The 56,117-nt window shown below is 64.7% G+C and carries 54 protein-coding genes (2 of these 54 cut by a window edge); 16 read left to right on the forward strand and 38 right to left on the reverse strand.

The genetic code is table 11. From position 1 onward, the window contains the following. The 3 genes from ACOIX3_RS34275 to ACOIX3_RS34285 all read right to left on the reverse strand — a co-directional run. Window positions 1-245, reverse strand: the 5' end (the start) of a protein-coding gene (locus ACOIX3_RS34275) for a glycine-rich domain-containing protein (RefSeq protein WP_420966487.1). 529 nt of this gene lie to the left of the window's left edge; 245 of the gene's 774 nt are visible here — the first part of the coding sequence; it begins with the start codon at window positions 243-245; its stop codon lies off the left edge, out of view. Window positions 246-319: 74 nt separating this feature from the next. Next, window positions 320-895, reverse strand: a complete 576-nt coding sequence (locus tag ACOIX3_RS34280) for a hypothetical protein (RefSeq protein WP_420966489.1) — start codon at window positions 893-895, stop codon at window positions 320-322. A 210-nt stretch (window positions 896-1,105) separates the two neighbouring features. Next, entirely contained in the window at window positions 1,106-1,315 is a 210-nt protein-coding gene (locus ACOIX3_RS34285) for a DUF4170 domain-containing protein (protein WP_016839740.1), read from the reverse strand. Between the two features lie 241 nt (window positions 1,316-1,556). Here ACOIX3_RS34285 and ACOIX3_RS34290 point away from each other — a divergent pair, with 241 nt between their 5' ends. Beyond that, entirely contained in the window at window positions 1,557-2,999 is a 1,443-nt protein-coding gene (locus ACOIX3_RS34290) for a helix-turn-helix domain-containing protein (protein ID WP_420966491.1), read from the forward strand. Window positions 3,000-3,165: 166 nt separating this feature from the next. Here the strand turns inward: ACOIX3_RS34290 and ACOIX3_RS34295 are convergent, their stop codons facing one another. From ACOIX3_RS34295 to ACOIX3_RS34305, 3 genes are all read right to left on the reverse strand, one after another. After that, window positions 3,166-3,423, reverse strand: a complete 258-nt coding sequence (locus ACOIX3_RS34295; protein ID WP_420966492.1) for an iron oxidase — start codon at window positions 3,421-3,423, stop codon at window positions 3,166-3,168. Window positions 3,424-3,693: 270 nt separating this feature from the next. Beyond that, a complete protein-coding gene (locus ACOIX3_RS34300; protein WP_420966494.1) occupies window positions 3,694-4,125 on the reverse strand; it encodes a hypothetical protein in 432 nt (143 codons plus the stop codon). A gap of 72 nt (window positions 4,126-4,197) precedes the next feature. After that, window positions 4,198-4,989, reverse strand: a complete 792-nt coding sequence (locus ACOIX3_RS34305; protein ID WP_420971860.1) for a S1 family peptidase — start codon at window positions 4,987-4,989, stop codon at window positions 4,198-4,200. A gap of 335 nt (window positions 4,990-5,324) precedes the next feature. Between ACOIX3_RS34305 and ACOIX3_RS34310 the strand changes: the two genes are divergently transcribed. After that, window positions 5,325-5,681, forward strand: coding sequence for a nuclear transport factor 2 family protein (locus ACOIX3_RS34310; RefSeq protein WP_420966496.1), 357 nt, complete (start codon window positions 5,325-5,327; stop codon window positions 5,679-5,681). 267 nt (window positions 5,682-5,948) lie between these two features. On the opposite strand, the gene ACOIX3_RS34315 is transcribed toward ACOIX3_RS34310, so the two are convergent. After that, window positions 5,949-6,410: a GYD domain-containing protein gene (locus ACOIX3_RS34315; protein WP_420966497.1), complete on the reverse strand. Its 462-nt coding sequence runs from the start codon at window positions 6,408-6,410 to the stop codon at window positions 5,949-5,951. Window positions 6,411-6,678: 268 nt separating this feature from the next. On the opposite strand from ACOIX3_RS34315, the gene ACOIX3_RS34320 reads away from it, so the two are divergent. Continuing rightward, window positions 6,679-7,629, forward strand: a complete 951-nt coding sequence (locus ACOIX3_RS34320; RefSeq protein WP_420966498.1) for an aldo/keto reductase — start codon at window positions 6,679-6,681, stop codon at window positions 7,627-7,629. A gap of 224 nt (window positions 7,630-7,853) precedes the next feature. Here ACOIX3_RS34320 and htpX read toward each other — a convergent pair whose 3' ends face one another. Both htpX and ACOIX3_RS34330 read right to left on the reverse strand, forming a co-directional pair. Continuing rightward, complete coding sequence (gene htpX / locus ACOIX3_RS34325) at window positions 7,854-8,786, reverse strand: zinc metalloprotease HtpX (RefSeq protein ID WP_420966499.1); 933 nt, start codon at window positions 8,784-8,786, stop codon at window positions 7,854-7,856. Window positions 8,787-9,008: 222 nt separating this feature from the next. After that, a complete protein-coding gene (locus ACOIX3_RS34330) occupies window positions 9,009-10,661 on the reverse strand; it encodes an ATP-binding protein (protein WP_420966500.1) in 1,653 nt (550 codons plus the stop codon). A gap of 213 nt (window positions 10,662-10,874) precedes the next feature. Between ACOIX3_RS34330 and ACOIX3_RS34335 the strand changes: the two genes are divergently transcribed. The 4 genes from ACOIX3_RS34335 (at window position 10,875) to ACOIX3_RS34350 (ending at window position 15,197) form a co-directional block, all read left to right on the forward strand. Beyond that, window positions 10,875-12,191, forward strand: coding sequence for a lytic murein transglycosylase (locus tag ACOIX3_RS34335; RefSeq protein WP_420971861.1), 1,317 nt, complete (start codon window positions 10,875-10,877; stop codon window positions 12,189-12,191). Between the two features lie 262 nt (window positions 12,192-12,453). Then, window positions 12,454-12,957, forward strand: a complete 504-nt coding sequence (locus ACOIX3_RS34340; RefSeq protein ID WP_420966501.1) for a DUF1993 domain-containing protein — start codon at window positions 12,454-12,456, stop codon at window positions 12,955-12,957. Between the two features lie 187 nt (window positions 12,958-13,144). After that, on the forward strand, window positions 13,145-14,005 hold the full coding sequence (locus tag ACOIX3_RS34345; protein WP_420966502.1) for an SDR family NAD(P)-dependent oxidoreductase: 861 nt from the start codon (window positions 13,145-13,147) through the stop codon (window positions 14,003-14,005). Window positions 14,006-14,093: 88 nt separating this feature from the next. Further along, window positions 14,094-15,197 (forward strand): alkene reductase, encoded by a 1,104-nt coding sequence (locus ACOIX3_RS34350; protein ID WP_420966503.1) that lies wholly within the window; start codon window positions 14,094-14,096, stop codon window positions 15,195-15,197. 213 nt (window positions 15,198-15,410) lie between these two features. Here ACOIX3_RS34350 and ACOIX3_RS34355 read toward each other — a convergent pair whose 3' ends face one another. Beyond that, the gene (locus tag ACOIX3_RS34355; protein WP_420966504.1) at window positions 15,411-15,884 is read right to left on the reverse strand and encodes a MarR family winged helix-turn-helix transcriptional regulator; all 474 of its coding nucleotides are present in this window, start codon (window positions 15,882-15,884) and stop codon (window positions 15,411-15,413) included. Between the two features lie 73 nt (window positions 15,885-15,957). On the opposite strand from ACOIX3_RS34355, the gene ACOIX3_RS34360 reads away from it, so the two are divergent. Together ACOIX3_RS34360 and ACOIX3_RS34365 are read left to right on the forward strand one after the other, a co-directional pair. Further along, the gene (locus ACOIX3_RS34360; RefSeq protein WP_420966505.1) at window positions 15,958-17,127 is read left to right on the forward strand and encodes an FAD-dependent oxidoreductase; all 1,170 of its coding nucleotides are present in this window, start codon (window positions 15,958-15,960) and stop codon (window positions 17,125-17,127) included. A gap of 72 nt (window positions 17,128-17,199) precedes the next feature. Continuing rightward, entirely contained in the window at window positions 17,200-18,012 is an 813-nt protein-coding gene (locus tag ACOIX3_RS34365; protein WP_420966506.1) for a tetratricopeptide repeat protein, read from the forward strand. Here the strand turns inward: ACOIX3_RS34365 and ACOIX3_RS34370 are convergent. The 21 genes from ACOIX3_RS34370 to ACOIX3_RS34470 form a co-directional block, all read right to left on the reverse strand. Next, a complete protein-coding gene (locus ACOIX3_RS34370) occupies window positions 18,001-18,711 on the reverse strand; it encodes a hypothetical protein (protein WP_420966507.1) in 711 nt (236 codons plus the stop codon). The genes ACOIX3_RS34365 and ACOIX3_RS34370 overlap by 12 nt on opposite strands. A gap of 174 nt (window positions 18,712-18,885) precedes the next feature. Then, window positions 18,886-20,628, reverse strand: a complete 1,743-nt coding sequence (locus ACOIX3_RS34375; RefSeq protein ID WP_420971862.1) for an ABC transporter substrate-binding protein — start codon at window positions 20,626-20,628, stop codon at window positions 18,886-18,888. Window positions 20,629-20,736: 108 nt separating this feature from the next. After that, window positions 20,737-21,063 carry a DUF2160 domain-containing protein gene (locus ACOIX3_RS34380; protein WP_420966508.1) on the reverse strand — a complete coding sequence of 109 codons (327 nt, stop codon included), beginning with the start codon at window positions 21,061-21,063 and terminating at the stop codon, window positions 20,737-20,739. A 9-nt stretch (window positions 21,064-21,072) separates the two neighbouring features. Beyond that, window positions 21,073-21,879, reverse strand: coding sequence for a carbohydrate ABC transporter permease (locus ACOIX3_RS34385; RefSeq protein WP_021075985.1), 807 nt, complete (start codon window positions 21,877-21,879; stop codon window positions 21,073-21,075). After that, window positions 21,879-22,781 carry a carbohydrate ABC transporter permease gene (locus ACOIX3_RS34390; RefSeq protein WP_420966509.1) on the reverse strand — a complete coding sequence of 301 codons (903 nt, stop codon included), beginning with the start codon at window positions 22,779-22,781 and terminating at the stop codon, window positions 21,879-21,881. Before ACOIX3_RS34390 ends, ACOIX3_RS34385 begins: the two co-directional genes overlap by 1 nt. After that, complete coding sequence (locus ACOIX3_RS34395) at window positions 22,781-23,866, reverse strand: ABC transporter ATP-binding protein (RefSeq protein WP_420966510.1); 1,086 nt, start codon at window positions 23,864-23,866, stop codon at window positions 22,781-22,783. Before ACOIX3_RS34395 ends, ACOIX3_RS34390 begins: the two co-directional genes overlap by 1 nt. Before the next feature lie 12 nt (window positions 23,867-23,878). Beyond that, on the reverse strand, window positions 23,879-25,018 hold the full coding sequence (locus ACOIX3_RS34400) for an ABC transporter ATP-binding protein (RefSeq protein WP_420966511.1): 1,140 nt from the start codon (window positions 25,016-25,018) through the stop codon (window positions 23,879-23,881). Next, window positions 25,015-26,559 carry a glycerol-3-phosphate dehydrogenase gene (gene glpD, locus ACOIX3_RS34405; RefSeq protein ID WP_420966512.1) on the reverse strand — a complete coding sequence of 515 codons (1,545 nt, stop codon included), beginning with the start codon at window positions 26,557-26,559 and terminating at the stop codon, window positions 25,015-25,017. The genes ACOIX3_RS34400 and glpD overlap by 4 nt, the downstream gene beginning before the upstream one ends. Continuing rightward, on the reverse strand, window positions 26,454-26,714 hold the full coding sequence (locus ACOIX3_RS34410) for a hypothetical protein (RefSeq protein WP_420971978.1): 261 nt from the start codon (window positions 26,712-26,714) through the stop codon (window positions 26,454-26,456). The genes glpD and ACOIX3_RS34410 overlap by 106 nt, the downstream gene beginning before the upstream one ends. A 241-nt stretch (window positions 26,715-26,955) precedes the next feature. After that, window positions 26,956-27,786: a DeoR/GlpR family DNA-binding transcription regulator gene (locus tag ACOIX3_RS34415; RefSeq protein WP_092124510.1), complete on the reverse strand. Its 831-nt coding sequence runs from the start codon at window positions 27,784-27,786 to the stop codon at window positions 26,956-26,958. Between the two features lie 199 nt (window positions 27,787-27,985). After that, complete coding sequence (locus ACOIX3_RS34420; RefSeq protein ID WP_420966513.1) at window positions 27,986-28,660, reverse strand: HAD family hydrolase; 675 nt, start codon at window positions 28,658-28,660, stop codon at window positions 27,986-27,988. 82 nt (window positions 28,661-28,742) lie between these two features. Continuing rightward, window positions 28,743-28,937: a hypothetical protein gene (locus ACOIX3_RS34425; RefSeq protein ID WP_420966514.1), complete on the reverse strand. Its 195-nt coding sequence runs from the start codon at window positions 28,935-28,937 to the stop codon at window positions 28,743-28,745. Window positions 28,938-29,101: 164 nt separating this feature from the next. Further along, window positions 29,102-29,455, reverse strand: coding sequence for an acyl-CoA thioesterase (locus tag ACOIX3_RS34430; RefSeq protein WP_097673013.1), 354 nt, complete (start codon window positions 29,453-29,455; stop codon window positions 29,102-29,104). An 89-nt stretch (window positions 29,456-29,544) separates the two neighbouring features. After that, window positions 29,545-31,641, reverse strand: a complete 2,097-nt coding sequence (locus ACOIX3_RS34435) for a 3-hydroxyacyl-CoA dehydrogenase NAD-binding domain-containing protein (protein ID WP_420966515.1) — start codon at window positions 31,639-31,641, stop codon at window positions 29,545-29,547. A gap of 2 nt (window positions 31,642-31,643) precedes the next feature. Continuing rightward, window positions 31,644-32,927 (reverse strand): acetyl-CoA C-acetyltransferase, encoded by a 1,284-nt coding sequence (locus ACOIX3_RS34440; protein ID WP_420966516.1) that lies wholly within the window; start codon window positions 32,925-32,927, stop codon window positions 31,644-31,646. Continuing rightward, complete coding sequence (locus tag ACOIX3_RS34445; RefSeq protein ID WP_420966517.1) at window positions 32,927-35,194, reverse strand: acyl-CoA dehydrogenase; 2,268 nt, start codon at window positions 35,192-35,194, stop codon at window positions 32,927-32,929. Before ACOIX3_RS34445 ends, ACOIX3_RS34440 begins: the two co-directional genes overlap by 1 nt. Window positions 35,195-35,411: 217 nt before the next feature. Beyond that, a complete protein-coding gene (locus ACOIX3_RS34450; protein WP_420966518.1) occupies window positions 35,412-36,656 on the reverse strand; it encodes an SMP-30/gluconolactonase/LRE family protein in 1,245 nt (414 codons plus the stop codon). A gap of 269 nt (window positions 36,657-36,925) precedes the next feature. After that, window positions 36,926-37,549 (reverse strand): flavin reductase family protein, encoded by a 624-nt coding sequence (locus ACOIX3_RS34455; RefSeq protein ID WP_420966519.1) that lies wholly within the window; start codon window positions 37,547-37,549, stop codon window positions 36,926-36,928. A 161-nt stretch (window positions 37,550-37,710) separates the two neighbouring features. Further along, on the reverse strand, window positions 37,711-38,319 hold the full coding sequence (locus tag ACOIX3_RS34460; protein ID WP_420966520.1) for a TetR/AcrR family transcriptional regulator: 609 nt from the start codon (window positions 38,317-38,319) through the stop codon (window positions 37,711-37,713). Window positions 38,320-38,340: 21 nt separating this feature from the next. Beyond that, complete coding sequence (locus ACOIX3_RS34465) at window positions 38,341-41,478, reverse strand: efflux RND transporter permease subunit (RefSeq protein ID WP_420966521.1); 3,138 nt, start codon at window positions 41,476-41,478, stop codon at window positions 38,341-38,343. A gap of 142 nt (window positions 41,479-41,620) precedes the next feature. After that, window positions 41,621-42,727: an efflux RND transporter periplasmic adaptor subunit gene (locus ACOIX3_RS34470; protein ID WP_420966522.1), complete on the reverse strand. Its 1,107-nt coding sequence runs from the start codon at window positions 42,725-42,727 to the stop codon at window positions 41,621-41,623. Window positions 42,728-42,910: 183 nt separating this feature from the next. Here ACOIX3_RS34470 and ACOIX3_RS34475 point away from each other — a divergent pair, with 183 nt between their 5' ends. Beyond that, on the forward strand, window positions 42,911-43,192 hold the full coding sequence (locus ACOIX3_RS34475) for a hypothetical protein (RefSeq protein WP_420966523.1): 282 nt from the start codon (window positions 42,911-42,913) through the stop codon (window positions 43,190-43,192). A 107-nt stretch (window positions 43,193-43,299) separates the two neighbouring features. Here the strand turns inward: ACOIX3_RS34475 and ACOIX3_RS34480 are convergent, their stop codons facing one another. The 3 genes from ACOIX3_RS34480 to ACOIX3_RS34490 all read right to left on the reverse strand — a co-directional run bounded on the left by ACOIX3_RS34480 (window position 43,300) and on the right by ACOIX3_RS34490 (window position 46,334). Beyond that, a complete protein-coding gene (locus ACOIX3_RS34480; RefSeq protein ID WP_420966524.1) occupies window positions 43,300-44,625 on the reverse strand; it encodes an MFS transporter in 1,326 nt (441 codons plus the stop codon). A gap of 202 nt (window positions 44,626-44,827) precedes the next feature. Next, on the reverse strand, window positions 44,828-45,991 hold the full coding sequence (locus ACOIX3_RS34485) for a winged helix-turn-helix domain-containing protein (RefSeq protein ID WP_420966525.1): 1,164 nt from the start codon (window positions 45,989-45,991) through the stop codon (window positions 44,828-44,830). Window positions 45,992-46,091: 100 nt separating this feature from the next. After that, complete coding sequence (locus ACOIX3_RS34490) at window positions 46,092-46,334, reverse strand: hypothetical protein (protein WP_420966526.1); 243 nt, start codon at window positions 46,332-46,334, stop codon at window positions 46,092-46,094. A 157-nt stretch (window positions 46,335-46,491) separates the two neighbouring features. On the opposite strand from ACOIX3_RS34490, the gene ACOIX3_RS34495 reads away from it, so the two are divergent. Continuing rightward, window positions 46,492-47,124: an OmpA family protein gene (locus ACOIX3_RS34495; protein WP_420966527.1), complete on the forward strand. Its 633-nt coding sequence runs from the start codon at window positions 46,492-46,494 to the stop codon at window positions 47,122-47,124. A 61-nt stretch (window positions 47,125-47,185) separates the two neighbouring features. Here the strand turns inward: ACOIX3_RS34495 and ACOIX3_RS34500 are convergent, their stop codons facing one another. Continuing rightward, entirely contained in the window at window positions 47,186-48,490 is a 1,305-nt protein-coding gene (locus tag ACOIX3_RS34500; protein ID WP_420966528.1) for a phospholipid carrier-dependent glycosyltransferase, read from the reverse strand. A 237-nt stretch (window positions 48,491-48,727) separates the two neighbouring features. Here ACOIX3_RS34500 and ACOIX3_RS34505 point away from each other — a divergent pair, with 237 nt between their 5' ends. After that, entirely contained in the window at window positions 48,728-49,435 is a 708-nt protein-coding gene (locus ACOIX3_RS34505) for a FecR family protein (RefSeq protein ID WP_420966529.1), read from the forward strand. Between the two features lie 47 nt (window positions 49,436-49,482). After that, window positions 49,483-50,583: a hypothetical protein gene (locus ACOIX3_RS34510; RefSeq protein ID WP_420971863.1), complete on the forward strand. Its 1,101-nt coding sequence runs from the start codon at window positions 49,483-49,485 to the stop codon at window positions 50,581-50,583. Window positions 50,584-50,649: 66 nt separating this feature from the next. Here the strand turns inward: ACOIX3_RS34510 and ACOIX3_RS34515 are convergent, their stop codons facing one another. Together ACOIX3_RS34515 and ACOIX3_RS34520 are read right to left on the reverse strand one after the other, a co-directional pair. Then, a complete protein-coding gene (locus ACOIX3_RS34515) occupies window positions 50,650-50,976 on the reverse strand; it encodes a hypothetical protein (protein ID WP_342727077.1) in 327 nt (108 codons plus the stop codon). Between the two features lie 499 nt (window positions 50,977-51,475). Beyond that, the gene (locus ACOIX3_RS34520; RefSeq protein ID WP_420966530.1) at window positions 51,476-53,245 is read right to left on the reverse strand and encodes a glycosyltransferase family 39 protein; all 1,770 of its coding nucleotides are present in this window, start codon (window positions 53,243-53,245) and stop codon (window positions 51,476-51,478) included. Between ACOIX3_RS34520 and ACOIX3_RS34525 the strand changes: the two genes are divergently transcribed. Genes ACOIX3_RS34525 through ACOIX3_RS34535 form a run of 3 tightly spaced genes read left to right on the forward strand, consistent with a single transcriptional unit; the run spans window position 53,211 to window position 55,829 of the window. Continuing rightward, window positions 53,211-53,666 carry a hypothetical protein gene (locus ACOIX3_RS34525; protein WP_420971979.1) on the forward strand — a complete coding sequence of 152 codons (456 nt, stop codon included), beginning with the start codon at window positions 53,211-53,213 and terminating at the stop codon, window positions 53,664-53,666. The two genes, ACOIX3_RS34520 and ACOIX3_RS34525, sit on opposite strands and share 35 nt — an antisense overlap. A gap of 46 nt (window positions 53,667-53,712) precedes the next feature. Beyond that, a complete protein-coding gene (locus tag ACOIX3_RS34530) occupies window positions 53,713-54,384 on the forward strand; it encodes a response regulator (RefSeq protein ID WP_420966531.1) in 672 nt (223 codons plus the stop codon). After that, the gene (locus ACOIX3_RS34535) at window positions 54,384-55,829 is read left to right on the forward strand and encodes a sensor histidine kinase (RefSeq protein ID WP_420971864.1); all 1,446 of its coding nucleotides are present in this window, start codon (window positions 54,384-54,386) and stop codon (window positions 55,827-55,829) included. The genes ACOIX3_RS34530 and ACOIX3_RS34535 overlap by 1 nt, the downstream gene beginning before the upstream one ends. 76 nt (window positions 55,830-55,905) lie before the next feature. On the opposite strand, the gene ACOIX3_RS34540 is transcribed toward ACOIX3_RS34535, so the two are convergent. Then, window positions 55,906-56,117: the end of a VOC family protein gene (locus tag ACOIX3_RS34540; RefSeq protein WP_420966532.1), read on the reverse strand. The gene runs 223 nt beyond the window's last position; 212 of the gene's 435 nt are visible here — the last part of the coding sequence; the start codon falls outside the window, past its right edge; its stop codon occupies window positions 55,906-55,908.

The raw sequence follows: 56,117 nt of genomic DNA on the forward strand, positions 1-56,117 counted from the left end.
CGCTTTCCGCTCATCAGATAGGAGAGGAAGAACTGCCGCAGGCCGCGCGACACCAGCGCGCTGTCCTTGCGCGTGAAGCCGGGGTGATGCTTCTCGAGCCGGGCCAAGAGGCCGGCCGGCCACTTGAAGGTGCGGATATATTCGGCGCGCCGCAGCGTCTGCCATTTGCCGAACAGCACGGCGCTGCCGACCACCGCGGCCGCCGCCAGGACGCCGAAGAATGCCGAGGCGGGTGTTATGACCACGATGCCCCCCGCCCTTCCCTTATTTGAGCATGATCTCTTTCGGAAAACCGCTTCGCACTTTTCCGGATCATGCTCTAGAAATTCTGCAAGCTCGCCAGCAGCGCGAAGCCGAACAGCGCCAGCGCGCCCAGGATGAAGCCGAGCACGAACATGCCGATCCCGCCGCGGCGCTTCGGCGCCACCACCGGCACCGGCGGCGGAGCCGGCGGCTCGGCAACCGGAAGCGGCGTTGCCACCATCGCATGCTCGCGCTCGATCATGCGCCGCGCGACATAATCGGTGACCGCATCGACCATCACGGCCACGTCGTGCGATTCGGCGAGCACGATGCGGCCGAACCTCGTGTCCTGCACGAAGCGGTAGATGCGCTTGTCGCGGCCCATCAGCACATGCGCGACCACGTCGATCCACAGCCGTGGCGTCTCGCCCTGGCTGATGCCGCGGTCGAACAGATCGACCTTCTCCGGCACCTGCGCGAACAGCGGATCGAGCGCGTCGTTGAGGATCTCGAGCCGCGCCACCTCGGCGTCGCGCAGCTCGACGACGACGCCGGTGCGATCGGCCGCCTCGATCCGCGCCCGCCGCAGCGCCTCTCGCAGCGTCGGCCGCATCTCGCGCGCCTCGCTGCCGGTGTTGTGCGGATCGGACATGCCTTACGGCCTCGTGGTGACGGTTGCCTTACCCATTAACCTATCAGCAACCATGACGTCCGCAAAGCACGTTGGTTCCCAAGCACTTAGGTGGCCACTTATCCCCAGCTGAAAGATCCCGGCACTGTCCCAAAAGCGGTCGACCCCACCCGGATGAACCGGATGGGGCCGCCGTCCTTGGACGTTTCTTAGCTCTGATAAAGTTGGTGCTCAGGCCGAAACCCGCGACGGCTCCTCGACAATCGAGAAGCGCACGCCGGCCTTGTGGCGGCTCTCTTCCGAGACTTCCTTCCAGCACTCTTCGGCTTCCTTGCGGGTCTTGAACGGACCGCGGACCTGGGCGGAGCCTTCGACGAGCTTGTGGAAGTTCATCGAGCCGAACTCGCCGCCGATCACCCAGAAATTGCTGCCCTTGCTCATCGTCAGTCTCCTCTAAAAATCCTGCTGCCTCTGCTCAGCCGCCCGAATTCTGATCCTCGCGACCTGCTCGCTAGATCGACATTCTTGACAGAGCATCGCGAAGTGCGTGTCAGGAGATAAACGCGAAAACGGGAAGTTCGTACAGATGCCTTGTTTTTTATTGGTGATGTCATGTAACATCTGAACTTGTAATAAATGTCGATTTGTAAATCTTGTCACAATATAGGTCAGGAAGGCTGCCATGCCTGGCGAGTCCGGAAAGAAGCTGTTCGTCGGTCCGCGCTTCCGGCGGATCCGCCAGCAATTGGGGCTGTCGCAGACCCAGATCGCCGAGGGGCTCGGCATCTCGCCCTCCTACATCAACCTGATCGAGCGCAACCAGCGCCCGGTGACGGCGCAGATCCTGCTGCGGCTCGCCGAGACCTACGACCTCGATCTGCGCGACCTTGCCACCGCCGACGAGGATCGCTTCTTCGCCGAACTCAACGAGATCTTCTCCGATCCGCTGTTCCGCCAGATCGACCTGCCGAAGCAGGAACTGCGCGATCTCGCCGAGCTGTGCCCCGGCGTGACGCATGCGTTGCAACGGCTCTACGCCGCCTATACCGAGGCGCGCCGCGGCGAGACGCTGGTGGCGGCGCAGATGGCCGATCGCGAAGGGTCGCAGTTCGACGCCAACCCGATCGAGCGGGTGCGCGACCTGATCGAGGCCAACCGCAACTATTTTCCGGAGCTCGAGACCCCGGCGGAGAATCTGCGCGACGAGCTCAACGTGCCGACCGAAGGCCTGTTCACGGCACTCGCCACGCGCCTGCGCGAAAAACATTCGATCGTCACCCGCGTCATGCCGGTCGACGTGATGCGCGAGACGCTGCGCCGTTTCGACCGCCATCGCCGTCAGTTGCTGATCTCCGAACTGGTCGACAGTGCCGGCCGCAGTTTCCAGCTCGCGCTGCAGATCGGCTTTGTCGAATGCGGCGCGGCGATCGATGCGATCGTCAGCCGCGCCGGCCCGCTCGACGACACCGCGCGAAGGCTGTACCGCATCACGCTCGCCAATTATTTCGCGGCGGCCGCGATGATGCCCTATCAGGCGTTCCATTCCGCGGCCGAGGCCTTGAGCTACGACGTCCACGTGCTCGCGCAGCGCTTCAACGCCGGCTTCGAGCAGGTCTGCCACCGCCTCACCACGCTGCAACGGCCGAACGCGCGCGGCGTGCCGTTCTTCCTGCTGCGGGTCGACAATGCCGGCAACGTGTCGAAGCGGTTTTCCTCGGGCACCTTCCCGTTCTCCAAGTTCGGCGGCACCTGCCCGCTCTGGAATGTGCATTCGACCTTCGACATGCCCGACCGCCTGCTCAGCCAAGTGATCGAGCTGCCGGACGGCACGCGCTACTTCTCGATCGCGCAGACGGTGCGGCGGCCGGTGGCGCCCTATCCGCAGCCGCAGCCACGCTTTGCGATCGGGCTCGGCTGCGAGATCCGTCATGCGGCCAAGCTCGTCTATGCGACCGGCATGGATCTGGAGAAGGTCGAGGGCACGCCGATCGGCGTCAACTGCCGGCTCTGCGAGCGCGAGAATTGCAGCCAGCGTGCCGAGCCGCCGATCACGCGCAGCCTGATCCTGGACGAGACCACGCGGCGAGTGTCGTCGTTCGCGTTCTCGAATGCGCGGGAGCTGTAGCTTCGCCCTCCCCTGGAGGGGTCGAGACGAGCGAAGCTCGCTCTTGGGTCGATGCGATTGAAATGAGCGGCGGGGTGTGCCGCCCGTGTTGAGAGATCACCCCACCCCGTCTCACGTTTCGCTGCGCTCAACGTGAGCCGACCCTCCCCCTCCAGGGGAGGGTGACTCAATCGACCGCGGCAAAGGCCTTGCACCAGCCATCCTTGCTGATAGCGCCCTCGACCACCTTGCAGCCGTCGGGCGCGACGAACAGCGTGCACAGCCCGCAGGAGTAGATGCCGTTCGGCGTGTCTCGATATTCGGCTTGCAGCTTGGTCATTCTGTCGGAGGCTGCGGCAGGTCGCGGCAGCAGTGCCGCGGGAATTCCCGCGATGGCGACGGCGATGAAACTGCGTCGCGAGCGTTCGGACTGTTGTTTGGCCATGGTGTTCACCCCATGCGTCGTCCCTGCGGAAGCAGGGACCCATACTCGGCGGCAGGCATTGTAAGCGGAAACTCGTCGTTCCAGCATCGCACAACAATGATCATCTGTGGTTGTGGGTCCCTGCTTTCGCAGGGACGACATTGAAATTCTCACCCAACGCGCGCCATGGCTCCGTCACCCCCGCCAACGGCTTCGCCATTGTCGCTCGAGGAGCGCGTAGCGCGTCTCGAAGGGTCGACGGCACGAGCTCGGACGCGCGAGTGAACCCGCTCAGGGTTTGCGCAGGTTGAGCGAGAAGCGCAGGTTCAGCGGCTGCAACATCTCCGGCGGCGGTGCCTCGCCGACATTGCCGCGCTTTAAGATGGTCCGCAGGTCCTCGGTGGCGCCGGCATCATTGAGCGCCGGAAACGTGACCCGCTCGACGGTACCGTCCGGATTGAGCCAGGCCCGCACCACGAGCGTCGGCGGCGGTCCGTTCTCCTTGCCGGAATGCTCGATGACCCAGCTGCGGAAGCGATTGGCAACCGTCTCGTCGGCCGCGATCCACTCCTCGAACCGGTATTTGACCAGCTTGGCAAACTGCGCCCATGACGGCGGCGCCTGTTCCGGATTGCGAAAGTTGGCGTCTTGAGCGTGGCCCGGCGCTGGGGACAGGATCAAGAGGCCGAACGAGAGCACGAGCGTGCCCCGCAAGATGAGCATGGTTCTGGACAAGGGTTGACCGCGGACAGCCGGCTGACGGGACGAGCACTAGCGGTTGCAGCAACTAGTCGCTCATTGTTGCAGGCATGTGACGCGTGCCGAGATGCTGGCGGCGCGATGCGCGCGGGACGCGGTGCCGCTCATCTGCGGCCGGTCGTCCTCCTGGAAACGCACGCCATGCGCGGCGAGAAAGGATTTGGCGTGCGCGGCATCGACCGCCAGCACGCGATCGATCGTGGTCCTGCGGCTCACCACCCCCTCGACGAGGCCGCGGGAATCCAGCACCGGCGCACCGCTGGTGCCGAAGGTGACATTCGAACGCAGCACCAGGTGCTCGGGATCGCGCAGGGTGGTATCGACGAACGCGTTGCCGAGCGATCCGCCATGCGCGAGCATCGGCTTCAGGCGGTCATAGGCCTCGGCAAACACCATGTCGTTGGCGACCGACGTGTTGGCGCGAGGGAATACCGCGGCGAGACCCAGCGTGCGCGGCACCTTGATCAATGCAATGTCGCTCGCGGCCAGCGCCACCACGCGCGCCATGACGGCCCGGCCCTCCTTGCTGACGACAATGCGGGCGCAATCCGCGACCGCGTGACGCGCGGTCAGCATATGGCCGAGATCGTCGACAAAGAACGCGGTGCCGTCGAGCCGCTGGCTGACGGCCGGCGGACCGGTGACGTCACGCGCTAGCGGCTTCGCCGCCTCGATCTGTCGCGCCGGTTGAAATGGAGAGAATGGCACCTGCGCCGCCGCGCGTTGCGGAGCGAAGCCAATCAGGGCGCAACCGATCGCAATACCGCAGGCCAGCCGGACCATGCGGACAGGCAATCCCGCGCGCGCCGTCGACGCCGCGTCCAACATCGAAACCAAGTGATGCACCTTCAGACCCCAACCCCGCAGACCCCAAGCGCCTGCCCTTCAACGCCGCCGCGCAAATCGCTTGGCGGCAACGTTTGTACATACACCGCACCTAAAGGTGGCTGAAGAGGGCTCGACGTACGATGAGGCGCGCCAAAGCGTTTTCGACCGCAGCGCCGTCACGTCGATGCATCAAAATATGAAACGATGACTTTCCATCATTGCCGTTTCGCAACGGCGGCTGCGACCACATGATTTCAGATATCACATGGAGGTCTCAAATGAACGAGCATGCCAGCAAAACCAGCGTCGCCCCCTCCGCGGGAGCTGACGTCCGCTTGATCGAGACGCTGCTCACCCGAAACCTTCCGGAGGTTTTCGGCGAAGGCGATCCGGTGCGCCGAAGGGCGGCAATTGAAGAGCTCTACACCACGGATTGCGTGCTCTACGCGCCGCCGGGCGTTCTTGTCGGCCGCGACGCACTCGACAAGTTCGCCGGCGATCTCCGCGCGACGCATCCGCACTTTGTTTACACGCCGCATGGCGCGCCGCAGGCGCTGCACAATTCGGGACGCCTGGCATGGGGCTCCGGGCCGAGAGGCGAAACACCGGTCTATACCGGCGTGGATTTCATCATCGCGCGGGGCGGCAAGATCGCGGCGCTTTACGTGTATCTGGACTCTCCGCCCTCGTGAGCGGCGGTCGCGTGGTGCCGCAATCGCCGCGCCGAAGACGTGCTGAACGAGGCGGCGGACGTCATGCGACGGCACAACCGGCCGGGGCTATGCGAGCCAGCATGCGCGCGCGACATCCGCCTGAGCGACTGCCCATCCCGTGAACGCGCCCCGGATCTGCGGCGCGCAACGGTCCTCGCCTCCGCGCGGGACGCCGCGAAGCGCCACCGCGCGCGAGGGACAGCGGTCATCAGATCGATCTGCGCCGCGTTTCGTCGTCCGTGCCTGCTAACTTCCTGGAGGCGAGTAGGCAGCCTTCAGCTTGCTCGCGTGCTGGCGCACCACCTTGATCTCGTCCTGCGTAAACAGCCGGACCAGCTTCACATTCTGGATGGCGCCTGCCGCCACGACCACACCGGTGATGGCGGGTGCGACGGTCGGATCCGGCACGTCGAAGATCACCATCACGCCGGGGCCATCGGCCGCCGTGCTGTACATCGAAATCAATTTGCCGCCGGCCGTCTCGATCAACTTCTTGGCGGCCTCGAGCCGATTGGTTGTCGGATTCTCCATGATGCTGTTGATGGAACGCGGCGTGTATTCCCCTGAGAGGCAGAAGTGCATGGCAATCCCTCCACTTGGCTGGGAATGAAAAAAAGCGTTCACCCGAGCGCGGCCCGGGCAGAAGAAGATTTCGTACTGAAATGAGGAAGAAGCGGCCTGCCGATGGCCAGTTGCGCTGCCGCTCATTCTCCGGAATTCGGCGTGACCGGTGACAGCTCGCCGCGCAATCTACATCAAACGTCCTGCGAATGAAATCCTGCGCTGCGACGAAATCGCCCGAAGACGCAGACTGAGGGGCAGCGAAGCTGACCTGACGCGCGGCCTGCATCATTCCTTCCAATCGATCTTTTCCGGCTTCGCCTCAGATCGTTGCGGCCGGCACGATGCCTTGCAAACAAGGCCGATCTGCCTCAGTGTTCCGCGCCTCCCGTCAAGAACAAGAGAAAGAACACGTATGAAGCATCGCGCGCTCGGCCGCTCCGGCATCACCGTCCCTCCCCTCTGCTTCGGCTGCAATGTGTTCGGCTGGACGGTGGACGAGACCGCATCTTTCCGATTGCTCGACACCGTGCTTGAGCATGGACTGACGTTCCTCGATACGGCCGACGTCTATTCGCGCTGGGTGCCGGGCCATCACGGCGGCGAGTCCGAGACGATCATCGGCAAATGGATGAAGGCACGCGGCAACCGCAACCGCATCATCCTCGCCACCAAGGTCGGCATGGACATGGGAGACGGCAATGTCGGGCTGAAGCCGGACTACATCGCGCGCGCCGTCGAGGACTCGCTGCGGCGGCTGCAGACCGACCACATCGACCTCTACCAGTCCCATAAGGACGATGAGACCACACCGCAGGAAGAGACGCTGGCGGCCTACGACAACCTGATCAAGGCCGGCAAGGTCAGGGCGATCGGCGCCTCGAATTTCTCGGCGGAGCGACTCAAAAGCGCGCTGGATATTTCCAGGGCGAACGGGTTGCCGCGCTACGAGAGTATGCAGCCCGAATACAGCCTGGCGGAGCGGTCGAGCTATGAAGGCGCGCTGCAACGCGTCTGCGTGGAGAACGACGTCGGCGTGATCACGTTCTTCTCCCTCGCCGCCGGATTCCTGACCGGCAAATATCGCTCGGAGAGCGACTTCGCCAAGAGCCCGCGCGGTGCGCGCAGCATTCCGAAACACATGAACCCGCGCGGCATGCGGATCCTTGCCGGCCTCGACGAGGTCGCCGCTGAAACCCGCGCCGAGCCAGCCGCGGTGGCGCTCGCCTGGCTGATGGCGAAGCCCGGCATCACCGCGCCGATAGCGAGCGCAACCAAGCCCGAGCAGGTCGCGACGCTCGTCGCTGCGGCGAGGCTCGAGCTGAGCAAGGGGCAGGTGGAGCGGCTGGACACAGCTAGCGCGTAGCGGGGCGGGTTACGCTCTGAAGCAAGATCAGATTTGTTGAATGGCAACCGCAATGGCGGTGCCCCCTCTCCCGCTTGCGGGGGAGGACTGGGGTGGGGGCTCTCTCCGCGAGACGTATCATGGAGATAGCCCCCACCCGCCGCGCTGCGCGCGTCGGCCTCCCCCCGCAAGCGGGAGAGGCGATGGAAATACGCGGCTGCTATTCAGCCTAATCTCACACCGCCCTAACCCCACGGCCCGCGCTGGCCTGAAGCGCCGCCCCACGGGCTGCGCGGCGGATAGCTGGCGCCGGCCGGCCGCGGCGCGGTCTGGGTGCCGAGCTCGGCGGCGAGCTGCTGCAGCGCGGCGATGCGGTTCGCGGTCGAGGGGTGGGTGGCGAACAGATTGTCGACGCCGTGCCCCGACAGCGGGTTGACGATGAACATGTGCGCGGTCGCCGGATTGCGCTCGGCTTCCATGTTCGGCAGCTGATGCGAAGCGTTTTCGATCTTCGCGAGCGCGGACGCCAGCCACATCGGCTGGCCGACGATGCGCGCGCCAAAATTGTCGGCGGCGTATTCGCGGCTGCGGCTGATCGCCATCTGCACCAGCATGGCGCCGAGCGGCGCCAGGATCATCATCGCGATCGAGCCGACGATGCCGGGGCCGTTGTTGTTGCGGTTGCCGCCGAAGAACATGCCGAACTGCGCCAGCATCGAGATCGCGCCGGCGATCGTCGCCGTGATCGTCATGGTCAACGTGTCGTGATGCTTGATATGCGCGAGCTCGTGCGCGATCACGCCGGCGAGCTCCTCGCGGCTGAGCTGCTGCATCAATCCCGTGGTGACGGCGACCGCCGCATTCTCCGGATTGCGGCCGGTCGCGAATGCGTTCGGCTGCGCCTCGTCCATCACGAACACGCGCGGCATCGGCAGGCTCGCGCGCTGCGCGAGCTCGGCGACGAGATTGTAAAGGTCCGGCGCCGAACGCGCATCGACCTGATGGGCGCCGTACATCGACAGCACCATGCGATCGGAATTCCAGTAAGTGAACAGATTTGTCGCAGCCGCAACGATCAGCGCGATCACGGCGCCGGTGCCGCCGCCGATCAGATAGCCGACGCCCATGAACAGCGCAGTGAGGCCGGCAAGCAGGAGCGCGGTGCGGAAATAATTCATCGTGGTTCCCTCACGGCGAGCGGAATGCTGCCACAACTGACGCCGTTGAGGTAGGGATTTTGCCGCTGAAGCCGCAAGGGGAAGGTGTGCGTCGCAGCGACGCGGTGCGGATTAACGATTGGTCATGTGCAGAGGCATCGGTAGCCCGCATGAGCGAAGCGACATGCGGGGTAAGACCGGTCCCGCATGTCGCTGTCGCTCATGCGGGCTACGATCCCGCGCCTACTCCGCCGGCTCCTGCGCGCGCGCCGTCTCCTGCTCACGCAGCGCGACCCGCAGCATGCGGGCGAGCTGGGCGCGGCTGTAGGGCTTGGCCAGGAACAGGATGCCCTGCTCGAGCTTGCCGCCCTGGTCGATAGCGTCATCGGTGTAGCCCGAGGTAAACAGCACGCGCAAACCGGGGCGCCTCCGCTGCGCCTCGGTCGCGAGGTCGCGTCCGTTCATCGCCCCGGGCATGATGACGTCGGTGAACAACAGATCGACCGGCACGCCGCTGTCGAGCACGGCAAGCGCTTCGCCGCCATTGTTGGCCGACAGCGTGGTGTAGCCGAGGCTCTCGATCTGGGTCAGCACGTAGGAGCGCACCAGTCTGTCGTCCTCGACGACGAGCACGATCTCCTGCGCGCCGCGCACCTCCGGCTGCCGCCGCTCGGGCGCCACCGCCGGCGAGAGCACCGCCGCGCGCGGCAGATGGAGCATCACCCGCGTGCCGCGGCCGACCTCGCTGTCGAGCATGATGTGGCCGTTGGACTGCTTGACGAAGCCGTAGACCATGGAAAGCCCGAGGCCGGTGCCCTTGCCGACATCCTTGGTGGTGAAGAACGGCTCGAACACCTTTGCGAGATCGGCTTCCGCGATGCCCTGGCCGTTGTCGATCAGCGCGATCGCGACATAGTCGCCGGCGGCAAGTCCGTCATGGCCGTGGACGTCGGATGGCTTCAGCTCGGCCGTGCGGGTCTCGATCCGCAGCCTGCCGCCCTTCGGCATCGCGTCGCGCGCGTTCAGCGCCAGATTGATGGTCGCGGTGACCAGCTGGTTGGAATCGACCAGCGCGCGCGGCAGATCCGGCGTCGGGCGAAAGTCGATATCGACATGGTCGCCGATGGTCGGCCGCAGCAACTCGATGGTGTCGACCATCAACGCGTTGACGTCGACATCGCTCGGCTGCAGCGGCTGCTTGCGCGCGAAGGCGAGCAGGTGCCGCGTCAGCGATGCACCGCGCTCGGCGGCGTCGCGGATCAGGCTGGTGATCTCGGTGAGCTGGCGGTTGTGGGTGACCGCCTCGGCCAGGATGTCGATGGTGCCGGTGATGACGGTGAGGATGTTGTTGAAGTCGTGCGCGATGCCGCCGGTGAGCTGGCCGACCGCTTCCATCTTCTGCGCCTGGCGGATCTTGCTCTCATTGACCTCGGCCTCGCGGAAACGCTCGAGCAGGACTTCCGAGCGCTGGCGCTGCCGCCCCTCTTCGGCGAGCGCGACATGGGCTTCGCGCAACTGCGCCTCGGTCGGGATTGCTAGGATTCTCGGGATCAGCGGCCAGAGCAGCACCGCGGTGAAGATCGAGGCGACAGCGGTGAGCGCCTTGACTATTCCTTCGAGGCCGTAGATCGGCACCCACAGCGTGTAGATCGAGAACACATGCGTGAGGCCGCAGGCGAGGATGAACGCGGCGAACGGCCAGGCCATCCAGCCGAACTGGAAGTCGCGCCGCTTGGAGACGAGGATCGCCAGCGCAAACGGAATCGAGAAATAGGAAGCGGCAATGATCGCGTCTGAAATCACGTGCAGCCAGATCAGCTCCGGCTCCCACAACAGGCAGATGCCGTGTGGCGAAAATGTCGACGAATCCAACAGACGCTCGAGAAAACTCCACATGGGTCCCTCCGGGCGTGATCGATCCGCCGACACCCCTGCCCGCGAATCACCGGCCGATCATAGCGGCGGCCCTTCAACCTGCCGAAGCCCAATTGGTCTAACAGGCCACCCCCGTTGTTGCCCGGTGTCGCCCTGGTGTATGCAGGATGTGCCTTGATCCCCCTATCCCAGCCGGTGACATCGATGCCAGCATCCTCCCTCCGCGCCCCGATCATGTTCGCAGCGATCGCGGGAGCGCTGGCGCTCTCCTCCCTTGCCTTGGCGCAGCAGCCGCTGCCCAATCCCGCAGGCTCCGCTCCGGTCAGGGCGCGCCCGACCGCGATGGCCTCGCCAAGGGCTGCGTCCTGCCACAACGGGCAGAGCTTCGATCGCTTCCTCGCCGAGCTGAAGCAGAAGGCGGTCGCCGCCGGCGTCTCGCAGCGCACGATCGCGGAGGCCGCGCCCTACCTGGTTTACGACCAGGGCATCGTCAACCGCGACCGCGGCCAGCGCGTGTTCGGGCAGATCTTCACCCAGTTCGCCGGCCGCATGGCTGCGAACTACCGGATGCAGCAGGGCCAGCAATACATCCGGACCTACGCGGCCGCGTTCGCGCGCGCCGAGAAGGAGTATGGCGTGCCGCCGGCGGTGATCGCCGCGTTCTGGGGACTGGAGAGCGATTTCGGCGTCCAGATGGGCAATCTGCCGACGCTGAAATCGCTGGTGTCGCTGGCCTACGATTGCCGCCGCTCGGAGATGTTCCAGGGCGAGACCATCGCGGCGCTGAAGATCATCGAGCGCGGCGACCTGACGCCCGACGAGATGATCGGCTCATGGGCCGGCGAGCTCGGCCAGACGCAATTCCTGCCGACACACTATTTCAACTATGCCGTCGATTACGATGGTGACGGCCATCGCAACCTGCTCGCCAGCGGCCCCGACGTGATCGGCTCGACCGCAAACTACATCGCCAACGGATTGAAGTGGCGGCGCGGCGAGCCGTGGCTGCAGGAGGTGCGCGTGCCGCAGGCCGCCAACTTTCCGTGGGACCAGGCCGACCTCACCGTCAAGCTGCCGCGCTCGAAATGGGCAGCTCTCGGCGTCACCTTGACCGACGGCAAGCCGCTAGCCAATGACGAGATGCCGGCCTCGCTGCTGCTGCCGATGGGCCGAATGGGACCAGCCTTCCTCGCTTATCCAAACTTCGCCGCCTACACCGAGTGGAATAACTCGCTGATCTATTCGACCACTGCCGGCTATCTCGCCGGTCGCATCGCGGGCGCACCGCCGATGCAGCGGCCGCACGCGCCGGTCGCGCAGCTGCCGTTCAACGAAATCAAGGAGCTGCAATCGCTGCTGGCGCGCGCGGGCTACGACGTCGGCAAGATCGACGGCGTGCTCGGCCAGGCGAGCCGCAGCGCGGTGAAGGCGATGCAGATGAAATACGGCCTGCCGGCGGATTCCTGGCCGACCGCGGAGCTCTTGGCGCGGATGCGCGGCGGTGGCCGTACGCAGCCGGCCGCGGATGCAACGGTGCCGGGGACGCGGTAGGCAAACGCCGCTCGCCACTTTCTCCCCGTCACCCTGAGGAGCGCGAAGCGCGTCTCGAAGGGTCGACGGCCACCAGCCGGGCCGCGCATCCTTCGAGACGCGCTTCGCGCTCCTCAGGATGACGGGTCGAAGACAAGGGCTTCCACAGGCAATATTTGACCGACTGTTACAGCCGTCCGCAGTTGTATTCTTCCCTTCGCGGCCCCATGTGCAGCATCGCCGTTCGGCAGATCCGGATTTCATCAGAACAAAGAGCATCCCCATGTCCTTTTATGACGCCGTCGTCCCCGCGTACTTGCAGATCCTCAACAGCCTCACCGGCGAGCTGACCAAGGCCGAGGCGCATTGCGAAGCGAAGAAGATCGCGCCCGAGGTGCTACTGGGATCGCGGCTCTATGCGGACATGCTGCCGCTGACCAAGCAGGTGCAGCTGGTCTGCGATCACGCCGCACGCGGCTGTGCGCGGCTGACCCATAGCGAGGTGCCGTCGACGCCCGACACCGAGAAGAGCTTCGGCGAACTGAAGCAGCGGCTGGCGAAGACGATCGACTATGTGAAATCGTTCAAGCCGGAGCAGTTCGAAGGCGCCGACGCCAAGGACGTCACCTTCCCGATCGGCGCCGAGCGCACCATGACCTTGAAGGGCCAGCAATTCGTCAGCGCCTTCTCGTTTCCGAACTTCTACTTCCACGCCGTCACCGCGCACGGCATCCTGCGCCACAACGGCGTCGAGGTCGGCAAGCGCGATTTCCTCGGCGTGAGCTGACGCGCTTCGCGCGTCATTCCGGGATGCGCCATTAGGCGCAGACCCGGAATCTCGAGATTCCGGGTTCGTCCTTCGGACGCCCCGGAATGACGGCGGCAGGACCAAATTCCCCGCGGCGGGATTTTCGCGTCACGTGCGCAGCCGTGCTACTGCTCCCTGACAACAACAAGACGTCAGGGAGCACGCCATGCCGACCACAACCCACGCACCGAAAGCCATCGATCCGTCCGCCTCGCTGCATGCGGAATCGCTGGGGCTGGCGAAGAACCACGGCCGCCTCGCCGGCCGGCGCATCATCGTGGTCGGTGCGGGACAGCGCACGACCGTGGATGAAGCGCCGCCGATCGGCAACGGCCGCGCCATGAGCGTGCTGTTCGCGCGTGAGGGCGCCTCGGTCGCATGCCTGGACGTCAACAAGGCAGCCGCCGACGACACCGTCGCGCAGATCACGGGCGAAGGCGGCAAGGCCTTCACCGACGTGGTCGATGTCTCCGACGTCGCGGCGATCGCGCCCGCCGTCGAACGCTGCACGCAACAGCTCGGCGGGCTCGACGGGCTGGCGCTGAATGTCGGCATTTCCTCCGGCCTGTCGCTGCCGAAGATGACGGCCGAAGCCTGGGACCGCGACTACGCCGTCAATGTGCGCAGCCACATGCTATTCGCGCAGAAGGCGCTCGAGGTGATGGCGCCGGGCGGCGCGATCATCCTGATCTCCTCGATGGCGAGCCAGCGCGCCGGCGGCCGCAACCCGGCCTATGAATCCTCCAAGGCGGCGCAGATCGCGCTCGGACGGGCGATCGCGCGGGCCGGCGAGGACAAGGGCATTCGCTGCAACGTGATCGCGCCCGGCTTCATGGACACGCCGATGGGCCGCGATGCCAGCCGCAGGCGGTCGGACCGCGCCGTGACGGTGCCTTTCGGCCGCCAGGGCACCGGCTGGGAGGTCGCCTATACCGCGCTGTTCCTGATTTCGAATGAATCCTCCTATGTGAACGCGCACACCCTGTTCCTCGATGCCGGCCACATGGGCGGAATTGTGCGCGGCTAGCCTGCAAACTGGGCATATCCCGGCCATTGCGCTCGTCGCGGCAATGCACAAATCTCTCCTCATCGATCATTGTCTGGAACCGTTTCACATGAGCCAACCGACCAAACTTCTCGAGCCCTACAAGCTTGGCCCGCTGACGCTGCCGAACCGCTTCGTGATGGCGCCGCTGACGCGCAACCGCGCGGTGCCGCCCGGCATGGTGCCAAGCCCGCTCGCGGTGGACTATTACGGCCAGCGCGCCTCCGCCGGCCTCCTGGTCACCGAGGCGAGCCAGGTCTCGCAGCAGGGCCAGGGCTATCAGGACACCCCCGGCATCTATTCGAAGGAGCAGGTCGCGGCCTGGCGCAAGGTCACCGATCGCGTACATGAGCGCGGCGGCCACATCTTCATCCAGCTCTGGCATGTCGGCCGCATCTCGCACACCTCGCTGCAGCCGAATGGCGGTGCACCGGTGGCGCCGAGCGCGATCCGCGCCAAGACCAAGACCTTCGTGAACGGCACCTTCGCCGACGTGTCCGAGCCGCGCGCGCTCGAACTGTCGGAGATCCCCGGGATCATCGAGGACTTCAAGCGCGGCACCGCGAATGCGCTGGCGGCCGGCTTCGACGGCGTCGAGATCCATGGCGCCAACGGCTATCTGCTCGACCAGTTCGCGAAGGACGGCACCAACAAGCGCACCGACGCCTATGGCGGCGGAATCGAGAATCGCGCCCAGCTGATGCTGGAAGTCTCCAAGGCGGTCGCCAAGGAGGCCGGCGCCGACCGCACCGGCATCCGCATCTCGCCGGTGACGCCGGCCAACGACGTCTCCGACAGCAATCCGCAACCGCTGTTCGACTACATCGTCGACCAGCTCAATGCGCTGAAGCTGACCTATATCCACGTCATCGAGGGCGCGACCGGCGGCCCGCGCGACATCGCGCCGTTCGACTACGCCTCGCTGCGCAAGCGCTTCAAGCAGGCCTATGTCGCCAACAACGGCTACGACTTCGCGCTGGCGGAGAAGGTCCTGGAGGCAGGTGCCGCCGACCTGATCGCGTTCGGCAAGCCGTTCATCTCCAACCCCGATCTGGTCGAGCGGCTCAAGGCCGGCGCCCCGCTCAACGACTGGGACAAGGCGACCTTCTACGGCGGCGGCGCCAAGGGCTACACGGATTATCCGACGCTGAAGGCGACCGAAGCGGCGGAGTAAAGTGGTCCGCTTTCTCTCCATATCGTCATTCCGGGATGCGCCGCCAGGCGCAGACCCGGAATCCATTGATCCGCATCACTCGCGTCAGGATGGATTCCGGGCTCGCGCTTCGCGCGCCCCGGAATGACGAAAGAGAATGCTGGAATTGCGACAACAGAATAAAGGCCGGGGTCGCTCCCGGCCTTTTCTCATTACGCGCTGCATACCGGATTCCTACGCCTCGGCAGCCTCGCCGCTCTCCACCTCCTCCGCGACCATGCGGTCGAGGTTTCGATTGAGGCGCCGCAACAGATCGAGCAGGGTCGCGGCTTCGGCCGCGCTGAAGCCGGCCAACGCCTGGTCCTGATCGCGGTGCAAGGCCTTGCGCGCAGCCGGCAGTTTGGCCCTGGCCACCTTGGTCAGCGACACCAACTGGCTGCGGCCGTCACCCGGCATCGGCGTCCGCTGCACCAGGCCGTCGCGCTCCATCCGCGCCAGGATCTGCGCCATCGACGGCTGCTCGACCTTGGCGGCGCGGGCGAGATCGCGCTGCGACATCGCCTTGCCGTCGCGCAGCAGATAGATCACCGGCAATTGCCCGATGCTGAAACCGTGCGGCTTCACGCGCCGCTCGCCGAGCCTGAGGAAGCTGCGCGAGGCCATATTGACCAGCGGCGCCGGACGATCGAACAGGTCCCAGTCGGTCACGATCCCACCATTTACATAGGCCCCTATTTATATTAGATAGGTGCCTATGTATCCTATTGTGAGCGTGGTGTCCATGAGTTCAGATCCCATTCGCATAGCCATTGTCGGCGCCGGCCCCGGCGGCCTGACGCTCGCCCGCCTGCTGCATGTTGCCGGGATCAGGACCAGCCTGTTCGAACGCGAGAGCTCGGCAACCGAGCGGGCGCAGGGCGGAACACTCGACCTGCACACCGAGAGCGGCCAGCTCGCGCTGGCGCGCGCCGGGCTCACCGACGGCTTCCTGCGCATCGCACGTTACGAGGATCAGGGTAGCCGGCTGTACACATGCGATGGCCGGCTGCTGCTCGCGGATGACGACATGACCGGCGACCGTCCGGAGGTCGACCGCACGGCGCTCCGCGACCTGCTGCTGCAATCCCTGCCGCTGGATGCCATCGCTTGGGCGCGCTGCCTGCGCGAGGTCGCGCCACGCAATGACGGCCGTTACGATCTCGTCTTCGACGGTGCGCGCGAAGGGCCGTTCGATCTCGTGATCGGCGCCGACGGCGCGTGGTCCCGGGTGCGGCCGCTGGTGTCGCGCTATCAGCCGCAATATAGCGGGCTGACCTTCGTTGAGTTCGGCATCGACGAGGTCGACACGAGGCACCCTGCTTTGTCGGAGCTGGTCGGCCGCGGCAAGATGGGCGCCGAGAGCGCCGGCCGCAGCCTGATGGTCCTGCGCAACGGCAACGCCCATCTGCGCGGCTATGCGATTTTCCGCGTGCCCGTCGAATGGGCCGAGCGGCGGTTCGACGTCACCTCGCCATCCGCGATGCGTCACGCGCTGCTCGGCGAATTCGCCGGATGGGCCGATGCCCTGCTCGACCTGCTCCGCGCCAGCAGCGATCAATTCGCGCTCCGGCCGATCCACGCGCTACCCGTCGGGCATCATTGGACCAACCGCCCAGGCATCACCCTGCTCGGCGATGCCGCGCATCTGATGTCGCCGTTCGGTGGTGAAGGCGTCAACGCCGCGATGCTGGATGCGGTGGAGCTGGCAGCGCATCTGGTGGGGTCAAAGGATTGGCGCGAGGCCGTTCGCGCCTACGAAACCGCGATGTTCGTACGCGTCGCCCAGCCCGCCGGCGAGGCCGCCGAAGCCGCCGCGACCGAGCTGTCGCATATCAGCCAGGAACTGACGCTGGCGCACCATCAGGCGTACATGCAGATGCGCGCGGCAGCCGGCGACTCCACGGCGCGGTAGGCGCTGGTCATGATCTCCGGCGGCGCATAGCATGGACCGTAACGAGCTAACCTGAAGACAGTCGCGCACGGAATGAACAAGGACAACGCCGAGGATATCGTTCGACGCGCCACCGTCGCCTTCAATGGCGGCCGGCATGGCGAAGCGATCGAGCTCTGCGAGCGCGGCCTTGCGCGCCAGCCCGGCGAACCGATGCTGAGCCATTTGCTGGCCGCCGTATTGTTCGCCAAAGGCGAGATCGCGCCGGCCCGCAAGCATGTCGAGACCAGCCTGGCGCGGCGGCCCGACAATGCGGCGGCACGGCTGCTCGCAGCCCGCCTCGCCCGCGCCGGCGGCGAATTCGATACGGCGCTGACGCATCTCGACCGCGCCATCGCGCTCAAGCCGCAACGCGAAGCCTTCGTCGAGAAGGCACGCACACTGGAGCTGGCCGGCCGCAAGGCGCAAGCCCGCGAGGCCTGGGAGGCGATCCTCAAGGCCATCCCCGAGCATCAGGAAGCCAATGCGCGGCTCGGCCGGCTCGCCTGCGAGGCTGGCGACCTCGCCGGTGCGGTGAGCCTGCTCGAGCGCGCCGTTGCGAGCGCAGCGCCTGCCTCGGTGTGGTTCGATCTCGGCGTCGTAAAGCAGGATATGCGCGATCATGACGGCGCCGCACGCGGCTATCGCAAGGCGCTCGAGATCAAGCCGGATTACGCCGAAGCCGCGCTCAATCTGGGGATCACGCTGCAGGAGAGCGGCGAGCCCGACGCCGCGATGCAGACCTTCGCCCGCGCCTATGCCTTGCGTCCACAGCTGTTCGGATCGATCGCGATGGCGCTGACCTCGGCCCCGCACGGCCGGCTGTGGCTCGATGAGCGCGCGCTGCGTGCAGCCTTAGGTCACTAGCCGGCCGCGCTTGGCGCGGAAATGCTTGCGATAGACGTTGGGTGCGGCCAACACCTCGCCGACGACTTTCGAATAGGCCTCGCGATGCGCATCGTCGAACGCCTCGAACACCAGTTCGGGGGCCGCGCGCGGCACCGCGAAGCATTGCACGACCGGCGTGCCCTTCGACAGCACGCCGGCGAAATCCGGCTGGGTCCAGACCGCCGGGAAATTGATGCCGCCGTCGTGAAACCGGTCGGCGTCGACCAGCCCCGAAATCACCCGGAACGGCAGGTCGTCGCGATTGACCGGATGCGTCGCAAACAGCGACCAGCCCGGCTCGAGCTCGATGGTCCAGAAGCTGTTGAATTTCAGCGCAGCCTGCCCGTTGGCGAACGGCGCGCCGGCGAATTGCGCGACGGGATGGAAGCTGAGCGGCGCGCGCGGATGGCCCTGTGTTGCGGGCTCCGGAATGTCCCAGTCCCAGGCGAAGGCGCCGCGCTCGACCCTGACATCGCAGGGCAGCGGGATCATCATCCCATGGGCCATCGCATCGACGAAGGGCGGACATTGCTTGACCGTGCGGATCTCGCGGTCGTGGATGTCGGAATGCGCCTTCGCCGGCATCGCGCGCAGCCAATCGGGCAACGCGCTACGGGCCGGGAATGGCCGCGGCAGATGATCGGCAAGCCGCGGGTCGCAGCGAAAAATCATGCGCATGACGAAACTCCGGAGATCATGATGCGATGACAAGGAGACGCATATGACCTCATCGCGTCATTTGAGCACAATCCTGAACCGGTCTCCACAGCCACAGATCCAGCAAAAAAGGCCGGGATTGCTCCCGGCCTTTTGCAGTTTGCGGATGGCGTGGGCTGGTACGCCTTTGGCGCCTTACTTTGCTTCGGCGCGCTTCGGCGGGGTCGCCGGCCACGACTTGATCAGCGTGTCGTAGTCGATCGTTTCGCCCTTCGGCTTCTCGTTCGCGAGCTTGCGCTGCGGAGCGATGGTGCCGTCCTTCTCGACCTTCTTGTACCAGTACTCGGCGGTTTCCTTCTTGTTCAGCTTCGGTCCGCAGGCACCCTGCACACCGGACTTCTCAAGACGCTCCATCACCGAATCCTGGGCCGCGGCGAGCGCGTCCATCGCAGCTTGCGGCGTCTTCGCACCGGACGACGCATCGCCGATGTTCTGCCACCAGAGCTGAGCGAGCTTCGGATAGTCAGGCACGTTGTTGCCGGTCGGGGTCCACTGCACGCGCGCGGGCGAACGGTAGAACTCGATCAGACCGCCGAGCTTCGGCGCACGCTCGGTGAACGACTTGTCCCAGATGTCGGATTCACGGATGAAGGTGAGACCGACTTGGCTCTTCTTCAGGCTCGTCGTCTTGGAGACGATGAACTGCAGGTAGAGCCAGGCCGCCTTGCGGCGGTCAACCGGGGTCGACTTCAGCAGCGTGGCCGAACCCACGTCCTGGTAGCCGAGCTTCATGCCGTCCTTCCAGTACGAGCCGTGCGGCGACGGAGCCATACGCCACTTCGGCGTACCGTCCGCGTTCATCACGGCGATGCCCGGCTTCACCATGTCGGCGGTGAAGGCGGTGTACCAGAAGATCTGCTGGGCGATGTTGCCCTGCGAAGGCACCGGGCCCGACTCGGAGAAGGTCATGCCCTGCGCCTGCGGCGGAGCATACTTCTTCATCCAGTCGAGATACTTGACGATCGAATAGACCGACGCCGGACCGTTGACGTCGCCGCCACGTTCGACCGACGAGCCGACCGGACGGCAGCCTTCCATGCGGATGCCCCATTCGTCGACCGGCAGGCCGTTCGGGAGACCCTTGTCGCCGTTGCCGGCCATCGACAGCCAGGCGTCGGTGAAACGCCAGCCGAGCGAGGGGTCCTTCTTGCCATAGTCCATATGGCCATAGACCTTGACGCCGTTGATCTCCTTGACGTCGTTGGTGAAGAACTCGGCGATATCCTCATAGGCCGACCAGTTCACGGGCACGCCGAGATCGTAGCCGTACTTGGCCTTGAACTTGGCCTTGTATTCCGGGTTGGTGAACCAGTCGTAGCGGAACCAATAGAGGTTCGCGAACTGCTGGTCGGGCAGCTGATAGAGGTGGCCGTTCGGTGCCGTCGTGAACGACTTGCCGATGAAGTCGTCGATGTCGAGCATCGGATCGGTGACGTCCTTGGCTTCGCCCTTCATCCAATCGGTCAGGTCGACGGCCTGGCCGTAACGGAAGTGGGTGCCGATGAAGTCGGAGTCGTTGATCCAGCCGTCATAGACGTTCTTGCCGGACTGCATCTGGGTCTGGATCTTCTCGACGACGTCACCTTCCTGGATGATGTCGTGCTTGACCTTGATACCGGTGATCTCCTCGAACGCCTTGGCGAGCGTGCGGGATTCATATTCGTGCACCGTCAGGGTCTCGGAGACGACGTTGATCTCCATGCCCTTGAAGGGGGCAGCGGCCTTGATGAACCACTGCATCTCCTTCATCTGGTCGTCCTTGGAGAGGGTCGACGGCTGAAATTCGCTGTCGATCCACTTCTTCGCGGCCGCCTCGTCGGCGCGGGCCGGCGCGACAAGAGTGACCGATGCTGCGACGAGCGCGACCGCGCTGGTCATCGTCAAAAGCTTATCTTTAGTCATTCGTAAATGTCGCATTAGATTCCTCCGGTTGCAGCGACTAAATCAGGCCCGGGTAGACCCCGGATCTGCTCTTTTTCGCGTTCTTCAGACGGTGCGAAAAATCACCACGGCTGAAAGAAGCGAAATTACCGTTCCGAGCCACAGGCTCGAAATCTCGACGCCCTCCCCGATCGGCAGGGTGAAAATCGGATCGGTGCCGACGAGGCCGACCCACAGCAGGTGGATCACCGCCGCCAGCACCAGCGAGACGAACAAACGGTCGCCGCGCGTGGTCGGAATGCGCAGCACGCCGACCCGCTCCGCCTCGGGATAGCCGATCGCGAGCCAGGTCATCATCCCGAGCGTAGAGGCAAGCAGCACGAAGAAGACCGCGGTGGGCCAGGTCCATGCCATCCATGCGATGCTGTCCATGAGCGCCTCCTAGACCCGGCCGAGCGCGAAGCCGCGCGCGATGTAATTGCGGACGAACCAGATCACCAGTGCGCCGGGGATGATGGTGAGCACGCCGGCCGCGGCAAGCAGGCCCCAGTCCATGCCGGCAGCCGAGACCGTGCGCGTCATGATCGCTGCGATCGGCTTGGCCTGCACCGAGGTCAGCGTGCGCGCCAGCAGCAGCTCGACCCAGGAGAACATGAAGCAGAAGAAGGCGGCGACGCCGATGCCGCTCGCGATCAGCGGCACCAGGATCTTGATGAAGAAACGCGGGAACGAATAGCCGTCGAGGAAGGCGGTTTCGTCGATCTCGCGCGGCACGCCGGAGACGAAGCCTTCGAGGATCCACACCGCCAGCGGCACGTTGAAGATGCAGTGCGCGAGCGCGACCGCCCACGGCGTATCGAACAGGCCGATCGCCGAGTACAGGTTGAAGAACGGCAGCGCGTAGACCGCCGCCGGCGCCATACGGTTCGACAGCAGCCAGAAGAACAGGTGCTTGTCGCCGAGGAAGCGGTAGCGCGAGAACGCATAGGCCGCCGGCAACGCCACCGCGATCGAGATCACGGTGTTGATGACGACATATTCCAGCGAGTTGATGTAGCCCGAATACCAGCTCTCGTCGGTGAAGATGCGCCGGTAGTGCTGCAGCGTCGGCGTATGCGGCCACAGCGTCATCGTCGAGACGATCTCGGCGTTGGTCTTGAAGCTCATGTTGACGAGCCAGTAGATCGGCAACAGCAGGAAGATCAGGAACAGCGCCATGATCAGGCGGCGGCCGGGGATCGAATGCATCACGCCGCTCCTTGCTTGACCGGGCGCTCGGAGCCGGCATTGGTCATCACGGTGTAGAACACCCAGCACACGATCAGGATGATCAAATTGTAGACCAGCGACAGCGCCGCGGCCTTGCCGAGGTCGAACTGGCCGAGCGCGATCTTGACGAGCTCGATCGAGACGAAGGTCGTCGAGTTGCCGGGACCGCCGCCGGTGACCACGAACGGCTCGGTGTAGATCATGAAGCTATCCATGAAGCGCAGCAGCACCGCGATCAGCAGCACGCGGTTCATCTTCGGCAGCTGGATCGCCTTGAACACCGCCCAGCGCGAGGCGCCGTCGATCTGCGCCGCCTGGTAGTATGCGTCGGGGATCGACTTCAGGCCGGCGTAGCAGAGCAGCGCGACGAGGCTGGTCCAGTGCCAAACATCCATCACGATCACTGTGACCCAGGCGTCGACCTCATTGGAGACGTAGTTGTAGTTGAGGCCGAGGTGGTTCAGCACATAGCCGAGCAGGCCGATATCGGGACGGCCGAAGATCTGCCAGATGGTGCCGACCACGTTCCACGGAATCAAGAGCGGCAGCGCGAGGATGACGAGGCAGGCCGCGACGCTCCAGCCCTCGCGCGGCATCGACAGCGCGACGATGATGCCGAGCGGCACCTCGATCGCAAGGATCACCGCAGAGAAGAACAGGTTGCGGCCGAGCGAGGCCAGGAAGCGGCCGCCGAGATCGGTCGAGGGATCGAGCAGTTCCTTGAACCAGCCGACGCCGTTCCAGAAGAACTGGTTGTTGCCGAAGGTGTCCTGCATCGAATAGTTCACGACGGTCATCAGCGGCAGCACCGCCGAGAACGCGACCACCAGGAACACCGGCAGCACCAGGAACCAGGCTTTTTGGTTGATGGTCTTGTCCATCAGGCGACCCCTTCGACCAAATGGCTGTCGGCATAGACGTGGACGTTGGCGGGATTGAAGATCAGGCCGGCGGTATCGCCGGAGATCGAGAAGCCCGGCGGCACGCGCGCCGCGAGTTTGGTGTTGCCGACGCGGACGCGGGCGAACTGGATACGGCCGAGATCGTCGATCCGCTCGATGGTGGCCGACAGCAGCCCGGACGCGGGTGCCGCGACATCGACAAATTCAGGCCGCACGCCGATCTCGATCTTCTTGCCGGCCGGCAGCACACCATAGTTTCGATGCAGGCCGATGACATGGCCGTCGATCCGCGCCTCGTGGCCTGAGACCTCGGCGGGCACGATGTTCATGCCGGGCGAGCCGATGAAGTAGCCGACGAAGGTATGCGCCGGCTTGTCGAACAGTTCGGCCGGCGTGCCGCTCTGCACCACGCGGCCGTCATGCATGACGACGACGGTATCGGCAAAGGTCAGCGCCTCGGTCTGGTCGTGGGTGACGTAGATCATCGTGAGGTCGAGCTCGCGATGCAGCGCCTTTAGTTTCGAGCGCAGCTGCCATTTCAGCTCGGGATCGATCACCGTCAGCGGCTCGTCGAACAGCACGGCGGCGACGTCGGAGCGCACCAGGCCGCGGCCGAGCGAGATCTTCTGCTTGGCGTCGGCGGTGAGCCGCGTCGCCTTGCGATTGAGGTACGGCGTGAGGTCGAGCAGATCGGCGATCTGCTTGACCCGGGCATCGACCTCGGCCTTGGCGACGCCGCGGTTCTTCAGCGGGAAGGCCAGATTCTGGCCGACCGTCATGGTGTCGTAGATCACCGGGAACTGGAACACCTGCGCGATGTTGCGCTTCTGCGTCGACAGCGGCGTGATGTCCTGGCCGTCGAACAGGATCTTGCCGCGCGACGGCGTCACGATCCCGGAAATCAGGTTCAGCAGCGTGGTCTTGCCGCAGCCGGAGGGCCCGAGCAGCGCATAGGCGCCGCCCTGCCGCCAGGTCATCGTCACCGGTTTCAGCGCAAAGGATTCCAGCGGCGCGTCGTTGCCGCTGTAGGATTGCGCGAGATCGACGAGGTCAATGCGAGCCATCGGGCATCTCCCTCAATTGCTCTTGCTGGCTGACACGCGTGCCGCAAGCGAACTGCCATACAATTCGCTTGCAAACGCGGTCGCGGGCGACGCGACCAGGCGGTCGGCGGCGTCAAACACAAAGATGTTCTCGGGATCGAGCGCCGCCTCGAGCACCTGCCCGGGTTCATATTCGTGCACGCCGTGCAGCACTGCGACCCAGTTCGAATCGTGGACATGAACGTGCACAAAGCTCTCCGACCCGGTGATCTCGGTCACCGTCACGGTGGCGGAGAATTTGTGGCGGCCGGGCACGATGCTCCCGACCTCGAGCTGGTGCGCGCGGAAGCCGATCTTGTACGTGCCGTCAGGCAGATTGGCATACAGCCCGGCCGCGGGCGCCTGCTCGCCGCCGGCATAGATCACCCGGTCGCCCTTCTTCTCGATGCCGATGACGTTGAGCGGCGGATCGGAGAACACCTGCGCGACCCGCAGCGTGTCGGGATGGCGGTAGACCTTCGGCGTCGCGCCGATCTGCAGCGCCTGGCCTTCCCACATGCACACCGTGTCGCCGCCGAGCAGCAGCGCTTCGGACGGTTCGGTGGTGGCGTAGACGAAGATCGCACCCGATGCCTCGAAGATCCGCGGCAGCTCGGCGCGCAGCTCCTCGCGCAGCTTGTAATCGAGGTTGGCGAGCGGCTCGTCGAGCAGCACGAGGTCGGCGCCCTTGACCAGCGCGCGCGCAATCGCGGTGCGCTGCTGCTGGCCGCCGGAGAGCTGCAGCGGCGTGCGCTTCAGATAGGGCTCGAGCCGCAACAGGCTGGCCGCTTCGGCCACCCGCTGCTCGATCTCGGCCTTCGGCTTGCCCTGCACCCGCAGCGGCGAGGCGATGTTCTCGTAGACCGTCAGCGAGGGATAGTTGATGAACTGCTGATAGACCATCGCCACCGAGCGCTGCCGCACGTCGGCGCCGGTGACGTCCTTGCCGTCGACCAGCACGCGGCCGGTGGTCGGCTTGTCGAGGCCGGCGAGCAGCCGCATGATCGAGGTCTTGCCCGACAGCGTCGGCCCGAGCAGCACGCTGAGCGTGCCACGCTCCAGCGTCAGCGAAACATCGCGGATGGTCTGGATGCCATCCACGGTTCGCGTGACGTTCTGCAGTGTAACGCTCATGCCCGTCCTCCCGCTTCGCGGAGGGGACGTTCACCTGACACGCGGTTGGCGACCATCCACTCGTCGAGCGCGGCGATTTCACCCGCCGTCATCCGCAAGCCCAGCTTGGATCGTCGCCAGACGACATCGTCCGCGGTCCGCGCCCATTCGTTCGCCATCAGGTACCGGACTTCACTCTCCGTCAAGGTGGCGCCGAAGGCGCGGCCGAGGTCATCAGCCGTTGCTGCATTGCCCAAGACCTTGCTGGCACGCGTGCCATAGGCGTGGGCGAGACGGTTGGCGTGGGACTGCGCGAGGAACGGATAGTTGCGAACCAGCTCGGCGCTCAGCGCTGCGACCGCCGAGACGTCCATGTCACCGCCGGGCAGCGGCGCCTTGCCGGTCCAGCCCTCCTGCGCTTTCGCGCCGCGGAGATAGGGCGACAGCCGCTCCAGCGCCTCTTCGGAGAGGCGGCGATAGGTGGTGATCTTGCCGCCATAGATCGACAGCAGCGGCGCACCGCCGGGCGTATCGAGCTCGAACACGTAGTCGCGGGTCGCGGCCTTGGCTTCGCTTGCACCGTCGTCATAGAGCGGACGCACGCCGGAGTAATTCCAGACCACGTCCTCCGGCTTCACCGGCTTGGCGAGGTACTCGCTGGCGGAGGCGCAGAGATACTCGATCTCTTCGCGCGTCGCCTTCACCTCGGCCGGATCGCCGTCATAGTCGCGATCGGTGGTGCCGATTAGCGAGAAATCGTTCTGGTAGGGAATGACGAAGATGATGCGGCCGTCGGCATTCTGAAAGATGTAGGCGCGGTCGTGGTCGTAGAGCTTCGGCACAACGATATGCGAGCCCTGCACCAGCCGCACCTTGGCCCGCGCGTTGACGCCGACGCCGGTGGCGAGCACCTGCTCGACCCAGGGACCGCCGGCGTTGACCAGCACACGCGCCTTGATGGTGTCGCGCGCGCCGGTGGCGCCGTCCTCGACCGTGACGTGCCAGACGCCATCGATCTGCCTGATCTCGACCGCGCGGGTGCGGGTGCGAATCTCGGCGCCGCGATCGGCGGCATCGCGCGCGGTCAGCGCCACCAGCCGCGCGTCGTCGACGAAGCAATCGGAATATTCAAAGCCCTTGGTGTAGCGCCCTGGGATCAGCGGCTTGCCGACCACGTCACGCGTCAGGTCGACCGAGCGCGTCGCCGGCAACAGGTGCCGGCCGCCGATATGGTCGTAGAGGAAAAGGCCGAGCCGCAGCAGCCACGCCGGGCGCAGGCCCGAATGGTGCGGCAAAACGAAACGCAGCGGACGAATGATATGCGGCGCGATCTGCCAGAGGATCTCGCGCTCGATCAGCGCCTCGCGCACCAGACGAAACTCGTAATACTCGAGATAGCGCAGGCCGCCATGCACGAGCTTGGTCGACCAGGACGACGTTCCGCTGGCCAAGTCATTCATTTCACAGAGGAAAACAGAATTACCCCGGCCCGCAGCATCGCGCGCGATGCCGCAGCCATTAACGCCGCCTCCAATGATGGCGAGGTCGTAAATTCGGTCCAAAGAACGCTTCCCCCGGCAACCGTTTTCGCTTTGACGGTTTTACTTTCGGATTGAAGTAGATCACAACCGAAAACGAAAGCAAAGTGAAAATAGGGAACTTTAACTGGGGATTTTTTGGGCGGATTGATCGCGGAATGATGGACAGGCTCACCCAATCTGACCCCGCGCTATCGCTTAACCTGTCACCCCCGCGCAATGGCGTAGCCATTGTCGCTGGAGGTGCGAGCGTCAGCGAGCCTCGAAGGGTGCACGGCCCCGCCGGTGGCCGTCGACCCTTCGAGACGCGCTACGCGCTCCTCCAGCGACAAAGGCGAAGCCTTTGTGCGGGGGTGACGGAATTGGAAGAGAAGGCGCGGTTACCTCGCCGACGCGGAGAGGACGACTTCGCGCTACGCGCTACGCGCTGCGCAGCGTCGCGGGTGCGGCGTCGGCGCCGTTGTCGTCGATATCGGCTTGCGGCTTGTCCATCGCGACGACCACCTCGATGCCGCGGCTGTGGCAGATGTTGGCGAGGCCTGCGGGCAAGGGCGAATCGGTGACGAAGGTCTGGATCTGGCTCATATGGGCGATCCGCACCGGCGCGCTGCGGCGGAGTTTTGTCGCATCCGACACCAGCATCACGTTGCGCGCGTTGGCGATGATCGCCTGCGCCACCTGCACCTCGCGATAATCGAAGTCGAGCAGCGCGCCCTCCTCGTCGATCGCGGACGCACCGATGATCGCGTAATCGACCTTGAACTGGCCGATCAGCTGGGTCGCGGTCGAGCCGACCACGGCGCCGTCGGCGCGCCGCACCGTGCCGCCGGCCACCACCACCTCGATGCGCGGATGACGGTACAGCAGCATCGCGACGTTGAGGTTGTTGGTGATGACCAGCAGGTCCTCATGCGAGGTCAGCGCGCTCGCGACCTCTTCCGTCGTGGTGCCGATATTGATGAACAGCGAGCAGCCGTTCGGAATCCGCGCGGCCGCAGCGGCGCCGATCGCCTTCTTCTCCTCGGCGGCGACGAAGCGGCGCGCCTCATAGGCGAGGTTCTCGACACCCGAGGCGATGATGGCGCCGCCATGGATACGGGTCAGCGACCGCTCGTCGCAGAGATCGTTGAGGTCCTTGCGGATGGTCTGCGCCGACACCTCGAATCGCTTGGCAAGGTCCTCGACCATGACCCGGCCGAATGCGCGTGCGATGTTGAGGATTTCAGTCTGGCGATGGGAGAGTCCGGCCACGGCGGCCCCCTTGAAACGGCAATGGTTGGAGCACGATCCTTTCGGAAAACCGGTTTCCACTTTTCCGGATCGTGCTCTGACCCATGGTGCGACCGTTCGGCACCGAGGTCAACGAGCAAGCATCGCCGGGGTTAAGGACTGCGTTGCAGCAATGTCGAGCCGGCAACGTTTCGGCACAATGCCTCATCAAGCCATTCCCTCACCACGCCATGGCCGATGCAACAAGGCGAATCAATTCCGGATCATCGAATGCCGCGGCGCTGGCGACGGCGCCGGCCGCGAGCAGATCGGCATGACCGAGCCCGGTTCGCATCCCGATCGTCGCGATGCCCGCCGCCGTCGCGGACTGGATGCCGGAGCGCGAATCCTCGAACGCGAGCGAAGCCTGAGCCTGCGCGCCTGCGAGGCGCAGCCCCTCGAGATACGGCAATGGATGCGGCTTGCCGTGCGCCAGTTCATCGCCGATCACGAGCGCCTTGAAACGGTGCGCGATACCTAGTCCCGAGAGCAGCAGTTCGGCGTTCGGGCGCGGCGCGTTGGTCACCGCCACCATCGGCACGCCGGCACGATCGGCACGGTCGAGCAGCGCCAGCAATCCCGGCACCGGCACGATCTGGCCGGAGACCAATTCGCGGAAGATCCGCTCCTTCTCGCCGAGGATGCCGGCGCGGCGGTCGGCCGGCTCGTGGGCGAGGAAACGCTCGCCGATCGACGCGTTGGAAAAGCCTTGCAGCTCCTTGCCGAAGCGCGCGTGATCGAAGCTGTGTCCATGGGGGCCGAGCACCTGGTTGAACGCCGCCAGATGCAGCGGATCGGTGTCGGCGAGCGTGCCGTCGATATCGAACAGCAGTGCTCTGCCTTGTGTCTGCGTCATCCGAAAAACATTTCCGTGAGTTCGGATGCATCAATACAGACTCCAGCGGCGCGCGCAAATGACGCGCCGCCGGGCTTCCGTATCAGGAGGCCAGCTGCAAATCTTGCCCAGTGACAAGCCGTCGCGCGGCGCGCTCGGCCTCGCGTGCATTGCGAAAAATCTGGCCTTCAAGGGCGTGGAAGCGGTGCGAGGCTGCAAAAAACGCGTAACCACCGGTATCGCGCACCACGATACCCGCGGTCTGTGAACTCACTTCGATGACGTAGCAGTCAGACATAGTCGGCCTCGGTTTGATTCCGGCCCGACAACGGTGTCACCGTCTGTTTGTTCCTCGGTTTATTTGCGACGCGAAGCGCAGCTTTTGCGATCAAGCCGCGCTGCGGTCTCAGTTTCGACGCGTTTTCTCGCGCGCCGAATCACAGCGCCTTCGCGCGGAAGACCTCAGGTCGAGATCGTCGCACCATCGCGCTGGATCGGCTGCGGATGGCCCTGCTCGTCGATCGAGACGTAGGTGAAATTGCCGTCGGTGACGAGGATCGACTGCTGCTCGCGGCGGCGCAGCACCCAGGCTTCGAGATGCACCGTGATCGAGGTGCGGCCGACGCGCACGAGGTTGGCGTGCACCGAGACGAGATCGCCGACATAGACCGCTTTGCGGAAGTTCATTGCCTCGATCGCAACCGTCACGGTGCGGGACTTCGCCAGCTTGGAAGCGAACACGCCGCCGCCGACGTCCATCTGGCTGAGCAGCCAGCCACCGAAGATGTCGCCATTGGCGTTGGTGTCGGCCGGCATCGCCAGCGTACGGATGCAGAGATCGCCCTGCGGCTCGTTGCCGCTGATCGGCGGCGCGTGAACATGCGTTTCGGGCGCTTGGGTGTCGGTCACTTGAAGGTCTCCCAGCCTGCGTCGGGTGCGAAACGATCGCCGAATTTCTGCGCCAGCGCGCCCAGCGCGGATACGACACTGTCGACGCCGCGGGTGCGCGCATAGTTGAGCGGGCCGCCGCGGAACGGGGCATAGCCGGTGCCGAAGATCATCGCGCCGTCGACCATATCGGGATCGTCGACGATGCCTTCGCGCAAGGCGGCGATGCAGACATTGGAGATCGGCAGCACCAGGCGGTCGATCATCTCGTCGCTGACTTTCGGACCGGTCTCCGGCAGCGGCGCCTTCTCCGCCTTGCCGTCCTTCCAGGTGTAAAAGCCCTTGCCGGTCTTGCGGCCGAGCTCGCCCTTGGCGACCTTCTCGCGCAGCCAGGCCGGCGTCGGCGGCAGGGTGTCGCCGAACTTCGAGCGCAGCATGTCGCCGACATCGAGGCAGATGTCGAGGCCGACCTGGTCGGCGAGCTCGATCGGCCCCATCGGCATGCCGAACTCGACGGCGGCCGCGTCGATCAGGCGCTGGTCGGTCTTCTCGTCCAGCATCATCATCGCTTCGAGCATGTAGGGCGTCAGCGCACGGTTGACGAGGAAGCCCGGCGAGCTCTGCACCGGCAGCGGCAGGCGGTCGATGGCGCCGACAAAGGCGAGCGCTTCCTTGAGCATCGCTGCATCGGTGCCGTCATGGCTGACGACCTCGACGAGCTGCAGCCGCGACACCGGGTTGAAGAAGTGCAGGCCGAGCAGCCGCTCCGGCCGTGCCAGCGTGGTGCGCAGATCCTGCAAGGGGATGCTCGACGTATTGGTGGCGAGGATCGCACCCTGCTTCATCTTCGGCTCGAGGCCGGCATAGACCTTCTGCTTCAGCTCGAGCTTTTCCGGCACCGCCTCGATGATCAGATCGGCGTTGCGGACGCCCTCGCCGTCCATGTCGGGGATCAGCCGGTCGAGCGCATCGCGCTGGTCGATCTTCCTGCGCATGATCTTGCCGAACAGATCCGCAGCGCGCTTCATGGCGCCCGCGATCGGCTCGGCCTTCATGTCGGCGAGCGTCACGCGCATGTCCTGGTTGGCGCACCAGGCCGCGATGTCGCCGCCCATCGCACCGGCGCCGATGACATGGACGTGCGCAGCCTTGTTGCCGGGGCCTGCCGCCTTCTTCATCTGCTCGCGCAGGAAGAACACCCGGATCAGGTTCTGCGCCGTCGGCGTCACCATCAGATTGGCGAACGACGCCTTCTCCGCATTCAGCATCGCCGAGCGGTTGCCGGCGTGCTTCTCCCAGAGCTCGATCAGCGCATAGGGCGCCGGATAATGCTTGCGCGGCGCAGCCTTCTCGGCCTCGCTGCGCATCCGCGAGGCAAGGATGCCCCGGACCGGACCCAGATTGAGGATCGAGTTGAGCACGCCCGGCTCGGCGCGCTTCAGCCGGCCGAACACCGCATCCTTCACCGCGTTGCGGACGTGGCGCTCCTGGGTGACGGCGTCGACCAGACCGAGCGATTTCGCGCGCCGCGCGTCGATCGTCTTGCCGGTCAACATCAAGGTCATCGCCTGCATCGGGTTGACCAGTTCGGTGAAGCGCACGGTGCCGCCGAGGCCGGGATGCAGGCCGAGCATCACCTCAGGGAAGCCGAACCTGGCATCGTCGATCGCGATCCGCATCTGGCAGGCCAGCGCGACCTCGAGGCCGCCGCCGAGACAGAAGCCATGGATCACCGCAACCGAGGGCACGCGCAACGCCTCGAGCCGGTCGATCACCGCATGGGCACGGCCTATCTCGGTCTCGACCGCCCGCGGATCGCTGGCGCCGCGAAATTCATTGACGTCGGCACCGGCGATGAAGCCGCTTGCCTTGGCCGAGCGCACGACGAGGCCAGTCGGACGCTGGTTTTCCAGCGCAGAGACGATCGCATCGAGCTCCTCGAGCAGATCGGCGGACAGCGTGTTGGCGCTGGTGCCGGCGCGGTCGAACAGCAGCCAGGCAATGCCGTCCTCGTCGCGCGTCAGCTTGAAATTCTTGTAGGCGCTGTCGGGGGCCGGCTTCGGCCCGAGCTCGAGCACGCGGTCGGCGAGAACGTCCATGATCCGTGAATCCATGATCACACCGTCTCTATCAACATCGCGCCGCCCTGCCCGCCACCGATGCATTCGGTGGCGACGCCGCGCCTGGTGCCGAGCCGCTTCATCGCATTGACCAGATGCAGCACGATGCGGTTGCCGCTGGTGCCGACCGGATGGCCGAGGCTGATCGCGCCGCCATCGACATTCAACTTCGCGCGGTCGATCTCGCCGGCCGCGCCGTCGAGCCCCAAAATCTCGCGGCAGAATGTGTCGTCGTTCCAGGCGGCGAGACAGCCGAGCACCTGGGTCGCAAAGGCCTCGTTCAGCTCCCAGGTCTCGACCTCCTGCAAGGTCAGCCCGTTGCGCTTCAGCAGCGCGCTCGCCGACAGCACGGGACCGAGACCCATGATCGAGGGATCGAGCGCCGACCACTGGCTGTCGAGGATGACGGCCTTCGGCGTCAGCCCGTGCTTTGCCACCGCGGTCTCGGATGCCAGGATCACCCACGAGGCGCCGTCGGTGATCTGCGAGGAATTGCCGGCGGTGACCTGGCCCCACGGGCGCTCGAACACCGGCTTCAACTTTGCGAGCGTCTCTGGCGTGGAGTCCGGGCGGACGCCGTCGTCAAGGTCGTAGAACTTGCCGTCGCGGGAGAACGCCGTCTCAACCTCGCCCCTGAGAAAACCCTGCTTCTGCGCGTTGGCCAGCCGCTGATGGCTCTCGGCGGCGTAAGCATCGGACTGCGCACGGGTGATGCCGAAGAGATGGCCGACCTTCTCGGCGGTCTGGCCCATGTTCAGTTCGGTGATCGGATCAGTCAGCCCGCGCTCGAGGCCGATGATCGGCTTGAAGTAGCTCGGCTTCACCTTCAGCGCCGCGGCGATCTTTGCCCCTAACCCCTTGGCGCCGGCAAAGCCGGCAAACCAGCGCACGCCGGAATTGGGCCAGACCAGCGGCGCGTGGCTCAGCGCCTCGGCGCCGCCGGCGAGGATCAAATCGGAGATGCCCTCGCGGATGTAACGGTAGCCGGTGTCGATCGACTGCATCCCGGAGCCGCAATTGATCTGCACCGTGAAGGCGACCATCTGCTCGCCCATGCCGAGCCGGAGCGCCGCGACCCGCGCCGGGTTCATCTCGTCGGCAATCACGTTGACGCAGCCGAGGATGACCTGGTCGAAGGCGGTGGGCGCGAACGGCTGCCGCGCCAGCAACGGACGGCCGCATTGCACGGCGAGATCGACCGGGGTGAACGGGCCGGGACCGGAGCGCGCCTTCAGGAACGGCGTCCGGCTGCCGTCGACGATAAAGACTGGTCGCGCCATCAGCTCGCCGCCCTCTGCTCACCCAGCTCCTGGAAGAACTGATGCACGTCGGCGGTTTTCTTGTAAATCGGGGACAGCGCCTCGGGCGCAAAATCATCGACCTCGATGACCTTGGCCACGGCCTCATGGGCGGCGGCGAGCTTCTCGCCGTCGGCCTCGGTGATGACGCCTTTCTTGACGGCCTCCTTCCAGTCATGCAGCCGCGCCGCGCGCAGCTGTTTGGCCGCATCCTCGGCGTCGGTGACGAGGCGGAAGGCCTTTTCCAGCCGCGCAATGCCGCCGTCGTCCTCGACAAAGGCGAGGTCCGGCGTCAGGCGATCGCGTGCCGCCGACGGCGACAGCACGAGCTGGGCGCAGAGATGCACGACACGGTCCGACGGACCCGTGACGCGCGCGCCGAACGGCTGGATCAGGAATTTCAACATCCACGCCACCGGGCGGTTCGGCAGATTGGCGAGGATTTCCGCAAAGCGGTTCTCGATGGTCTTGAAGCCGGATGCCATGCACCATTGGAGCGCAGGAAGATCCTCCTTCTGCCGCCCCTCGTCCTGCCAGCGTTTCAGCGCGGCAGACAGCAAATACAGCTCGGACAGGATGTCGCCGAACCGCGCGGAGAGCATTTCCTTGCGCTTCAGCGCGCCGCCGAGCGTGAGCAGCGCCATGTCGGCGCACAGCGCGAACGCCGATGAATAGCGCGAGAGCTGGCGATAAAACTCGGTTGCATCGCCGGCATCCGGCGCCGGTGCGAACAGGCCAAAGGTCCAGCTACGGCCCCAGGCGCGGAACATGGTCGCAAAGCTGTGGCCGACATGTTTCCAGAACGCGGTGTCGAACGCGGTGAGCCCCTTGTCGCGATCGGTCTCGCTGAGCGCGTTCATCTCCTGCAACAGATAAGGATGCGCGCGGATCGCGCCCTGCCCGAACACGATCAGATTGCGGGTCAGGATATTGGCGCCCTCGACCGTGATGCCGACCGGCACCGAGCGGTAGAGCCCGCCGAGATAATTCTGCGGCCCGTCGATCACGGCCTTGCCGCCGTGGATGTCCATGGCATCGTCGATCGCGATCCGCATCCGCTCGGTGGCGTGCAGCTTCATGATCCCGGAGATGACGGCCGGGTGATGCCCCTCGTTCAGCGCGGCGCAGGTGAGCCGGCGCGCGGCGTCGAGCAGATAGGCGGTGCCGGCGATACGCGCCAGCGGCTCCTCGATGCCCTCGAACTTGGAAATGGAAATGCCGAACTGTTCGCGGATGCAGGCATAGGCGCCGGTGGTGCGCGCGGCATAGGCGGCGCCGGCGGCCGACAGCGACGGCAGCGAGATGCCGCGGCCGGCAGCGAGCGCCGTCATCAGCATCTTCCAGCCTTGCCCCAAGCGCTCCTGACCGCCGATGATGTAGTCGAGCGGAATGAAGACGTCCTTGCCCCAGTTCGGGCCGTTCTGGAACACCTGCATCGCCGGCAGATGGCGGTGGCCGATCGAGACGCCGGGCAGATGGGTCGGGATCAGCGCAACGGTGATGCCGAGCTCTTCCTCGCTGCCGACCAGGTGATCGGGATCATGGGCCTTGAAGGCGAGGCCGAGCAGCGTCGCGACTGGCCCCAGCGTGATGTAGCGCTTGTGCCAGTTCAGCTTCAGCCCAAGCACCTCGCGGCCTTCGAAAGTGCCCTTGCAGATGATGCCGGTGTCGATCATCGAGGCGGCGTCCGAGCCGGCCTCCGGGCTGGTCAGCCCGAAGCAGGGAATGTCCTGGCCAGCGGCCAGGCGCGGCAGCCATCTGTCCTGCTGCTCCTTGGTGCCGAAGCGCATCAGGAGTTCGCCCGGCCCGAGCGAGTTCGGCACCATCACGGTGACGGCCGCGGTCAGCGAGCGCGAGGAAATCTTGCGCACCACTTCGGAATGCGCATAGGGCGAGAAGCCGAGGCCGCCGAATTCCCGGGGGATGATCATGCCGAAGAATTTCTTGGCCTTGATGAAGCTCCACACCTCGGGCGGCAGATCGCGCCATTCCCAATTGATCTTCCACTCGTCGAGCATCGCGCAGAGCTCGTCGACCGGACCGTGCAGGAAGGCGTTCTCCTCGTCGGTCAATTTGGCCGGCGCGAATGCCAGCAGTTTCGACCAGTCGGGATTGCCGGTGAAAAGATCGGCGTCCCACCAGACGTCGCCGGCCTCCAGCGCCTCGCGCTCGGTGTCCGACATGGTCGGCAGCACGCCACGCGCCCAGGAGAAGATCGGCTTGGACAGGTAATCGCGGCGGAAGCTCATGGTGGGGCCCTCATGGATCGGCGCAGCGGTGGCATGATCCTAGCGGAAAGTGCCGGTCACGGGTGAACACTTCGCCCTGCAAATAAAGCGAAATTGACGCGGCCGAGCCGCCGTTTGTTAACGGCAGGCCACGCGTTCAGTTCCGAAAGCTGAGCTGCGACAATCAGGTAGCCAAGGGTGGCGCCGGCCGCTCGTGCCGGCGCCCCGCTCCCGCACGCTACGCCGGCCCAGCGCCCTGGGTCGCGGTGTAGACCGCGTAGAGCGACTGGCTTGCGGCCATGAACAGGCGGTTGCGCTTGGGGCCGCCGAAGGTGATGTTGCCGCAGACCTCGGGCAGCCGGATGCGGCCGAGCAGCTTGCCTTCCGGCGACCACACCGTGACGCCGTTGTATCCGACCGCGCGGCCGGCATTGCTCGAACACCAGACATTGCCGTTGACGTCGCAGCGGATGCCGTCCGGTCCGCACTTCACGCCGTCGATCGTGAAATCGCTGAACCGCTTGCCGTTGGAGAGCTTGTTGTCGGCACCGACATCGAACACGAAGACGTCACCCTTGCCGCCCGGGCCGGTGTCGCCCGGTCCCTTGCCGGTCGAGACGACATAAAGCTTCTTGTAATCCGGCGAGAAGCAAAGGCCGTTCGGATCCGGCACCTGGTCCTCGGTCACGACGAGATCGATCCGGCCCGACGGATCGATGCGATAGCAATTGGTCGGCAGCTCGCGCTTGGCCGGTGCGAAGCCCGCGGGCTGGCCGATCCGCGGATTGAGCTTGCCGGCGGAATTGCTGGGGCCACCGGCCGCGTCAGGCTCGCCCTCATAGAGCTGGCCGCCATAGGGCGGATCGGTGAACCAGTAGCTGCCGTCGGGATGCGCGACGATGTCGTTCGGCGAGTTCAGCCGCTTGCCCTGATAGTTGTCGGCAAGCACCGTCGCAGTGCCGTCATTCTCGTAGCGCGTCACCCGGCGGGTGAGATGTTCGCAGGAGAGCTGCCGGCCCTGGAAGTCGAACGAATTGCCGTTCGAGTAGTTCGACGGCGTGCGGAAGACGCTGACATGGCCGTCATCCTCCGACCAGCGCATCTGCCGGTTGTTCGGGATGTCGCTCCACAGGAGATAGCGGCCCTGCGAGCTCCAGGCCGGGCCTTCCGCCCACAACAGCCCGGTATGGAGACGCTTGATCGAGGTGTTGGGCTGGGCAAGGTCGTTGAAGGACGGATCGACCGCGATGATGTCGGGGTCCCAGAAATAGGTGGTCGGCGCACCGCGCGGACTGAAGTCGCGCGGCGGGCTGGTGATGGTTGTCGGCGGTCCGACCGGCGCGGGCGCGTTCTGGGCCAGCGCGCTGCTGACGCCGGCTGCGGCAGCGGCCGCCCCCACCGCCAATCCCTGGACAAGCGTTCGTCGTGAAACGTTCGGATCGCGCCGCTCTTCTGTTGGATTGCTCCGCGGTTGGCGTGTCATCGCATCCTCCCACTCTGTTGGCCGGCCGTTGATCCGGCCTGGCGCGCGGGAGGTTAGACTGCTCGCTCGGAGGTTGCGAGTGACGGTTTTTCATCACTGCGGGCGGAAATTTCACATTGTCGTGGTTCCCGCTCCCGTCATTGCGAGGAGCCAACGGGTCGCGCGAACGCGCGCCCGATGACAGGCTCCGCGACGAAGCAATCCATCCGTCCCTGTGCGGAGAGATGGATTGCTTCGCTTCGCTCGCAATGACGGCTAGACGGACAATATCAATCCGGCCGGATCATCTCGAACATGTTTTCCGGCTTGATCTCGAAATAGTCGCCGCGGCGGCCGGCGCGGACGATCGGGTGCGCGAGACCGGTCTGATAGACCCCGTCCTTGATGAAGGCCTTGTCGATGTGGACGGCGACCACCTCGCCGAGTGTCAGCCAGGCCTCGGCCTTCTTGCCGTCGGCGCCCTGGAGCTGGACGATCTGGCTCACTTTGCATTCGAACGAAACCGGGCTCTCGGCGACGCGCGGCACGTTGACCAGCTTGCCGGCGACCTGCGTGAGCCCTGCGAGCTTGAACTCGTCGACCTCGCGCGCGACATGCGCCGCGGTCGCATTCATGTGCTTGGCGAGATCCATCGTCGCCAGGTTCCAGACGAACTCGCCGGTGTCCTGGATGTTGGCAACGCTGTCCTTCCAGTTGGTGGAGGAGAAGCCGATGATCGGCGGCACGTAGCAGAAGGCGTTGAAGAAGCTGTAGGGCGCGAGGTTGACGTTACCGCCCGCATCACGCGAGGAGATCCAGCCGATCGGCCGCGGCGCCACGATGGCGTTGAACGGGTCGTGCTTCAGGCCGTGGCCGTTCTTCGGCTCGTAGAAATGTAGGTCTTTTGCGGTCACGGAGAGCCCTCTCACGGTAGCCCGGATGGAGCGCAGCGCAATCCGGGACCAGTCTCACAAGTGGAAGCATCCCCGGATTACGCTGCGCTCCATCCGGGCTACGATTTCGCTTCGCTTGCAATGCGGGAAGAGTCAACTGACGAAAACGTCAGTGCCGGCGCTCAATTGGCGCGGGCGCGCGGCGACAGGCCCGCGATCACGAAATCGATCATCTGGTCGATGGTCGGGCCCGGCTTGGTGGCGCATTGGGCGATCATCTGCGGGTGGAAGAACCGCATCATCGCCGTGCAGGCGCAGAGCGCTGCGAGCTCCAGGTCGTTGACCTCGAATTCACCCGAGGCCACGCCTTGCGCGATCACCTCGCCGATCGTCTGGCCGATCAGCTCCATATGGGCGGTGCAGACCTCCCAATCCTCCTGCATCGCGATCTCGACCATCTCGTGCAGCTTGGAATCGCCGACATAGCGCTCTGTGTTCATGCGATTGATGGTCGTCATCATCTGGCGCAAGCGCGCCGCGGCAGGCCCTTCCGACCGGGCAATCCGCTGCGCCTCGACCTCGACCTCGCCCATCAGGCCGCGCGCCACGCCCTCGTGGATCGACTTCTTCGAATCGAAGAAGCGATACACGTTGGCGGGGCTCATCCGCAGCTCTTTGGCGATGTCGGCGACCGTGGTCTTCTGATAGCCGATCTGCCGGAACAAGCGCTCCGCCACCACGAGAATCCGCTCGCGGGTGTCGGTTTCGCTATGTTCCTGGATCAGCGTCATATTGGCCTGCTCAATGTTCAATTATTCAGCCGCTTCAGCAAGCGGAAATGCGTGTTGCGCATTGCCGGCATGCTGCGGCGCAGTATCGGTTTGCTCGGGGCCGCTTTCGTCCAAGGTCTTGCGGAACCAGAGGGCGTAAAGGCCCGGCAGATACAGCAAGGTCAGGAAAGTCGCAACAAACAAACCGCCCATGATGGTGATCGCCATCGGGCCCCAGAACGCCGAGCGCGACAGCGGGATCATGGCGAGGATCGCCGCGAGCGCGGTTAGCACCACGGGCCGGGCGCGCCGGACGGTGGCCTCGACGATCGCTTCGCGCCGGGTCAGGCCGGAGGACACGTCGCTCTCGATCTGATCGACCAGGATCACCGCGTTGCGCATGATCATGCCGGCGAGCGCGATCAGGCCGAGCAGCGCCACGAAGCCGAACGGCTGGTTGGCGACGTTCAACCCGAGCGAGGCGCCGACGATGCCGAGCGGCGCGGTCAGGAACACCAGCGTCAAGCGCGAGAAGCTCTGCAGCTGGATCATCAGCAGCGTCAGCATCACCATCACCATCACGGGGAAGAGGATGAAGATCGACGCATTGCCCTTGGCGGATTCCTCGAACGCCCCGCCCGGCTCGATCCGGTAGGCCGGCTCGAGATGGGCCTGGATGTCCTTCAGCTTCGGCGCGATCTGGTTGGTGACGTCGGGCGCCTGCACGCCGTCGACGACGTCGGAGCGCACCGTGATCGCCATGTCGCGGTTGCGCCGCCACAGGATCGGTTCCTCATGCGCATATTCGATCTTGGCAATCTGCTGCAGCGGCACCGCGACGCCGTTGCGCGTGGTGATGGTGAGATCGCCGACGCGGCCGAGATCGAACCGCTCGGACGGCACCGCACGAGCCACCACGCCGACCTTCTCGATGCCGTCGCGGATCGTGGTGACCGGCGCGCCGGTGATCAGCATCGCCAGCGCCTGCGAGACATCCTGCGGGGTCAGGCCGAGCGCGCGCGCCCGATCCTGGTCGACGGCGAGTTTCAGGTAGGGCGACTGCTCGTTCCAGTCGAGCTGGACGTCCTTGACGTTCTTGTTCTGGCGCATCACCTCGCGCACCTGGTAGGCGATGTCGCGCACCTTGTTGGCGTCGGGTCCGATCACGCGGAACTGGACCGGGAAACCGACCGGCGGACCGAAGTTGAAGCGGTCGACCCGGACCCGCGCCTCGTTCAGCGCGCCGTCGGCGGCGGCCTGCTCGATCTTCGCCTTGACGCGCTCGCGCGCCTCGACGTTCTTGGCGAGGATCACGATCTCGGCAAAGGCCTCGTTCGGCAGCTGCGGATTGAGGCCGAGCCAGAAGCGCGGCGAGCCCTGGCCGACATAGGCGGTGTAGGTCTGGATGTCCTGGTCGTCCTTCAGGAGCCCTTCGGCCTGCTTCACCGCCTTCTCGGTCACGTTGAAGGCGGTGCCCTCGGGCAGACGGAGTTGCAGGAACAGCTCGGGCCGCTCCGACAGCGGGAAGAACTGCTGCTGGACGTGGCCGAAGCCGACGATCGCGGCGACGAAGACGCCGACGGTTGCCGCCACCACCTTGATGCGGTGATCGACGCACCACTGCACCACGTTGCGCAGGCCCCGATACATCCGCGTCTCGTAGATCGCGTGCGGATCGTGGTTCTGGTGCACCTTGATGTTCGGCAGCAGCTTGACGCCGATATAGGGCGTGAAGATCACCGCGACGAACCAGGAAGCAACCAGCGCGATCGCCACGATCCAGAAAATGCCGCCGGCATATTCGCCGACCGCCGAATTGGCAAAGCCGATGGGGAGGAAGCCAGCGGCTGTGACCAGCGTCCCCGTGAGCATCGGAAACGCAGTAGATTCCCAGGCAAAGGACGCCGCCTTCATGCGGTCCCAGCCCTGTTCCATTTTCACCACCATCATCTCGACCGCGATGATGGCGTCGTCGACCAGGAGGCCGAGCGCAATGATCAGCGCGCCGAGCGTGATGCGGTGCAGATCGAGCGACATCGCATTCATCACGATGAAGACGATGCCAAGCACCAGCGGCACCGAGAGCGCCACCACGATGCCGGTGCGCCAGCCGAGCGCGACGAAGGAGACGAACAGCACGATCGCGAGCGCCTCGACGAAGGAGTGCACGAACTCGCCGACAGCGTGCTCGACCACCTTGGGCTGGTCGGCGATCTGCTGGATATCGACGCCCTGCGGCACCGCCTTCATGAACTCGGCGGTGGCCTGCTGGACCTCCTTGCCGAGCTCGAGGATGTTGGCGCCCTTGGCGGTGACGACGCCGATGCCGAGCGCGGGCTTGCCTTCCTGACGCACCCTGAAGCTCGGCGGATCGACATAGCCGTGGCTGACGGTTGCGATATCACCGAGCCGGAACACGCGACCGTTGCTCTCGACCGGCGTTTCGGCAACCGCCTTGACGCCGTCAAGCGCGCCGGTGACGCGCAGCGGCACGCGCTGCGAGGAGGTCTCGACCGTGCCGGCCGGGGTGACGTTGTTCTGCTTGGCGAGCGAGTCGAACAGCGCCTGCGGCGTGATGCCGAGGGTGGCGAGCTTGGCGTGCGAGAACTCGACGAAGATGCGCTCGTCCTGGGTGCCGTAAAGGTCGATCTTGGTGACGCCGGGCACTTTCAGCAGGCGCTGGCGGAAGCCTTCCGCGACCTTCTTGAGCTGCGCGTAATTGGCGCCGTCGCCGGTCATCATATAGAGGATCGAATCGACGTCGGAGAACTCGTCGTTGACCACGGGTCCGAGGATGCCGGAGGGCAGCTCGCCCTGCACGTCGACCAGCTTCTTGCGGATGAGATAGAAGAGATAGGGCACGTCCTTCGGCGAGGTCGAATCCTTGAAGGAGACCTGCATCGCGGTGAAGCCCGGCTTGGAATAGGTCTGCACCTTGTCGAAGAACGGCAGCTCCTGCAGCTTCTTCTCGATCGGATCAGCGACCTGCATCTGCATTTCCTGCGAGGTCGCGCCCGGCCACATCACCGAGACGTTCACCACCTTCACGGTGAAGAACGGATCCTCGGCGCGGCCGAGCTTCCCGTAGGAGAAGTAACCGGCGACGCCGAGGATAATCATCAGGAACAGCACCAGCGTCGGATGGCTGACCGCCCAGGCCGAAAGGTTGAAGCGCTTCATCGAACTCTCCAAGTTCTAGACCAGGTCCCAGAACCGATTTCGCTGCACCCGTCATTGCGAGGAGCGTCAGCGACGAAGCAATCCACACTTGTTTTGCGGCGAGATGGATTGCTTCGCTTCGCTCGCAATGACGGACGATTGATCAGAACGACAGCGACGAGACGACCCGGACCTTCTGGCTCGGATCGAGTTTCTGCACACCGAGGGCGACCACCTTGGCGCCATCGTCGACGCCGCCGGAGATGACGACGTTGTTGCTTTCATAAGCCTTCACCTTGACCGGCTTCAGCGCGATGTCGCCCTTGTCGTCCACGATATAGAGCGAGGGATCGCCGCCCTGGCTGTACAGCGCCGACAGCGGCAGCTTGGCGACCCGTTCGGTCGCCTTGTCGGCCAGGGTCAGGGTTGCGGTCATGCCGAGCGAGACGGTCTCGTCGGCGTCCGGCAGCGAGAATTTCGCGAGATAGGTGCGGGTGGCGGGATCGGCCTGCGGCGCGACCTCGCGCAGCTTGGCGGCATAGGTCTTCTTGGCATCCGACCACAGCGTCACCGTGGCGACGCCCGACCTGGCACGAGCGAGAAGCGTCTCGGGGATCGCGACGACAGCTTCCTTCTCGCCAAGTCGGGCGACACGGATCGAGGCCTGGCCCGCGGCAACCACCTGGCCGGGCTCGATCATGGTCGCGGTGACGACACCCCTCGTGTCGGCCACCAGCGTTGCATAAGAGAGAGAATTCTTGGTCAGCTCGACCGAGCGCTCGGCGCGGTTCAGCCGCGCCCGCGCTTCGTCGCCGGCGGCCTTGGCGGAATCGAGCGCCGCATCGGTGGCCCAGCCCTTGGCCTTCAGGTCCTTGGCGCGCTGCTCGGCGGCCGCGGCCTGCGCCAGCACGCCGGTGGCGGCGCGGAATTCCGCCTCCGCCTGCTCGGCCTGCAGCTTCAAATCGACCTCATCGAGGGTTGCCAAGGGCTGGTCGACATCGACTGTCTGTCCGACCTCGACCAGCCGCTTGGCCACCTTGCCGGCGACCCGAAAGCCCATATCGGCTTCGATACGGGGCTTGATGGTGCCGACAAAGCTGCGCTCAGGCGTTTCGGCCTCGTAATGGACGGTCGCCACCAGAACGGGGCGCCCCGGATCGGCGTTTTCGGCCGCCTTTTCATTGCAGCCGGTCAGCGCGAACACCGCGAAAGCCAGCGTTGCTCCGGTCAAGAGCCTGTAATAGCTCGACAAAACGGAACGAACGAACATCTGAAATCTCCATCAGGCTGACGACTGATGAAGAGTATCGATTTATCACTGATGAATGTCAATATTCGTCAGTAGTAACCAATTCGTGAGGACGGGCCGGAATCGGCCTCTTTCGCCCCGATACGTCGACTCTGGCCGCGGCCGTTTACGGTCACGGAAGCAGCGGCATGCGAGGTTGCCGCCATGTCATGGATATTGGCCCTTGGTTACGCATGCTTCCTGATCTGGTCCGTCGGCCGGGCACGCGAACGCGCGGCTGAGCACGCCACGACGGGAATGCTGCGCTCGCCGCTCTATTGGTCGGGTGCCGGGCTCATCGGCGTTCTGGTCGCGCTCACGCTCTCCGAGCGCTACGCCCTGGCGCAGGGCGGCATCCTGATGTGGACGTGGCTTGCAGCGCTCGGCGTCACGCTGGTTGTGATCTTCTTCGTGCGCCGTGCGCTGAAGTGGCGATACCCGGTCTAGCAGCCAGGAAATGTAGGATGGGTGGAGCGCAGCGAAACCCATCCTACCGCCACGGACAATGAACGATGGGTTTCGCTTCGCTCTACCCATCCTACGCAGCCGTTACCCTACTTCGCGCCCGCGAACTCGGTCTTGGTCTCGTGGCTGCCGAGGAAAACCAGCAGGCCGGCCGCGAGCGGCAGCAGCGACAGCACCAGGAGGCCGGTCGACGTGCTGCCGGTCGTCTCCTTCACCCAGCCGATCAGATAGGGCCCGCCGAAACCGGCGAGGTTGCCGATCGAGTTGATCAGCGCGATCGCGCCGGCGGCGGCGGTGCCTGACAGCCAGGCGGTCGGCAGCGTCCAGAACACCGCGAAGGTGCAGAACACGCCGATCGCGGCGACCGTCAGCACCACCATGGTCATGGTCGGATCGGTGATGTAGCTGGAGACGGCGAGCGCCAGCGCCGTGAGCAACAGCGGCGCGCCGACATGAAACACGCGCTCCCGCGCGGCGTCGGAACGGCGCGCCCACAGGATCATCGCGACGGTGCCGAACGCATAGGGAATCGCGGTGACGAATCCGGTCTGCGCGTTGCTGAGGCCGAACGCCTTGACGATCTGCGGCAGCCAGAACTGCATGCCGTAGAGCGAGGCGACGAAGCCGAAATAGATTGCGCTCAGCGCCAGCACTTTCGGCGAGGACAGCGCCTGGCCGAGCGTGAAGTGCTGCGCCGCCTGCTTGGCCGCGACCTCGGCATCGAGCTTCGCCTTCAGCCAGGCCTTCTGCTCGGCCGAGAGCCAATCGGCCTTCTCCGGCCGGTCGGTGAGATAGAACCAGGTGACGATGCCGAGCAGCACCGAGGGGATGCCCTCGATGACGAACAGCCACTGCCAGCCCTTCAGCCCCATCACGCCGTCGAGCCCGAGCAACAGGCCGGAGATCGGGGCGCCGATCACGGTCGAAATCGGCACCGCGAGCGCGAAGGCGGCGAGGAAGCGCGCGCGATACTCGGCCGGGTACCAGTAAGTGAGATAGAGGATGATGCCGGGGAAGAAGCCGGCCTCGGCGAGGCCGAGGAAGAAGCGCAACGCGTAGAAGCTGTGCTCGTCATAGACCGCCGCCATCAACGCCGAGAGGATGCCCCAGCTCACCATGATGCGGGCGATCCACTTGCTGGCGCCGAATCGCTCCAGCGCCAGATTGCTCGGCACCTCGAAAATGAAATAGCCGATGAAGAAGATGCCGGCGCCGAACGAGAACACCACCGGCGAGAACTTCAGCTCGCTGTTCATGGTCAGCGCGGCGAAGCCGAGATTGACGCGGTCGAGATAGGAGAAGAAGTAGGCTAGGATCAGGAACGGAATCAGCCGCCATGAGATCGCGCGGATGGTGGACGTCTCGATCTCGCTGCGGGCGCCGCGATCGGGCGCGGCGGTTGCGGTCTGGCTCATCTGTTTCCCCCAAAGCTATTGCTTGCCTTGAGGATTATTGGGTGGCCCCGCATTGAGCAATGGCAAAAACTCGTAGCACACAGGCCAGACGGGAACTTGGGCGTTTTCCACGGCGTCATTGCGAGCGCAGCGAAGCAATCCATAGTGCCGCAAATGGTGAGGTGGATTGCTTCGCTGCGCTCGCAATGACGGCGAGCCAACCCTACTCCGCGAGCTGGAAACGCTCGAAGCGGTCGAGCTCCTCCTCGATGCGGCGCTTCAGCTCCTTGCGCGCCGCCTGCTTCTTGCCGTTGCCGACCCAGCTCCATTTCTGCATCAGCAGCTTCCGGTTCTGCCGGTCGGTCTTCAGGTCGAGGGCGGCGACGATATCGTCGCCGACCAAGACCGGCAGCGCGAAATAGCCGAACAGGCGCTTCTCCTTCGGCACGTAGGCCTCGAAGCGGTGGCCGTAGCCGAAGAACAGCTCGGTGCGCTTGCGCTGGATGATCAGTGGATCGAACGGCGAGAGGATGTGAACCAAGGCGGAATCACCCTCGCCGGTCTCCTCCAGCACTTCGGGCCGCGCCCAATGTTCCTGCTTGCCGGCGCCATCGAGCGCAATCCGCACCAGCTCCTTGCGGCGCACCCTGGCCTCGATCAGGCTGCGCACCGCCTTCTTGCTCGGCGCGTCCAGATGGCAGATCGAGTCCAGGCTGACGATGCCCTGTGAGCGCAACGCGCGGTCGAGCAGATAGGCGATCCGCGCCGAGGCCGGTGCGGGCTTCGGCGGCTTGTCCCAGCCGAAATGCCTGGCCATCAGCTCGTAGGTCTTCAGCATGCCGGCGCGCTCGCTGATCGTGACCACGCCGCCATAGAAGGCGAGTTGCAGTGCGCGCTTGGAGGGTTTCCGGCTCTGCCAGAGATGCTCCTTCTCGGTCAGCACATCGTCTTCGATGTCGCGGATGGTCAGCGGACCGGCACGCAGCAGCCGCAGCACCTTGCGGGTATCCGACGGCGTCACCGACGCGAACCATTTATGGCCCTCGCGCTTGTGTGCCTTCATCGCCGGCAGGAAGATGTTGATGTCCTTGGACGGCACGTAGGACAGCGCGTGCGTCCAGTATTCGAACACGCTCTTGTCCTGGCTCTGCGCCTGCTTGAGGTCGGCGCGGCGGTAGTCCGGAATCCGGGTGAACAGGATGTGGTGGTGGCAGCGCTCGATCACGTTGATGGTGTCGATCTGCACATAGCCGAGATGATCGACGGCGGCCGCCACGGCTGACGCCCCCTCCCCGAACGGCGCCGTCGTATCGAGCCGTTGCGCGCGCAGCCAGATATGGCGGGCGGCGGCATTGTTCAGGGATAAGGGTTCGGCGGCGCGGGGCATTGCCCAGGCAATGTAGCGAGATTCGCGGAGCTGTGGAGAGCCACGCGGCGCAAATCAGCCGCGCATGATCATCGGCGCCTGGGCGTGTGGGGCGGACCGGCTACTGCGATCCAACGGCCCGCCGCAACCAGGGAACGTCCGCCATCGCCGCCGCGAGCGCGGCGTTTTCCTCATGGAAAACCCGGGACGAATGACCGCCAATGGGAAACCAGCCGCGGCCATCCTCCACGTCCCGCCGATATTCCTCGAAGCCAATGGTCCCTTCCGGGCGAACGAAGATATCGACACAGCGCGAAGCACCTTCGTCATTGATCGAGCGGAGGACGCGATTGACGTGGGCCAAGATGCTCTCCTCTCCGTCGCCGGCCCCTGCACGGCACGGGCCCCGGGACACTCATCCGTGATCTAGATCACATTCCCGGCTTTGAACCAGTCCTAGGTTCGCAGCATCAAAACGACAACAGCCGGATTGGCTGACCTGACATTTAAGGACGAAAACCATGACCCGCTCTCGTTCCCTGTCTCTTTTGACGATCGGCGCTGCGCTGTCGATGACGGCGGGCGTCGCACTGGCCGGCAGCGACGCCGTTCCGGCCGCCCAGATCCTCAATGCGCTGAAGCCGAAGTCGGCCACCCGCGGTCTCTCCGCCGGCACGCAGGTCGACCCGGCCGCTTCGGCGAAGGAGGCGAGCTTCCTCAACACCGTTCGCAACCGGCAGACCCGCTCGCTGTCATTGGGCGAACGCCAGGAGATCGCCGACATCGCCGCCAACAAGCCGAAGATCGATCTGGAGATTCACTTCGACTACAACTCGGCTGAGATCGCCAAGGGCTCGACCCAGGCGGTGCAGGAGCTCGGCAAGGCGCTGTCGGACGCCAGCATGAAAGGCACGACCTTCGTCGTCGCCGGCCACACCGACGCGATCGGCAGCGAGGCCTATAACCAGGATCTCTCGGAGCGCCGCGCCGACACCATCAAGACCTATCTGGTCGAGCATTACGGCCTGAACGGCTCTGATCTCGTGACCGTCGGCTACGGCAAGACCCGGCCGAAGGATCCGAGCGCGCCGATGGACCCGACCAACCGCCGCGTGCAGGTTGTCAACATGGATACCAAGACGGCGTCGCAGTAATCTCCCCAACTTCCGATCTGCCTGCCAGCCCCGGCAGGCGGATCGCTTGTTTCAGAGAGATTCAAATCCAGCTCTGGAACAGCATCAGCCGGTTGAAGGTCGCCATCGACGTCCCGATGGCGGCAACCGTGATCGGCAGCATCGCGATGAAGCCTGCGCATCCGACGGCCACGAAGGCCCACAACAGCCAGCGCGGCGCCCCTTTTCGCGTCAATGCGTAGACCAGCACGAAGCTCGCGGTAATCGCTGCCGGCAGGTAGTAATAGATGAAACCGAGCGTGCGCGGCAGCAGCGCCCAGGCGAGATAGGGGCCGAGATAGAACGCCAGCACGAGAAACGCATCGCGGCTGCGGGTCACGATCCAGTCGCGCAGCGCGACGATCAGCGCGATCAACGCCGGCCACAATATCAGCGGGTTGCCGAGAAACACGATCGCGGCGAACCTGTCATCGCCGGCCTTCTCGAACAGATACCAGACCGGACGCACCAGGAACGGCCAGGACGGCCATGAGCTCATATAGGTGTGGCCCGCGATCGCGGTCGTGGTGTTGTCGGCAAAGATACGGCGTTGTGCCTCGACGAGGTCGGTGAACGAGAAGCCGTAGACCGGCACGAAGCTCGCGAGATAGACGGCCGACGGGATCAGCACGAAACAGGCGATGAAGTGGGGAAGACGGAAATCCGGCCACAGGTCCGGCCGGTACCAGTCCTCCGCATTGGCCTCAGCGAAGCGCGTGCGCCAGCCTTGCATCAGGCGGATCACCGCCACGATCGCGATGCAGGTCGCGAGCACGAACAACCCGCTCCATTTGCAGGCACAGGCAAGCCCAGCGAATGCGCCCGTCAGCACGAAGGCAGCCTGCGGGCGCTTCTGCCTGAAGCCGTGGATGAAGGCCGCGATCGCGAACAGACAGAAGGCGAGCGCGAAAATATCCAGCATCGCGATCCGCGACTGCACGAACAGCATCTGGTTGAAGAAGGCGAGCAGGACTGCCGCGATGGCCCGCTCCTGCGATGCGAACAGCACGAGGGCGCCGAGATAGACGGCGACCAGCGCGAGCGCACCGAACAGCGCCGCGGGATAGCGCCATCCGAGCGGCACGTCGCCGAATGCCTCGATCGACAGCGCGATGATCTCCTTGGCCAGCGGCGGATGCATCGGGTTGAGGATCGGGCCCTCGATCACCGGCAACAGCATTTGGCGCGCCGCCGGCACGTAATGCACCTCATCGAAATAGAGCTTGTCCGGCGTGGTGATCCCGAGCAGCAGCACGACATGGGCGACGACGAAGATGATGGCCGCGACGATCGCCGTGCGCGCGACCGGACGCCGCAGAACAGAAGGAGATTCGGATGCGATGATCAAAGGGCGAGCACGCTGCGAGGGGAACCAGTGTGAGCGAAGTGTGAGCTACGACGACCGCGAGTGTGATGTATGTGACGAGTGTGATCAAATCTCACGTTGATGTCCGCAGCCGCGAGCATTTTCGAATCCATCGACACTCACCATTCGGCGCAACTCAACACGGCTTGTGACAATTATACAATATCAGCTGCGTCGGCGATCCGGTACGATGAGAGGGTTAAGTCGATTGGTATTGCAATGAATTCGCGCCACAGCTTTTTCTCCCTCCTTGCACTCGGTCTTGCGGTCGCACTGACGGCTCATCCCGTTCAGGCGCAAACCCGCGTCGGCGAAGCGGCCATGGTGAAGAACGAGGTCGTCCGCGTCGCGGCCGCGACCACGCCGATCAATGTCGGCGACGCGCTGCTGCGCGACGAGACGGTGCGCACCGGCCTCGAGAGCGCCGCGCGGCTGGTGATGGCCGACAGCACCAACCTGTCGCTTGGACCGAACGCCTCGCTCAAGCTCGATCGCACCGTGTTCGACGACGAGCATCGCTATCGCGATGTTGCGATCCGCCTGACGTCGGGAGCGTTTCGCTTCGTCACCGGCCACTCCAACAAGGCCGCCTACACGATCACGACGCCGCTCGCGACGATCGGCGTTCGCGGCACGGTGCTCGACATCCTGTCGCAGCGCGGCAAGACCACCGTGGTGTTGCAGGAAGGCGCATCGACGGTGTGTACGTCGAACCGGCAATGCATCGACCTGACGCAGCCCGGCGACACCGCGATCATCACCTCGAGCGGCGGCCGCACCACGATCCAGAAGACCAACAATCCGCCATGGACCTTCGCCGCGACCTGCACCCAGGCCGCGGGCCTCTGCACCGTCACCCAGTTCGCGGATGCCTCGCCGGTGACGCCGCCGGTCGACGACCCGACCGGCATGCTGTGCGGACGGTGAGCATGCTACGGCGCATCCATCATTTGATCCTGTCGGCGGCGCTGACAATGACGCTGTCGCTCGCGATGCTCCATGCGCTGGCTGCGCCGGCCGAGGCGCAGTCTCCGACGCCGAACTGCACCTCGAATCCCGATTCGTTTTCGTCGAACTGTACATCGACCCCGACGCCGACACCGACTGCCACACCATCGCCAACGCCTACGCCTGTGCCCACGCCGACACCCACGCCCAGCCCGTCGCCGACACCGATCACCGGCGCGCCGTCAAGCGGCAGTTCGATCAACAACCTCGCCGACCAGCGCTTCAACCAGATGATCACCAACCGCGTGCTCGGATCGGTGCTGCTCGGCGTCAACGAGCAGGTCAATTGCGACGACTGCATCAGCGCCTTCGGCTCCGCCGGCTCGTTCTCGGCCGGCATCCATGGCCGCAAGACCATTACGCCGAACTTGTCGCTGCTCGCCGGCATCGCCTACACGCAGTATGGCGAGGGCGGCTACAACGTCACCAGCGCGCCGATCGGCGCGTTCGCGCTGCGCTACGACTTCGTCGACTGGGGCTCGTCGCGGCCGTTCTTCGATATTGGCACCATCCTCTCGCCGTCGGAGAAGGTGCGCTACACCCGCAGCTACGCGACCAGTCTCGGCCCGGTGTCGGTCACCGGCGAGACCTCGAGCGAGAATTACGGCGTCTATGGGCGCGCGGGCTGGATCAACCGGCTGTCGGCGCGCGACGAGGTCGCGGCTTCGGTCGAGGTCTGGCAGCTCTGGCAGCGCGTCAAGGGCTATAGCGATCCTGCAATTGCCTTCAATCCGTTCGATGCGACCATCGCCGACGGCACCGATCGCACCAGCCTGGTCAAGATCGGCGGCCAGTGGACGCATCTGTTCGGATCGAACATCGAAACCAACATCAATGGCGGCTGGGTGCAATCCTTCGCCACCCATTCCGGCATCGTCGCCACCGTCACCGGCGATGGCACCATCGTGCCGACCATCGGCAACCAGGGCTGGTTCGAATATGGCGGCCGCGTCGGCTTCCGCATCACCAAGGGCTGGATCGCCGACCTCTTCCTCAACGGCACCGCCGGACCGCAGCCGGTCGGCAACACGCTTCACGGCGGCGTCGGGCTGCGGATCAGTTATTAGGACCGGGGCCGCTCGTTCGGACCCGCACGGTCGAGCGACCGGATCAGCGACGACGCTGATCCCCATTCAATCGTGGTCCCAATAGCCGTCCGAGTAGCCTTCCCGGTACCCGGATCGATAGCCGTAATCATATCCGCCCGGATATTCGTCGCCGTATTCGTACACGTGACGATAGTGGACGACAGGGGCCGGCGAATAATAGTGCCTCTCGTAGACATAGGCTGGAGCCGCACTGGCAGCCATGGTGGAGCCCAACAGCGTGCCGACGGCCAAGCCGCCGACGATGCCCAAAGCCACCGCATCTCCCCGCCGGCCACCTGCCGTGGCTTCCGTCGACGCAAGACATCCCGCAGCGATCACCGCCATGGTGGCAAAAACAGCTACTCGTTTCATTGAAGCGTATCCTTGTTCGCGTTCAACGACCGCGCCTTGGCAGCGATCGACAGAGGCCCTCTAGAACGTAACGAGCTCCTTGAGCTCGCTCCTGACGAATCGCGGCACAACCCGTCGGGCCACGAAATCATTCCAATCCTTGAACTTTGACTTTGCTCTCGCCTCCGTGATCGCAGTGACGCCGCGCACGCTGAGATGCGGAAGCTTCACCAGCTCGCTGACAGGAGCGGTGTTGAGGTTGATCTTGTCGGCGCGACTGATCGATGGCCGTGTTGCGGTTGCCGGGTGAGTTGAACCGGTCGTTGATGGAGATGTCTGCGCGACCGCGGTGGCACCGATGACTCCGCAAACGCCGAGGCTGATGCAAACCAACCTGATAAGCATGGACCGCTATCCTTCGTGATACGACGCCCTTGACCCCGCCGCCGATAAAGCGGGAGCCGATTACCGCAAGATTACGGGTGCGATCATCACGGCGGCATTCCGGGAACAAGCCTGATCAACGCAGCACGACGAAGAGCCTTATGGCTCGCTGATCCACGAGCATGTTGGCTCCTGGATCGTTCGTCTGCGGCGCATTTCCCGGCGGCTGATTTTCCGGCAGCGCGACATCCGGCTCCGCGCGTGGCGGCGGATCTGCTTGCGGAGAGACATGTCCTCCGCCCTGACCGGCATCATTGACGAGGCTTGACGGTGCATCGTCCGGCTCACGAAGCGGTGCCACCAGGAATGCAACGAGGTTTCGCTTGATGCCTGGAATTCCGAACAGGCTCGATTGAACGGAAAACTCGCGTTTGACATGGCTTCCGGCGTGAGCTGCCATTCGCCCGGTCCATTCAAGGCAATCGTCCTGATCATCGAAACAGAGCGCCGCCCAGCCGCGCTCCGGCGTCACCTCGCGAGGCAATGCCAATGAATATTGGTAGGCGAAAGGGTCGCCATAATGCGGGTGATCGGCGCTGTAGAAGGCCACCGCAACCCCAAGGCTATCGTTGCCGCCGACGATCGACAGCGGCGTGCCCATCTGCTCGTGCCACAGCCGGGTGAGTTTGTCTGCCGCCTGGTGATAGACGTTTCGCCCTTCCTCATAGCCGTAGCTGTTGCGGTAGAGCGCATGGGCTGGGGCCGCCATCACGGCGGCAACGATTGCTATTCCGGCAACCAGCAGCGCTGCATTGACCGTGTAGAACCGCTCGATCGGATAACGCGTGCTGCACACGACCGGCACCGCGAGCAGGAACAATCCCTGAAGCGCCCATAGCGACGGCAAGTCGGTGCCGAGCAAGATGGACGTGATGAAAGGAAGAGCGATCGTGCCGATCGCGACGTGGCCGATGAGCTTCAGGTTGGGGTCCGCCGCCGCGAGATCGCGCGGAAGCCGCTTGATTCGATACCCGGCGATCATCGCCCACATCACGGCGGACACACTCGTCGCCGCAGCAAGGCCCAACAGGAAATTGACGGCATCCGGCAGCGACGCAGGAAAACCGGCCCCCACATGCGTCGCGGCATAATGGATGGGCTCGGCGCCTGTCGTGGCCAGCCAGTGCAGATGCGGAGATAGCGCAATCAGCCCGACGGCAGTGGATATCCAGGGCGAACTGGACGTGAAATAGGCTCGTCGCGAGGGATGGATGATTGCCGACAACACGAAGCTGGCGATCAGGAAGATGGAGTAATACTTGCCCAGCATTGCAAGCGACGCCGTGATACCCGCAGCAATCGCCCAGAGCGGCGCCCTCGTTTCAAAGGCGCGCAGGAAGCAGTAGGTTGCAAGCGGCCAGACCGCGAGCAACACGGCGTTGGCGTTGAAGCGCTGCGCATGAAACTGGTATGCCGGGGTCAGCATCAGCAGCAGCAGCACGATCAGGCGCTTGTGCCCGGTCACGAACCTTCGTGCGATGAGATCGACGAACCACAAGGCCAACGCCGCGTTGGTCATCGCCATCAGCTGCAGCGACCAGTCGGTCAGTGGAAAGACCGAGGTCCACGCACCGGTCGTCCACCCCATCAACGGCGGATGCTTGGGATAACCCCATGCGAAATGCCTGCCGTACGTCCAGGTCTCCAGCACGTCCGGATGCAGGCCGGCGCCGTGATAGGCGACTGACAGATACACCGTCCAGATGCCGACGAAGCAGACGAGCAGCAGCGGCACCGACCACCCTGCCTCAACTCCCTCCAGCCATCGATTGAACGGACGGCGCCATGACGCCGGGCTGCGATCTGACCGCTTGGCCATCGCTGAGAACGCAAAATCGACCGGCATATCGTTCGGAAGCCTGGGGACGGAGATCGGAAAGGGCGATGCGAGCCACGCTGTCCGCCATGCTTTTCACAGCGACCATTACGACAGCCTGACGTCGGCCGTTCACGCCTCTGCCAACGTATTCTTGCGCGCGCCGACGCGCCGTCATTCGCCGGTCATGTTGATCGACGTCTCTGGCGGGGAAATCGCTGAGAGTGGATGCGCGTGCGAAAGCTCGCTCGCTGTCATGACGCTGATCGGCCTTGGAGCCCTGATGGGTGTGGTGCCCCTGATTGAGTCTTTCGGACGAGCCCCCGTCAGGTGTCGATCCGATCGCCGCGGCCATTCGAGAATGCCTCTAGAGGCACGAGGAAAAGGCCAATTGCATCAATGCATTCGTGTGGACACCGCGGTTTTCTTCCCGGCCGTAATCTTATTGTAATCCGTCCGTAATGATAGAAACAATGATACACACTTGGGAGAATGCGGTGCGAGTTCTGGTCGTGGAGGATGACCCTCAGCTTGGGCCATGGCTGCGGGATACCTTGGCTACGGCCTTCGGCGCATCCGACATGGTCACGACATTTGAGGAGGGTCGCGCCGCAGTTGCCGTGCGAAGCTTTGAACTCGTGGTGATCGACCGTGGACTGCCGGATGGCGACGGCCTGGCGTTGCTGCGCGACCTGAAGCAGCAGAAGCCCAGCCCCGCGACGATCGTGCTGACGGCGCTTGATGACCCCCTTGATATCGCGCGCGCCCTCGACGACGGGGCGGACGACTACGTGGCCAAGCCATTCGAACCGATTGAGCTGATCGCGCGAGCCAAGGCGGTGCTGCGCCGTCTGTTTCTGGATCGAGGGGCGATCGTTCGCATCGGCAATCTGAGCTACGACGTCCTCAATCGCGAGGTCTGCGTCGATCACGCACCCATTGTTGTTCCGCGGCGTGAACTGGCGATTCTGGAAGCGATGGTCCGGCGCATCGGGCGCGTCGTGCTGCGCGAGACCCTTGAAGTTGCCGCTTACAGCTTTGATGACGAGATTCAATCAAACGCGATCGAGGCCCACGTTTCGCGGCTGCGCCGGCGCCTCCGCGCGGCCAACTGCAAGGTCGTCATCAAACCGGTCCGTGGCCTCGGATATCTCTTGAGTGGCGAATGATGATTTTGAAATGGCAAAGGCTCAAGCGCGTCCATCGCTCGATCGCGGTGCTGTCCGCGACGCTGATCGGCGCCGTGACGACCATCATGCTGCTCTGCGCGGCAGCCTTGCTGATCCGATTTGGCGGCGACGATGACGGCACCTGGGCTGCCGCCGACGTCGCCGATGCATTGAAGGAAGCCGTCATCCGCAACGAGACCGGGCAACTGGCGCTCAAGCGAACCTCGAGGCTGGACGAGATCACCCGCAATTTCCCGACATTCTGGTATGTCGTGTCCGACAAGAGTGGAGAGGTCAGCTACGGCCCGATCCCGAAGTGGCGTCCACAAAAGACCCAGACATCGCGTGACGGGACGAGTTTCCTCGCCTATGCGTTCGACGGCGAAACCACCAATCTGAAGAAGATGTCGGCGGTCAGAAATACGCCCGTGGGTGAGGTGTGGATTGAAACCGGCGGTGTGGCCTATACGGCCGCGCAACTGACGACCGGAATGCTCACCGATGCGACGATTGTTGCGCTCCCGATCATCCTCGTCCTGGCGGCGACGGCGTTTACCGCGATGGTCTTCGTGCCGACGCTCATCGCGCGCCCCGTCCGGGCCGTCGCAGCGGCCGCCGAGATGATCGATGGGGTTTCGGATGGCCGCCGATTGCCGGAACAAGATGCGCCAGCCGAGCTGTTGCCTCTCGTCGCAGCTTTCAATCGCGCGCTATCGCGAATAGACGTCGCGTCGAAATCGCAACGAAATTTCCTGTCGAATGCGGCACACGAACTTCGCACGCCCCTGACCAATGCGCGCACCATACTCGAGCAGGTCGAGGATGCCCCGTTGCGCGCCAGGCTGATAGCCGAGAACCAGAAGCTGTCGTCGATCGTCACCATGCTGCTCCAACTGGCGCGCATCTCCGCGGAACCTGCCGAACTGATCGAGATGGATCTTGCGGCGCTGGCGCGCAGGGTTGCGGCCGAACACGTGCCGATGGCGTTGAAGAACGGAAGCGATGTCGAGTTCACCGAACCCCGTCACCCGATCTGGGTACGTGGCTCAGAAACCGCGATCGCCGTCGCGCTCTCGAACCTGATCCGAAATGCCGTGACGCATGGCAGCGCAGGTGGCTCCGTCCTCATCGAGGTCGGAGCACCGGCGCGGTTGAGCGTTATTGACTACGGGTCGGGACTCCAACTCGGTCAGCCCGAGCTGCTGCTGGAGCCCTTCAAGCGCGGCAACACCCGCACGGAAGGAACAGGGCTGGGGCTTTCGATCGTCTCCCAGGTGATGACCACCCACGGCGGCACCGTTTCCCTCTGCGAGACGCCTGGAGGCGGCACCACGGTCGAACTGAACTTTCCGGTCCCAGCCTGCCGGCAAGCCGACCTGCCTCAGGGGAGAAAAGCCGCCCAAGCCATAACCGAAGTCCGGCCGGACGGCATCTCCGCAGCCTGAGCGCCGTCTCAATCCGTCAGGCGGATTGCCAACTGTCGCTTATTGTCGGCTGCGAACGCCTGCATGGCGCGGCGGCTCACGCGGTGGCTGCAGACTGCGCCTTCATCGCGGCCTCGACATCCATCCACATCACTTCCCAGATGTGCCCATCGGGATCCTCGAAGCTGCGGCCGTACATGAAGCCGTAATCCTGCTGCGGCGACGGATCGGCGGTGCCGCCCGCGCCCTTCGCCCTCGTCACATAGCTGTCGACGGCCTCGCGGCTCTCGGCGGAGAGGCAGATCAGCA

Source organism: Bradyrhizobium sp. B120 (assembly GCF_049075665.1).
Lineage (GTDB): Bacteria > Pseudomonadota > Alphaproteobacteria > Rhizobiales > Xanthobacteraceae > Bradyrhizobium.

Bases quoted from the DNA above. Each gene is read 5' to 3' on its own strand.
- ACOIX3_RS34430 (WP_097673013.1), bottom strand. From the start codon at position 29,455: ATGCCGGCCGACACCAACGCCAATGGCGACATCTTCGGTGGCTGGCTG.
- ACOIX3_RS34315 (WP_420966497.1), bottom strand. From the start codon at position 6,410: ATGAGCGGCAGCGCAACTGGCCATCGGCAGGCCGCTTCTTCCTCATTT.
- ACOIX3_RS34450 (WP_420966518.1), bottom strand. From the start codon at position 36,656: ATGACACGCCAACCGCGGAGCAATCCAACAGAAGAGCGGCGCGATCCG.
- ACOIX3_RS34350 (WP_420966503.1), top strand. From the start codon at position 14,094: ATGAGCCAACCGACCAAACTTCTCGAGCCCTACAAGCTTGGCCCGCTG.
- ACOIX3_RS34520 (WP_420966530.1), bottom strand. From the start codon at position 53,245: ATGCCGGTCGATTTTGCGTTCTCAGCGATGGCCAAGCGGTCAGATCGC.
- ACOIX3_RS34375 (WP_420971862.1), bottom strand. From the start codon at position 20,628: ATGACCAGCGCGGTCGCGCTCGTCGCAGCATCGGTCACTCTTGTCGCG.
- ACOIX3_RS34505 (WP_420966529.1), top strand. From the start codon at position 48,728: ATGAATTCGCGCCACAGCTTTTTCTCCCTCCTTGCACTCGGTCTTGCG.
- ACOIX3_RS34285 (WP_016839740.1), bottom strand. From the start codon at position 1,315: ATGAGCAAGGGCAGCAATTTCTGGGTGATCGGCGGCGAGTTCGGCTCG.
- ACOIX3_RS34385 (WP_021075985.1), bottom strand. From the start codon at position 21,879: ATGCATTCGATCCCCGGCCGCCGCCTGATCATGGCGCTGTTCCTGATC.
- ACOIX3_RS34345 (WP_420966502.1), top strand. From the start codon at position 13,145: ATGCCGACCACAACCCACGCACCGAAAGCCATCGATCCGTCCGCCTCG.
- ACOIX3_RS34320 (WP_420966498.1), top strand. From the start codon at position 6,679: ATGAAGCATCGCGCGCTCGGCCGCTCCGGCATCACCGTCCCTCCCCTC.
- ACOIX3_RS34480 (WP_420966524.1), bottom strand. From the start codon at position 44,625: ATGAGCCAGACCGCAACCGCCGCGCCCGATCGCGGCGCCCGCAGCGAG.
- ACOIX3_RS34435 (WP_420966515.1), bottom strand. From the start codon at position 31,641: ATGGATTCACGGATCATGGACGTTCTCGCCGACCGCGTGCTCGAGCTC.
- ACOIX3_RS34290 (WP_420966491.1), top strand. From the start codon at position 1,557: ATGCCTGGCGAGTCCGGAAAGAAGCTGTTCGTCGGTCCGCGCTTCCGG.
- ACOIX3_RS34400 (WP_420966511.1), bottom strand. From the start codon at position 25,018: ATGAGCGTTACACTGCAGAACGTCACGCGAACCGTGGATGGCATCCAG.
- ACOIX3_RS34420 (WP_420966513.1), bottom strand. From the start codon at position 28,660: ATGACGCAGACACAAGGCAGAGCACTGCTGTTCGATATCGACGGCACG.
- ACOIX3_RS34380 (WP_420966508.1), bottom strand. From the start codon at position 21,063: ATGGACAGCATCGCATGGATGGCATGGACCTGGCCCACCGCGGTCTTC.
- ACOIX3_RS34535 (WP_420971864.1), top strand. From the start codon at position 54,384: ATGATTTTGAAATGGCAAAGGCTCAAGCGCGTCCATCGCTCGATCGCG.
- ACOIX3_RS34485 (WP_420966525.1), bottom strand. From the start codon at position 45,991: ATGCCCCGCGCCGCCGAACCCTTATCCCTGAACAATGCCGCCGCCCGC.
- ACOIX3_RS34425 (WP_420966514.1), bottom strand. From the start codon at position 28,937: ATGTCTGACTGCTACGTCATCGAAGTGAGTTCACAGACCGCGGGTATC.
- ACOIX3_RS34445 (WP_420966517.1), bottom strand. From the start codon at position 35,194: ATGAGCTTCCGCCGCGATTACCTGTCCAAGCCGATCTTCTCCTGGGCG.
- ACOIX3_RS34305 (WP_420971860.1), bottom strand. From the start codon at position 4,989: ATGTTGGACGCGGCGTCGACGGCGCGCGCGGGATTGCCTGTCCGCATG.
- htpX (WP_420966499.1), bottom strand. From the start codon at position 8,786: ATGAATTATTTCCGCACCGCGCTCCTGCTTGCCGGCCTCACTGCGCTG.
- ACOIX3_RS34365 (WP_420966506.1), top strand. From the start codon at position 17,200: ATGAACAAGGACAACGCCGAGGATATCGTTCGACGCGCCACCGTCGCC.
- ACOIX3_RS34360 (WP_420966505.1), top strand. From the start codon at position 15,958: ATGAGTTCAGATCCCATTCGCATAGCCATTGTCGGCGCCGGCCCCGGC.
- ACOIX3_RS34300 (WP_420966494.1), bottom strand. From the start codon at position 4,125: ATGCTCATCTTGCGGGGCACGCTCGTGCTCTCGTTCGGCCTCTTGATC.
- ACOIX3_RS34495 (WP_420966527.1), top strand. From the start codon at position 46,492: ATGACCCGCTCTCGTTCCCTGTCTCTTTTGACGATCGGCGCTGCGCTG.
- ACOIX3_RS34295 (WP_420966492.1), bottom strand. From the start codon at position 3,423: ATGGCCAAACAACAGTCCGAACGCTCGCGACGCAGTTTCATCGCCGTC.
- ACOIX3_RS34280 (WP_420966489.1), bottom strand. From the start codon at position 895: ATGTCCGATCCGCACAACACCGGCAGCGAGGCGCGCGAGATGCGGCCG.
- ACOIX3_RS34510 (WP_420971863.1), top strand. From the start codon at position 49,483: ATGACGCTGTCGCTCGCGATGCTCCATGCGCTGGCTGCGCCGGCCGAG.
- ACOIX3_RS34330 (WP_420966500.1), bottom strand. From the start codon at position 10,661: ATGTGGAGTTTTCTCGAGCGTCTGTTGGATTCGTCGACATTTTCGCCA.
- ACOIX3_RS34515 (WP_342727077.1), bottom strand. From the start codon at position 50,976: ATGAAACGAGTAGCTGTTTTTGCCACCATGGCGGTGATCGCTGCGGGA.
- ACOIX3_RS34470 (WP_420966522.1), bottom strand. From the start codon at position 42,727: ATGTTCGTTCGTTCCGTTTTGTCGAGCTATTACAGGCTCTTGACCGGA.
- ACOIX3_RS34340 (WP_420966501.1), top strand. From the start codon at position 12,454: ATGTCCTTTTATGACGCCGTCGTCCCCGCGTACTTGCAGATCCTCAAC.
- ACOIX3_RS34335 (WP_420971861.1), top strand. From the start codon at position 10,875: ATGTTCGCAGCGATCGCGGGAGCGCTGGCGCTCTCCTCCCTTGCCTTG.
- ACOIX3_RS34395 (WP_420966510.1), bottom strand. From the start codon at position 23,866: ATGGCTCGCATTGACCTCGTCGATCTCGCGCAATCCTACAGCGGCAAC.
- ACOIX3_RS34440 (WP_420966516.1), bottom strand. From the start codon at position 32,927: ATGGCGCGACCAGTCTTTATCGTCGACGGCAGCCGGACGCCGTTCCTG.
- ACOIX3_RS34390 (WP_420966509.1), bottom strand. From the start codon at position 22,781: ATGGACAAGACCATCAACCAAAAAGCCTGGTTCCTGGTGCTGCCGGTG.
- ACOIX3_RS34475 (WP_420966523.1), top strand. From the start codon at position 42,911: ATGTCATGGATATTGGCCCTTGGTTACGCATGCTTCCTGATCTGGTCC.
- ACOIX3_RS34465 (WP_420966521.1), bottom strand. From the start codon at position 41,478: ATGAAGCGCTTCAACCTTTCGGCCTGGGCGGTCAGCCATCCGACGCTG.
- ACOIX3_RS34460 (WP_420966520.1), bottom strand. From the start codon at position 38,319: ATGACGCTGATCCAGGAACATAGCGAAACCGACACCCGCGAGCGGATT.
- ACOIX3_RS34370 (WP_420966507.1), bottom strand. From the start codon at position 18,711: ATGCGCATGATTTTTCGCTGCGACCCGCGGCTTGCCGATCATCTGCCG.